Annotated in this window: 50 protein-coding genes and 2 tRNA genes; 33 read left to right on the top strand and 19 right to left on the bottom strand. The window is 70.2% G+C overall.

What is annotated here, in order from left to right:
* Nucleotides 1-95 precede the first annotated feature (95 nt).
* Both CU044_RS14795 and CU044_RS14790 read left to right on the top strand, forming a co-directional pair.
* Nucleotides 96-1,070, top strand: a complete 975-nt coding sequence (locus CU044_RS14795) for an ATP-binding cassette domain-containing protein (protein ID WP_129769044.1) — start codon at nt 96-98, stop codon at nt 1,068-1,070.
* A gap of 31 nt (nt 1,071-1,101) precedes the next feature.
* The gene (locus tag CU044_RS14790) at nt 1,102-1,839 is read left to right on the top strand and encodes a DUF1707 domain-containing protein (RefSeq protein ID WP_129769043.1); all 738 of its coding nucleotides are present in this window, start codon (nt 1,102-1,104) and stop codon (nt 1,837-1,839) included.
* Between the two features lie 192 nt (nt 1,840-2,031).
* Here CU044_RS14790 and CU044_RS14780 read toward each other — a convergent pair whose 3' ends face one another.
* Nucleotides 2,032-3,354 (bottom strand): SGNH/GDSL hydrolase family protein, encoded by a 1,323-nt coding sequence (locus tag CU044_RS14780; RefSeq protein ID WP_129769042.1) that lies wholly within the window; start codon nt 3,352-3,354, stop codon nt 2,032-2,034.
* A 235-nt stretch (nt 3,355-3,589) separates the two neighbouring features.
* Between CU044_RS14780 and CU044_RS14775 the strand changes: the two genes are divergently transcribed.
* The 3 genes from CU044_RS14775 to CU044_RS14765 all read left to right on the top strand — a co-directional run bounded on the left by CU044_RS14775 (nt 3,590) and on the right by CU044_RS14765 (nt 7,204).
* Entirely contained in the window at nt 3,590-5,152 is a 1,563-nt protein-coding gene (locus CU044_RS14775; protein WP_129769041.1) for a DUF445 domain-containing protein, read from the top strand.
* A 158-nt stretch (nt 5,153-5,310) separates the two neighbouring features.
* Nucleotides 5,311-6,141, top strand: a complete 831-nt coding sequence (locus CU044_RS14770; protein WP_129769040.1) for an alpha/beta hydrolase — start codon at nt 5,311-5,313, stop codon at nt 6,139-6,141.
* Between the two features lie 79 nt (nt 6,142-6,220).
* Nucleotides 6,221-7,204: a hypothetical protein gene (locus tag CU044_RS14765; RefSeq protein ID WP_129769039.1), complete on the top strand. Its 984-nt coding sequence runs from the start codon at nt 6,221-6,223 to the stop codon at nt 7,202-7,204.
* Between the two features lie 354 nt (nt 7,205-7,558).
* Here the strand turns inward: CU044_RS14765 and CU044_RS14760 are convergent, their stop codons facing one another.
* Both CU044_RS14760 and CU044_RS14755 read right to left on the bottom strand, forming a co-directional pair.
* Complete coding sequence (locus CU044_RS14760) at nt 7,559-8,509, bottom strand: RelA/SpoT domain-containing protein (protein ID WP_129769038.1); 951 nt, start codon at nt 8,507-8,509, stop codon at nt 7,559-7,561.
* Nucleotides 8,509-9,531, bottom strand: a complete 1,023-nt coding sequence (locus CU044_RS14755) for a DUF262 domain-containing protein (protein WP_129769037.1) — start codon at nt 9,529-9,531, stop codon at nt 8,509-8,511. The genes CU044_RS14760 and CU044_RS14755 overlap by 1 nt, the downstream gene beginning before the upstream one ends.
* 614 nt (nt 9,532-10,145) lie before the next feature.
* Here CU044_RS14755 and CU044_RS14750 point away from each other — a divergent pair.
* Nucleotides 10,146-11,258 carry a DUF3578 domain-containing protein gene (locus CU044_RS14750; protein WP_129769036.1) on the top strand — a complete coding sequence of 371 codons (1,113 nt, stop codon included), beginning with the start codon at nt 10,146-10,148 and terminating at the stop codon, nt 11,256-11,258.
* Nucleotides 11,259-11,398: 140 nt separating this feature from the next.
* Here the strand turns inward: CU044_RS14750 and CU044_RS14745 are convergent, their stop codons facing one another.
* Nucleotides 11,399-12,397: an SEC-C metal-binding domain-containing protein gene (locus CU044_RS14745; RefSeq protein ID WP_129769035.1), complete on the bottom strand. Its 999-nt coding sequence runs from the start codon at nt 12,395-12,397 to the stop codon at nt 11,399-11,401.
* A 73-nt stretch (nt 12,398-12,470) separates the two neighbouring features.
* Between CU044_RS14745 and CU044_RS14740 the strand changes: the two genes are divergently transcribed.
* The 5 genes from CU044_RS14740 to CU044_RS14720 all read left to right on the top strand — a co-directional run bounded on the left by CU044_RS14740 (nt 12,471) and on the right by CU044_RS14720 (nt 16,834).
* A complete protein-coding gene (locus CU044_RS14740; RefSeq protein ID WP_240045606.1) occupies nt 12,471-12,683 on the top strand; it encodes a DUF3311 domain-containing protein in 213 nt (70 codons plus the stop codon).
* Entirely contained in the window at nt 12,680-14,311 is a 1,632-nt protein-coding gene (locus CU044_RS14735) for a sodium:solute symporter family protein (protein ID WP_129769034.1), read from the top strand. Before CU044_RS14740 ends, CU044_RS14735 begins: the two co-directional genes overlap by 4 nt.
* 147 nt (nt 14,312-14,458) lie before the next feature.
* Nucleotides 14,459-14,776, top strand: a complete 318-nt coding sequence (locus CU044_RS14730; protein WP_129769033.1) for a DUF6412 domain-containing protein — start codon at nt 14,459-14,461, stop codon at nt 14,774-14,776.
* 263 nt (nt 14,777-15,039) lie between these two features.
* Nucleotides 15,040-15,795, top strand: coding sequence for a YidC/Oxa1 family membrane protein insertase (locus CU044_RS14725; protein WP_129769032.1), 756 nt, complete (start codon nt 15,040-15,042; stop codon nt 15,793-15,795).
* A 178-nt stretch (nt 15,796-15,973) separates the two neighbouring features.
* Entirely contained in the window at nt 15,974-16,834 is an 861-nt protein-coding gene (locus CU044_RS14720) for a fumarylacetoacetate hydrolase family protein (RefSeq protein ID WP_129769031.1), read from the top strand.
* 148 nt (nt 16,835-16,982) lie between these two features.
* Here the strand turns inward: CU044_RS14720 and CU044_RS14715 are convergent, their stop codons facing one another.
* Entirely contained in the window at nt 16,983-17,480 is a 498-nt protein-coding gene (locus tag CU044_RS14715; RefSeq protein ID WP_129769030.1) for a heme-degrading domain-containing protein, read from the bottom strand.
* Complete coding sequence (locus CU044_RS14710) at nt 17,477-18,568, bottom strand: Gfo/Idh/MocA family oxidoreductase (protein ID WP_129769029.1); 1,092 nt, start codon at nt 18,566-18,568, stop codon at nt 17,477-17,479. The genes CU044_RS14715 and CU044_RS14710 overlap by 4 nt, the downstream gene beginning before the upstream one ends.
* A gap of 90 nt (nt 18,569-18,658) precedes the next feature.
* Between CU044_RS14710 and CU044_RS14705 the strand changes: the two genes are divergently transcribed.
* The 13 genes from CU044_RS14705 to CU044_RS14645 all read left to right on the top strand — a co-directional run bounded on the left by CU044_RS14705 (nt 18,659) and on the right by CU044_RS14645 (nt 31,740).
* Complete coding sequence (locus CU044_RS14705) at nt 18,659-19,942, top strand: ROK family transcriptional regulator (RefSeq protein WP_129769115.1); 1,284 nt, start codon at nt 18,659-18,661, stop codon at nt 19,940-19,942.
* Between the two features lie 172 nt (nt 19,943-20,114).
* On the top strand, nt 20,115-21,197 hold the full coding sequence (locus tag CU044_RS14700; RefSeq protein WP_129769028.1) for a hypothetical protein: 1,083 nt from the start codon (nt 20,115-20,117) through the stop codon (nt 21,195-21,197).
* A 37-nt stretch (nt 21,198-21,234) separates the two neighbouring features.
* Nucleotides 21,235-22,002: a GntR family transcriptional regulator gene (locus CU044_RS14695; RefSeq protein ID WP_129769027.1), complete on the top strand. Its 768-nt coding sequence runs from the start codon at nt 21,235-21,237 to the stop codon at nt 22,000-22,002.
* 249 nt (nt 22,003-22,251) lie between these two features.
* Complete coding sequence (locus CU044_RS14690) at nt 22,252-23,373, top strand: TIGR03364 family FAD-dependent oxidoreductase (RefSeq protein ID WP_129769026.1); 1,122 nt, start codon at nt 22,252-22,254, stop codon at nt 23,371-23,373.
* A 38-nt stretch (nt 23,374-23,411) separates the two neighbouring features.
* Nucleotides 23,412-24,134: a phosphonatase-like hydrolase gene (locus CU044_RS14685; protein ID WP_129769114.1), complete on the top strand. Its 723-nt coding sequence runs from the start codon at nt 23,412-23,414 to the stop codon at nt 24,132-24,134.
* Complete coding sequence (locus CU044_RS14680) at nt 24,134-25,327, top strand: ABC transporter ATP-binding protein (protein WP_129769025.1); 1,194 nt, start codon at nt 24,134-24,136, stop codon at nt 25,325-25,327. The genes CU044_RS14685 and CU044_RS14680 overlap by 1 nt, the downstream gene beginning before the upstream one ends.
* Entirely contained in the window at nt 25,320-26,294 is a 975-nt protein-coding gene (locus tag CU044_RS14675) for a 2-aminoethylphosphonate ABC transporter permease subunit (protein ID WP_129769024.1), read from the top strand. The genes CU044_RS14680 and CU044_RS14675 overlap by 8 nt, the downstream gene beginning before the upstream one ends.
* A complete protein-coding gene (locus CU044_RS14670) occupies nt 26,281-27,078 on the top strand; it encodes an ABC transporter permease subunit (RefSeq protein ID WP_129769023.1) in 798 nt (265 codons plus the stop codon). The genes CU044_RS14675 and CU044_RS14670 overlap by 14 nt, the downstream gene beginning before the upstream one ends.
* 14 nt (nt 27,079-27,092) lie before the next feature.
* Nucleotides 27,093-28,163 carry a 2-aminoethylphosphonate ABC transporter substrate-binding protein gene (locus CU044_RS14665; protein WP_129769022.1) on the top strand — a complete coding sequence of 357 codons (1,071 nt, stop codon included), beginning with the start codon at nt 27,093-27,095 and terminating at the stop codon, nt 28,161-28,163.
* Between the two features lie 125 nt (nt 28,164-28,288).
* Nucleotides 28,289-29,068, top strand: coding sequence for an HAD-IIA family hydrolase (locus CU044_RS14660; protein ID WP_129769021.1), 780 nt, complete (start codon nt 28,289-28,291; stop codon nt 29,066-29,068).
* Between the two features lie 116 nt (nt 29,069-29,184).
* Nucleotides 29,185-29,847, top strand: a complete 663-nt coding sequence (locus tag CU044_RS14655) for a hypothetical protein (RefSeq protein ID WP_129769020.1) — start codon at nt 29,185-29,187, stop codon at nt 29,845-29,847.
* A gap of 1 nt (nt 29,848) precedes the next feature.
* Entirely contained in the window at nt 29,849-30,526 is a 678-nt protein-coding gene (locus tag CU044_RS14650; RefSeq protein ID WP_129769019.1) for a class F sortase, read from the top strand.
* A gap of 155 nt (nt 30,527-30,681) precedes the next feature.
* Nucleotides 30,682-31,740, top strand: a complete 1,059-nt coding sequence (locus CU044_RS14645; RefSeq protein WP_129769018.1) for a glycoside hydrolase family 6 protein — start codon at nt 30,682-30,684, stop codon at nt 31,738-31,740.
* A 93-nt stretch (nt 31,741-31,833) separates the two neighbouring features.
* Here the strand turns inward: CU044_RS14645 and CU044_RS14640 are convergent, their stop codons facing one another.
* From CU044_RS14640 to CU044_RS14630, 3 genes are all read right to left on the bottom strand, one after another.
* On the bottom strand, nt 31,834-33,786 hold the full coding sequence (locus tag CU044_RS14640; protein WP_129769017.1) for a galactose oxidase-like domain-containing protein: 1,953 nt from the start codon (nt 33,784-33,786) through the stop codon (nt 31,834-31,836).
* A complete protein-coding gene (locus CU044_RS14635) occupies nt 33,783-35,714 on the bottom strand; it encodes a cellulose synthase catalytic subunit (RefSeq protein ID WP_129769016.1) in 1,932 nt (643 codons plus the stop codon). The genes CU044_RS14640 and CU044_RS14635 overlap by 4 nt, the downstream gene beginning before the upstream one ends.
* Before the next feature lie 601 nt (nt 35,715-36,315).
* Nucleotides 36,316-36,389: transfer RNA gene (locus CU044_RS14630), tRNA-Lys, on the bottom strand.
* Between the two features lie 183 nt (nt 36,390-36,572).
* Between CU044_RS14630 and CU044_RS14625 the strand changes: the two genes are divergently transcribed.
* The 3 genes from CU044_RS14625 to CU044_RS14615 all read left to right on the top strand — a co-directional run bounded on the left by CU044_RS14625 (nt 36,573) and on the right by CU044_RS14615 (nt 40,422).
* Nucleotides 36,573-37,994, top strand: coding sequence for a peptidoglycan-binding protein (locus CU044_RS14625; RefSeq protein ID WP_129769015.1), 1,422 nt, complete (start codon nt 36,573-36,575; stop codon nt 37,992-37,994).
* Nucleotides 37,995-38,005: 11 nt separating this feature from the next.
* Entirely contained in the window at nt 38,006-39,679 is a 1,674-nt protein-coding gene (locus CU044_RS14620) for an SPFH domain-containing protein (RefSeq protein ID WP_129769014.1), read from the top strand.
* Between the two features lie 155 nt (nt 39,680-39,834).
* Complete coding sequence (locus CU044_RS14615) at nt 39,835-40,422, top strand: lytic polysaccharide monooxygenase (protein ID WP_129769013.1); 588 nt, start codon at nt 39,835-39,837, stop codon at nt 40,420-40,422.
* Nucleotides 40,423-40,586: 164 nt separating this feature from the next.
* Here the strand turns inward: CU044_RS14615 and CU044_RS14610 are convergent, their stop codons facing one another.
* Nucleotides 40,587-43,178, bottom strand: a complete 2,592-nt coding sequence (locus CU044_RS14610; protein ID WP_129769012.1) for an ABC transporter permease — start codon at nt 43,176-43,178, stop codon at nt 40,587-40,589.
* A complete protein-coding gene (locus CU044_RS14605) occupies nt 43,172-44,041 on the bottom strand; it encodes an ABC transporter ATP-binding protein (protein ID WP_129769011.1) in 870 nt (289 codons plus the stop codon). Before CU044_RS14605 ends, CU044_RS14610 begins: the two co-directional genes overlap by 7 nt.
* 132 nt (nt 44,042-44,173) lie before the next feature.
* Between CU044_RS14605 and CU044_RS14600 the strand changes: the two genes are divergently transcribed.
* The gene (locus CU044_RS14600; RefSeq protein ID WP_240045604.1) at nt 44,174-45,469 is read left to right on the top strand and encodes a sensor domain-containing protein; all 1,296 of its coding nucleotides are present in this window, start codon (nt 44,174-44,176) and stop codon (nt 45,467-45,469) included.
* Between the two features lie 361 nt (nt 45,470-45,830).
* Nucleotides 45,831-46,319, top strand: a complete 489-nt coding sequence (locus tag CU044_RS14595) for a phospholipase (RefSeq protein ID WP_129769010.1) — start codon at nt 45,831-45,833, stop codon at nt 46,317-46,319.
* Nucleotides 46,320-46,390: 71 nt separating this feature from the next.
* Here CU044_RS14595 and CU044_RS14590 read toward each other — a convergent pair.
* From CU044_RS14590 to ehuB, 6 genes are all read right to left on the bottom strand, one after another.
* Nucleotides 46,391-46,464 (bottom strand) — tRNA-Lys (locus tag CU044_RS14590).
* 93 nt (nt 46,465-46,557) lie between these two features.
* Nucleotides 46,558-47,316: an IclR family transcriptional regulator C-terminal domain-containing protein gene (locus CU044_RS14585; RefSeq protein WP_129769009.1), complete on the bottom strand. Its 759-nt coding sequence runs from the start codon at nt 47,314-47,316 to the stop codon at nt 46,558-46,560.
* Between the two features lie 166 nt (nt 47,317-47,482).
* Entirely contained in the window at nt 47,483-48,274 is a 792-nt protein-coding gene (gene ehuA / locus CU044_RS14580) for an ectoine/hydroxyectoine ABC transporter ATP-binding protein EhuA (protein WP_129769008.1), read from the bottom strand.
* Nucleotides 48,264-48,917, bottom strand: a complete 654-nt coding sequence (ehuD, locus tag CU044_RS14575; protein WP_129769007.1) for an ectoine/hydroxyectoine ABC transporter permease subunit EhuD — start codon at nt 48,915-48,917, stop codon at nt 48,264-48,266. Before ehuD ends, ehuA begins: the two co-directional genes overlap by 11 nt.
* A complete protein-coding gene (gene ehuC / locus CU044_RS14570; protein WP_129769006.1) occupies nt 48,914-49,588 on the bottom strand; it encodes an ectoine/hydroxyectoine ABC transporter permease subunit EhuC in 675 nt (224 codons plus the stop codon). Before ehuC ends, ehuD begins: the two co-directional genes overlap by 4 nt.
* The gene (gene ehuB, locus CU044_RS14565; RefSeq protein WP_129769005.1) at nt 49,585-50,517 is read right to left on the bottom strand and encodes an ectoine/hydroxyectoine ABC transporter substrate-binding protein EhuB; all 933 of its coding nucleotides are present in this window, start codon (nt 50,515-50,517) and stop codon (nt 49,585-49,587) included. The genes ehuC and ehuB overlap by 4 nt, the downstream gene beginning before the upstream one ends.
* A gap of 119 nt (nt 50,518-50,636) precedes the next feature.
* Here ehuB and CU044_RS14560 point away from each other — a divergent pair, with 119 nt between their 5' ends.
* A complete protein-coding gene (locus CU044_RS14560) occupies nt 50,637-51,134 on the top strand; it encodes a DUF3830 family protein (protein ID WP_129769004.1) in 498 nt (165 codons plus the stop codon).
* On the opposite strand, the gene CU044_RS14555 is transcribed toward CU044_RS14560, so the two are convergent.
* The gene (locus tag CU044_RS14555; protein WP_129769003.1) at nt 51,115-52,596 is read right to left on the bottom strand and encodes an amidase; all 1,482 of its coding nucleotides are present in this window, start codon (nt 52,594-52,596) and stop codon (nt 51,115-51,117) included. The genes CU044_RS14560 and CU044_RS14555 overlap by 20 nt on opposite strands.
* Entirely contained in the window at nt 52,589-53,539 is a 951-nt protein-coding gene (locus tag CU044_RS14550; RefSeq protein WP_129769002.1) for a D-2-hydroxyacid dehydrogenase, read from the bottom strand. The genes CU044_RS14555 and CU044_RS14550 overlap by 8 nt, the downstream gene beginning before the upstream one ends.
* Nucleotides 53,540-53,764: 225 nt before the next feature.
* Between CU044_RS14550 and CU044_RS14545 the strand changes: the two genes are divergently transcribed.
* From CU044_RS14545 to CU044_RS14535, 3 genes are all read left to right on the top strand, one after another.
* Entirely contained in the window at nt 53,765-54,676 is a 912-nt protein-coding gene (locus tag CU044_RS14545; RefSeq protein WP_165371895.1) for a decarboxylase, read from the top strand.
* Nucleotides 54,673-55,407, top strand: coding sequence for an aspartate/glutamate racemase family protein (locus tag CU044_RS14540; RefSeq protein WP_193563972.1), 735 nt, complete (start codon nt 54,673-54,675; stop codon nt 55,405-55,407). The genes CU044_RS14545 and CU044_RS14540 overlap by 4 nt, the downstream gene beginning before the upstream one ends.
* A gap of 178 nt (nt 55,408-55,585) precedes the next feature.
* The gene (locus tag CU044_RS14535) at nt 55,586-56,668 is read left to right on the top strand and encodes an LLM class flavin-dependent oxidoreductase (RefSeq protein ID WP_129769000.1); all 1,083 of its coding nucleotides are present in this window, start codon (nt 55,586-55,588) and stop codon (nt 56,666-56,668) included.
* Nucleotides 56,669-56,805 lie beyond the last annotated feature (137 nt).

The following is a 56,805-nucleotide window of genomic DNA, read 5'->3' as shown; positions in this document are numbered from 1 at the left end:
GTTGTACGGGGCGTACAGAGAGAGTCGGGGCGGAGCGTTCATGAGTACGGACGGCACGGATCGCACGGATCGCACGGGTGGTACAGGTGGCACCGATGGGTACTGATGGCACGGGCTTCATCGAGCTGGACGGCGTCGAGAAGGTCTTCGACGTACGCCGCAAGGCCGGTCTGCTGCGCCGCGAGAAGCATCAGGTGCGGGCGGTCGACGGCATCAGCTTCCGCGTGCCGCGCGGCGAGATGGTCGGCTACATCGGCCCGAACGGCGCCGGCAAGTCCACGACCATCAAGATGCTGACAGGCATTCTGACCCCGAGCGGCGGCCGGCTGAGGGTCGCGGGCATCGATCCGTCCCGGGAGCGTACGAGGCTGGCGCAGCGCATCGGTGTGGTCTTCGGTCAGCGGACCACGCTGTGGTGGGATCTGCCGCTGATCGACTCGTACCGGCTGATGCACCGGATGTACCGGGTGCCGGACGCGCGGTTCCGGGTGAATCTGGAGCGCTGCGTCGAACTCCTCGATCTGGCCGAGCTGCTGGACGTACCCGTACGGCAGCTCTCGCTCGGCCAGCGGATGCGCGGCGACATCGCGGCGGCGCTGCTGCACGACCCGGAGGTCCTGTATCTGGACGAGCCGACGATCGGTCTCGATGTGATCTCCAAGGCCAAGGTCAGGGAGTTCCTGCGGGATCTGAACGCGGAGCGCGGCACCACCGTGCTGCTGACCACCCACGATCTGACCGATATCGAGCAGCTCTGCAAGCGGGTGATGGTCATCGACCACGGCCGGCTGCTCTACGACGGCGGGCTGGCCGGACTGCACGAAGTGGGGGAGAGCGAGCGGACGCTCGTCGTGGACCTGGAGCGCGAGCTTCCGCCGATCGAGGTGGCCGGGGCACGGGCGGTGCGGGTGGAGGGCCCGCGGCAGTGGCTGGCCTTCCCCGCCGCCGAGTCCGCGGCGCCGCTCGTCGCGCGGATCGCGGCGGAGTATCCGCTGGTGGATCTGTCGGTGCGGGAGCCGGACATCGAGGCGGTCATCGCCAAGATGTATGCCGATCGATCAGCTGTGTGACGTGAGCCGCACCGTTGACTAGTCTGCTCGCATGACGAGTGACCGGCCTGACACGCCGCCCTGCACCGGCCCCGATACGCGCGCCTCCGACGCCGAGCGGGAGCGGGTCGCGGCCCGGCTGCGCGAGGCCGTGGCCGAGGGCCGGCTCGATATGGAGGAGTTCGACGAGCGCCTGGAGGCGGCCTTCAAGGCGCGCACCCATGGCGAGTTGGCGCCGCTGGTACGGGACCTCCCCGCGCCGGGGACGACGACGGACGTGGCGCTCGCACCGGACACGTCCGTCGGCACGCGCGGTGCGGGTAGTGCCGGTGAGGTGGGCAGCTGGCAGAGCCGGATCGGCCGGGAGCCGGCCACCTCGAAGGGCGCCTTCGCGTTCTGGGGCGGCTTCCGCCGCAGGGGGACGTGGACGGTGGCCCGCAGGTTCACGACCGCCGTCTTCATGGGGGGCGGCGAGATCGACCTGCGCGAGGCGCGGTTCGAGGACCGCGATGTGGTGATCCGCTGCTTCACGATCATGGGCGGGGTGCATGTCACCGTACCGCCGGACCTGGATGTCGAGGTCAGGGGCTTCGGGCTGATGGGCGGCTTCGGCGAGTCGGGCGAGGGCGCGGCGAGCCCGGGGTCGCCTCGGGTGATCATCTCGGGCTTCGCGCTGATGGGCGGGGTCGGGGTGGAGCGCAAGGTGCGGGAGTCGGAGAAGCGCCGGCTCAAGGAGGAGCGCAGGCGCCAGAAGCTGGAGAAGAAGGCGGACCGCAAGGAACTGGACTGACGGTCGCGGCGGCTGTCGGCGCCGCGGCCCGCGCTGGTGCGGCCCGTACCGCTGAGGCCCGTACCTCCGTGGTGGGCGCCGGTGCGGCCTTTACCTCCGTGGCCCGCGCTGCTGCGGCCCGTACCCCCGTGGTGGGCGCTGGTGCGACGCTCACGGTGCCCCCGGCCTCTGCCGCCCCCCTGTGCCACACGCTCACAGCTGGGCCGGGGTCCGGTCCTCCAGCAGCCGGAGGCCCAGGTAACGGCCCATCACCCGGTACCCCGCCTCGCTCGGGTGCAGCCCGTCGCCCGAGTCGTACACCGGCCTGATCCGGTCGGGCGCGTACGGATCGCGTACCACCTTGTCGAAGTCCACGACCTCGTCGAAGACCCGGCCCGAGCGGATCTCCTCGTTGACCCGGTCGCGTACGGACTCGGTGGTGGCGTTGTACCCCCGGTGCGCGCCGAACGGTGTCAGCGTCGATCCGATCACGCGCAGCCCGCGTGCCTTCGCCCGCTGGGCGAGTTCGCGCAGCCCGGCGGTGATCCTGGCCGGGTCGGTCTCGCCGCCCCGCAGGATGTCGTTGATACCGAGGTCGATGACGACGGTCCTGGCACCGGCCCGGTCGAGTACGTCACGCTGGAAGCGGTCGAGCCCGCTCGCGCCGTTGCGCAGCACCGACGCGTCACTCAGGACGCGGTTTCCGCCGATGCCCTCGTTGACCACACCGATGTGCCGGTCGCGCAGGCGCGCGGCGAGCACATCGGGCCAGCGGCGGTTCGCGTCGTAGCCGGAACCGACCCCGTCGGTGATCGAGTCACCGAAGGCGACGACCGCGCCCCGCGCCTCGCGGTTGAGGACATCGACGGCGGTGAGATAGCGCCAGACCCTGCGCGACGGGGTGTACGCGGTCGCGTCGAGGTCCCGCGTACGGTCGCCGTCGGCGAGATACGAGGTCTGGAGCGCGTGCCGGTGGTACGTGACGGGCCCGCCGCCGCGCGGGGTGTGGAGCGTGACCAGCAGATCGCCGGCGTACGGGACCCGCAGCGCCACGGGATCGCTGACGATCTGCCCGCCGGGCGGTACGGTCACGGCCGCCCGGCGGCCGAAGGTCAGCTGCCGCATGGTCCCGGCGACCGCCTCGGGGCCGCCCCCGCCCTCGCCGACCGCGACCGAGGCGCCGCCTATCAGCAGCGGGGCGGGGCTGTAGAGGTTGGAGAAGGTGATCCGCACGCTGGTGCCGCCGATGCTGGTGTGCACGACGTTACGGATGGAACGCCCGGGATGGCCGACCGGCGCCCCCGGCTCGGCGCCCGACGGAGCGGCGGCCCAGGTGCCGGTCCAGTTGCCGGCGAAGGCGGGCGCGGCCGTGCCCACGGGGGTACGGCCCTGGGGGCGGTCCCCGGAATCGTCCGCGTCCGCGCGCGAGCCGCCGGCGCCGTCCAGGAGCCCGTACCCGGTGATGATGACGCCGCACACCAGCGCCACCACCGCGACCAGCGCCCCGAGCAGGGCGTATCCGTGATGTCTGGTCATAGCCCCCGTGTCCCCCGTGTCTCCCTGAATCCCTACCTGCAGAATCACATCATCCGACATCGCGCGGGAACTCGACGTCCGCCCCGGGAGTACCTCAGGCAGGGACAATGCGGTAGGGGCTGGGGTGTGACGGTGGGCGCGGCCCTTGTGCCGGGCACGAGAACGGGAGCATGGAGCGTTGAGCAGAGTGCGCTGAGCACGGCGCTTGCGCGGACGGGTGGAGCGGGTGGAGCGGATGGAACGTACAGATCCGGAGAGAGCGGTGGAGGGCGGCGGCGGTAGCGGCGGGTCTGGTGGGCCTGGTGGGTCCGACAGGCCTGGTGGGTCCGGTGGGGCCAACGGGTCAGGTGGGCTTGGCGGGGCCGGTGGGTCAGGCGGGTCTGGTGGGCCTGGTGGGTCCGACGGACCTGGCGGAGCCGGTGGGTCAGGCGGGTCCGGTGGGTCCGCTGGATCGGGTACGTCGGGCGTCCCCGGCAGATCAGGTCTGCCGGGCGCACCTCGGCCGTCCGGGACCGGGAAGCGTTCGGCGCTCCCCGCCTTCACGTATACGGCCGCCGACGAGGAGAAGCTGCGCGGCGTCCGCCGGATGAAGACCACCGCCACCGGTCTGCTGCTGCTGGTGGCCCTGGTCTACGTGCTCGCCACATGGGCGAAGAACTCCGGCATGGGCGGCTGGGCCGGCTTCGTCGCCGCGGCGGCCGAGGCGGGCATGGTGGGCGCGCTGGCCGACTGGTTCGCGGTGACGGCGCTGTTCCGGCACCCGCTCGGTCTGCCCATCCCGCACACCGCGATCATCCCGAACAAGAAGGACCAACTGGGCACCTCGCTCGGCGCGTTCGTCGGCGAGAACTTCCTCTCGGCCGAGGTCGTACGGAACCGGCTGAGGGCTCTCGGCATCGGACGCAGGCTCGGCACCTGGCTCGCGGAACCGGACCACGCCGACCGGGTCACCGCCGAACTGTCCACGGCGCTGCGCGGCGCGCTGACCGTCCTGCGGGACTCGGACGTACAGGCGGTCGTCGGCGAGGCGATCACCCGGCGGGCGGACGCGGTCGAGATCGCGCCGGGGCTCGGCAAGACCCTGGACACGGTCGTCGCCGACGGCGCCCACCACCGCGCGGTCGATCTGATCTGCGCCCGCGCGCACGACTGGCTGGTGGAGCACGGGGACTCGGTCATGGACGCGGTCCAGGGCGGGGCGCCGGGCTGGACGCCGCGCTTCGTGGACCGCAGGATCGGCGACCGCGTCTACAAGGAACTGCTGCGCTTCATCACGGAGATGCGCGACATGCCGGCCCACCCGGCGCGCGGCGCCATCGACCGCTTCCTGCGGGACTTCGCGGCGGACCTCCAGTCGGACACGGACACCCGGGCCAGGGTCGAGCGGCTGAAGTCGGAGCTGCTGGCGCGCCCCGAGGTGCAGGACATCATCGCCTCGGCCTGGGCCTCCGTACGGGCCATGATCATGTCGGCGGCGGAGGACGACCGGAGCGAACTGCGCCTGCGCGCCCGCGCCTCGCTGCTCTCCCTGGGGTCACGGCTGGCGACGGACGCGCGGCTCCAGGGGAAGCTGGACGGATGGATCGAGGACGCGGCGGCGTATGTCGTCTCCACGTACCGCGGTGAGATCACCTCCCTGATCTCGGACACGGTCGCGAGCTGGGACGCCGCCGACACCTCCAAGAAGATCGAGGCGCACATCGGCCGCGACCTCCAGTTCATCCGGATCAACGGAACGGTGGTGGGCGCGCTGGCGGGCCTGCTGATCTATACGGTGTCCCACTTGCTGGGCGCGTGACGAGGCGCTGGGCGCGTGACGAAGCGCTGGGCGCGTGATCCGGACCATGTCGTCCGTTCACGCGCCCAGCCACCATGGGGGAGTTGCTGTTGAGTACGGAGGGCGGGACAGGACCGTTCAACGGAACCGGAAAGCGTCTCCATGAGACGTCCGATGCCATGGCACGCACCACGAGAACGGTGCGGAGCGACGACGGCGTACGGCTGACGTATGTCGACCACGGCGGTGACGATGGGGCCGGCCCGGGGCGGCGGCCCGTACTCCTGCTCCACGGCCTGGCGGGCCACGCCGCCGAATGGGACCCGCTCGTACGGCTGCTCCGGCCCGCGCACCGCGTGGTCGCGTACGACGCGCGCGGCCACGGCGCGAGCGAACTCCGCCCGGCGGACGTCTCGCGCGCGGCGCACGTACGGGACGTGGTGGCGGTTGCCGGACACCTCGCGCTGAACCGGCCCGTCCTCGTGGGCCAGTCCCTGGGCGGTCATACGGCCATGCTCGCCGCCGCCGCTCATCCGCGCCTGTTCAGTGCCCTGGTACTGATCGAGGCGGGCCCCAAGGGCCCCAGTCCTGAGCTGCCCGCGCGGATCGGCGGCTGGCTGGACTCCTGGCCGGTTCCGTTCGCGTCCAGCGAGGCGGCGACCGCGTTCTTCGGCGGCGGTCCGGCCGGCCGGGCGTGGGCGGCGGGCCTGGCGGAACACCCGGACGGCCTGCGCCCGCGTATCGACCGGGAGGTGATGGTCGCCTGCGTCGCGGAGAACGCCCGCCGCTCCTTCTGGGAGGAGTGGTCCCGGGTGCGCTGCCCGACGCTCGTCGTACGCGGCGCGTCGGGCTCGATGCCGGAGGCGGAAGCCGCGGAGATGCGGGTCCGCCGTCCGGGGACGGAGGTACGGGTCATCCCGTCCGCGGCCCACGATGTCCATCTGGACCAGCCGGGGGCGCTGCACGAGGCGATCGCAGCGTTTCTGGGCCGGTATGACCATCTGCCTTGAACGCTACGGAGGACGCAAGAGATCGTCACAGTCCGCCGACGCGTGTCCACTCCGGGCCGGGCGTGGGCACGGAACCCCCATGCCCCGAACCACCCCCGCCGACGCGGCCATCGCCCAGCTGTCCCGTACGCAGCGGCGCCTGGCGACCACCCGCCAACTCCGCGCCACCGGCCTCGCCGCCAGCACTGCCCACGCCCGCTGCGCACCGTCCGGCCCCTGGCAGCGCCCGCTGCCCGGCGTCGTCCTGATACAGACTGGCGCTCCGGACGTACGCCAACGGCTCCTCGCCGCCGTCCTCTACGCGGACACGGAGACGGCCGCCCTCTCGGGCACAGAGGCCGTCCTGACCGGCGAGGCGGCGCTCGCGCTGTACGGGGTACGGGACGCGGGCACGGACCGCGCCGACGTCCTGGTCGCCGCACGCCGCGGCCTGCGCGACAGAGCGTACGTACACCTGCGCCGCACCAGCCGCTGGCCACCGACGCTGCTGGTCGACGGCATCCCCTGCGTACGCCCGGTCCGCGCGGCCTCCGACTGCGCGGCCCACGAGCCCTCGCCGGAACGGATCCGCGCGATCCTCGCGACGACGGTCCAGCGGTGCAGCTGCCACCCGGAAGATCTCCGCGCCGAACTCCACGCCTCCCACGCCCTCCGCAACCCGGCGGTACGCACCGCCCTGGACGAACTCCGCGCAGGCATCCGCTCCATCGCCGAGGGCCGGGCCCGCACCACCCTCCACGCCGCCGGCCTCCCGGACGCCCTCTGGAACCCGGCCCTCTTCACCTCGACGGGCACCTTCCTCGCCCGCCCGGACGCCTACTGGCCGTTCGCGGGGGTGGCCCTGGAGGTCGACTCGGAGGAGTACCACCTGGGCGTGGCCGACTACCGCACCACCCTCCGCCGCCGCCTGCTCCTGGAGTCCCACGGCATCGACGTCACGAGCGCGGCCCCAGCCCTGATCCGCGACCACCCCGAGGAACTGGTAGCGGCGATCCGCACCAAACTCCACCTGGCCAAATCCCGCCCAGACCGCCCGAACATCATCATCCGCCCGTACCTCTAGGCCAACTCGGACCGGTCGCGTTGACGAACCACATCCCTCAAAGCGGAAGCGTTCTTGCAGTGGTCGCTGAGCAAGCGACGATCGATATACCACCGCCCTTCCTTACTGACTCCATGCCCACGACCTCGAAATGGACGAGGACCTACAACACGCCCAGCGGCACTGCGAGTCGGAAACGTCATAGGCGGTCGCCTCGGTTTCCCGCAGTCAACGATGGATGGTGCGAAAGATCGACACGTTCCTAAAGTCCGAGCATTTCAGTCTCTGGTTTTTTGTCTTTCGGGCTTTCCCGTAGCAAGTCGAAGTAGAACAGGTTCGTCGCTAGTCTCGCGCTTCTTTCGACGAGGCGCCTCTCTACGAAAGAGCGACCCTCTTTTCAGAGGGCCATTTGGCGGCTTGAGGAACCATGTCCTCAAGCTCACTGGAAATCAGCAATCTTCGACGCTTGATCCCCTTCAATAGTTCATCGAATCGCTCGCGAAGTAGGATTCCAACGATCTTGTCGACGGGGCTTAGTGATAGGGCCTCCACCAAGTCGGGATGCAACTTCGATAGATCCATTAGCTGCTCAACAGTCACTCCTGCGGCAGTCAATATTCCTTCGACAGTGATCGCAAAGCGTCTCATGTCGGCAGGTAGGCGATCGGCGGTCCACAATTGCTCGGCTGCTTCGATTATCTGATTTCTGCTATCGAAGAGCGCGTAGACCGGCTCGGCATCTACCTGCGCGACGTTTGAAATATTTGCAAGAACGTCGTCGACGATTTCCAACAGTCCACGAAGGCGGCTATCCAGTCGCGCCTCTCGCCATGAAAAGCGAGAGCCTTTATAGATCACATCATGGGTTGACTCCTGCAGTGCATGCTGGATGTAGGTGGTGAACTGCAGCTCAATCTTCACCTCTTCGAGTTCGGGGTGTCGATCGATATAGTCCAGTGGAAAACCCACAATCAAGTGAGGTTGCTGATATCTGAAATCGGTAGGTTTACCGGCTTCGGTGTTTTTAGTATCAACTTGTGGAAACTTTCCACCGATCATCTCAATTGCATTACCTACATCGGCTGGATGTAGAAAGACCGCGCGTGCGGCGATCAGGTCTTCGATACCCCAAATTCCCTCGTAATCGCCTTTTTGTAGCTTGGCGAAGACTGAATCAACTGATTTAACTCGAACTTGCAGGGATACCGGGCGAAGGTCATGCAAATCTGCGGCCAAACGGGCATTGAGCCATTCCGCCCCGACCTCCAAGGATTGCGATATCTCGCTGTATTTCCCACGGAAAGAAGCTGAGATGGTGGCACGCATCAGTGACCTATCAGTACGTCACGGAGAAATCCGGCGCGTAGCTCTCTGTTCGATTTCTTGTTTGATCCTTGGACTGCAGCAATTCTGTAATCAACAGATCTACGAGTCTGCTGGGCGTCGATCTCGAGGGCAAAATCCTTCAGCTGCAACCCTGCCTGTTCGGCTGATGGAAGCTCTCGTTTATGGTGTAGTTCGTCCGTGGCAGCCCAAAGCGAGTAGAAGTCGGCGACGTTCGAAAAGCGGCTTCCTTTCAGAGGGTAGGTGCTATTTACTTCTCTCAAATAATCCTGCACGCCAATGAAATGCTCGTCGGCTATACTCTCGCCGTTCACCTCCTTATCGTTGCTCGCGTAGTAGTCGTCAAGATAGTCTTTCCCCTCTTGGACCCCATCCATGGAAAGGATGTAGAGCTCCGAAACATACTCTACATCCTGCATGCGTCGAATTCTGGCCGGAGTTACGAGGCCAATTTCTGCCCAGAAGGGGTGCTCGGCAAGTTGCTCGACCTTACGAATAAATGCTCCGTCGAACTTAGCGTGCCGCAACTCCTGCTTATTTAGACGTGCTACGTTTCGGTTCAGTCGATCGAAGGCGTCATTGAGTTCTACGATGGAAGCCCTTTTAATGTTCTCGACGGTGAAAACATACTCCAAGAGTGCAAGCTTCACTTCTTCTGGAAGCTCCGAGAAGTATTTATTTCCGAGCCCGATGTCGTTGAGATCGTCTGGGGTCGTGAACTCATCTCGCTGAAACTCGAACAAGGCGGTGAGTCGCTGCTTACCATCGATTACGCGATAGATGGTAGGTCGGTCCACCGAGACGTCCACTTGTAGGAATATTGTGGGCGCCGGATAGTTTCTTATTAGTGAGTCGACGAAGAATTGCTTGTACGAAAGGTTCCATACGCTCCGCCTCTGATAGGGCGGATCAAGGTCGAGTCGCCCGGCAGATTGCAAGTCGAGGAACCAGCTGGCGGCTTGGGTGGTCGTTGAGCGAGAGAATTGGGTGCCTGGTGTGCTCATGCAGTCAGCTTCCCCTTTGGGTCATTGGTCGAGCAACTACGCAACTGATTGACGGCAGGATACTTGCAACCGAGGCGCCCCCTGAACTTGCCGTGCGACGCTTTTCCTTTGGTTTAATTGGTACCATTTTGGTTCATGTGAATCGATTGCAACCTTTGTGATATTTTGCATGTATTTACCACTCTTGATGGAGTTATGCTCAAATTTGTTGCCGCTGGGTAGGTGATAGATGTGATTTGTATTCGTGCGCTGCTCTGCGGTTCCGGCGCGCATGTGGGGTTGTCTGTCGATCGCCGGCGGGTGCGCGGAATTGCATGTTATGAATTGGTGACTGAGTGTGCGAAGCGAGTTGTATGAGCCAGCCGTTTCCAGAGACGACGCACGTCGAACTTCACGGAGCGCGTCTCGCCATGCGGTGGCGGGACGCTAACCAAGTAGCACCCATGACGTCCAGAGCCTCGGTTGCGGCGTCCGCAGGTCGTCCGCGAAGGCGCCAAGCCTGGTGTGGCTCGCGTGTTGAAAACGCCTGATCGGGCAGGCTTTTGACGGGCCGTACGGTTGCTGTTTGATCAAAACTGATCGTAAAACTCTTGGCCCTGTTCTAGATTTGAACCATGGGGATACATGGTCTGCTGCGCGAGGTCGCCGAAACGTATGACGCGAACGCTGGGTCGAGACGGGACGTTGTGGGGCAGCAGGTGCTGCGAGGGGTCGCGAAGCGCCTCGACCTGGGGCTCCCGTCAGGGCTCATCGCTAGGGGGTACGGAGGGCAAACGACGCCTGCCGCAACGCCGTGGATTGGCGTGTTCGATCCAGAGATCAATAGCGACGCTGGGAAGGGCCTCTACTTGGCCTACATCTTCGCCGCGGATCTCCTTACAGTTTCTCTAACACTTCAGCAAGGTATTACGCATCTAGAGGATCGACTCGGTAGGGGGCAAGCGCGACAGGAGCATCTTCGGCGTCAGGCCGCCCGGCTTCGCACAGTGGTAGCTTCTCAACGCAGGAACGGATGGTTTGACGAGCCGGAGTTGAGGCATCACGCGGATCGTCCGCGAGCGTACGAGGCCGCGAGCGTGATTGCTCGCCGCTACGAGACGGCGGCGCTACCTGATGAGATGGCGCTCCAAGACGACCTCGAACATGCGGCCGAACTACTTAAGCGGGCGCATGTCGCCGATCGCCTGTGGCAGTTTGAGGATAGCCCCACCCTTCAGGTGAACTATGAGTTCGATGGACACACGGTGAATGAGGGCGATGCGCTCGCCGGCTTCTCCCCCAAGGATAGCTCCGACTACATCGCGAATATCACCGCACGACAACAGATCAAGAAGCGCCATCACGAGGCGCTCGTCCAATCATTTGGTCAGCATGTCGTGTCGTGCGGATACATTCCGACCACGAGGCTCATGCATCCCAAAGATCTCGTCCTGCATCGCGCGGACCAGGGTTCGAACACCAGTGACGAGTGGCTAGTGGAGGCGAAAGTCGTCCGAGGTGGCAATCCGACAGAGGCTGTTCGGCAGGCTGTCGGTCAACTCTATGAGTACAGCCACTTCTTGTATCGTGAACGCAAGCGTCCCGAGCCTCATCTCGTAGGTCTGTTCACCGAGGATGTCGGTGTCTACTCAGGCTATTTGGAGGAACGGGGTATCGCCTCGATTTGGCGGGACGGCGATGGTTGGCGCGGATCGCCTCGTGCCGTCGGGTGGGGAATGACGGGATGATATAGCAGCTGAAAAATATTCCGATTGGCTCTCGCTCTCCGGGTGCGCCGGAGATTCGGCGTTCCAGCGCACCCATCATGCCAGGGGCCGCGTATCTGAATTCACGCTGGCGGCCACGGTCCTGTCGCCGCCTCTCCCTTTCAGCCCGTGCCGTGGCAGGCCCTGTAGGGCTTTGTTGATCCGCACCAGCACGGGGCGTTGCGGGCCGGGGGCCAGGGGGTGGCTCGGCCTCGGGCTGCGAGGGTGGTGGCGTATTGGGGGAGCAGGTCCGTGTTGGAGGGGGACGACTGTTCCGAGGCCGCGAACGCCTCGTACGACGGGACCGTCGCCGTGACGATGCCCAGGTTGGGGGTGCCGGTGGCGGCGAGGTCGCGGAGGGAGGATTCGAGGTGGGACAGGTGGGTCTCGTGTGAGGGGTACTCGGTGGTCAGGGTCGGGTACGCGGTGAGGAGTTCGGCCAGTTCCGGGGCCGGCCAGTGGAGCATCGCCACCGGGAACGGGCGGGACAGGGCCGAGCGGTACGAGCCGAGTTCGGCGCGGAGGCGGGTGATCTCGGCCTGGAGTTCGGCGGGGTTGTCCGAGCCGAGGGACCAGAGGCGTTTGGGGTCGTGGAGTTCGTCGAGGGTGACCGAGGCGGGGTTGACGCGGTCCGCGAGGCCGTCCCAGTCGTCGTGGTCCAGGGCCAGCAGGCGGCGGACGCGGTGGCGGCCGATCAGCAGGTTGTGGACCGGGTAGGGGACCTCTTCGCCCGGGGTGAGCAGTATGTTGAGCGCGGTCGTGAAGGTGTCGTGGGCCGCTTCGAGTTCGTCGTGGGACTCCAGCGTCTCGGCGACGATCTCCCAGGGGCCCGGGTCCAGCGGGGCCGCGGTGCGCAGGCCGTCGATGATCGCGCGGGCCTCCGCCTCGTGGCCGTACTCCCAGAGGTTGGCGGCCTGGAGCGCCTTGACGAACTGGGGGTGGTCGGGGGAGGCCGCGAGGAGGGTGTCGTAGAGACCGGTCGCGCGGTCGCGGTCGCCGGCCAGTTCCAGATGGGCCGCGGCCCGGAGGAGCAGGGGTTCGTGATCCTCGGGGTACTGGGCAGCGGTGCGCAGCAGGCGCTCGGCTTCCGTGGTGTGGTCGGCAGGCATGTCGGGGCGCATGACGGACACCGTACTGCCGTGCGGGGCGGGAGCGGAGGGGGGCGGCCGGTCGTGCCTCGTCTAAGGTCCTGACGTGCTCCGACACCGTCCTCATCTGCTCTGGCTGCTGGTTCCGTTCGTGCTGTTCCTGGCAGCGCTGCCCTGGGTGAACCGGGTGAAGCCCGTGATCCTCGGGCTGCCGTTCCTGTCCCTGTGGCTGCTCGGCGCCACGGTGCTGACGCCCGTCGCCGTCGCGCTGGCCTGGCGCGGGGATCAGCGGCTGCGGCGCCGGGAGGGGGCGGAGTGAACGCCGTCGTCGCCACCACGATCTTCGCCGTCTTCATGGTCGGGACGGTCGGCCTCGGGCTGCTCGCCGTCCGCCGGCGTACGGGCGGCGGGATCGCCGAGTGGTCCGTCGGGGGACGCAGCCTCGGCGCCGTCTTCATCTGGGTGCTGATGGCCGGCGAGAGCTATACGAGTTTCAGCTATCTGGGCGCCGCGGGCTGGGGCTACAACTACGGCGCACCCGTCCTCTATGTGGTCGCCTATATGTCCTGCGGCTACGCGGTCGGCTATGTCGTCGGCCCCATGTTGTGGGGCTATGCACGCCGCCATGATCTTGTGGGGATCACGGACATACTCGCCCACCGCTTCGGGCGGCCCTGGCTCGGCGCCCTGACGGCGGTGCTCGCGACCGTCTTTCTCCTGCCGTACATCCAGCTCCAGATCACCGGCATGGGTGTGGTCGTCTCGACCATCTCGTACGGGGCGATCAGCCTCAACTGGGGCTATTTCATCGCCTTCGCGGTGACCACCGGATTTGTGGTGGTGAGCGGGCTGCGAGGGAGCGCCTGGGTCTCGGTGCTCAAGGACGTACTGGTGATCGGCACCCTGGGGTTCCTCGCCGTCTATGTGCCGCTGCACTACTTCGACGGGTACGGGCCACTCCTCGACCGGCTGGTGGCGCAGAAGGAGGAGTGGCTGACCCTGCCGGGACACGGGGGCGGCGGAGCGGGCGGCAGCGGGCTGGGCACGGCCTGGTTCATCACGACCTCCCTGCTCAACGCGCTGACCGTCGTCATCTTCCCCACCACCGTCGCCGGCTATCTGGGCGCCCGCAGCGCCGACGCGCTGCGACGCAACGCGATCTGGCTGCCCGCCTACAACGTGCTGCTCTTCATCCCGATGCTGCTCGGCATGGCCGCGCTCTTCGTCGTCCCCGGGCTCACCGGCGCCGGCTCCAACCTCGCGCTCTTCCGGCTCGTCGTCGACTCGCTGCCCGCCTGGGCGGTCGGGATCATCGGAGTCGCCGCGGCCCTCTCCTCGATCGTGCCGATGGCCGTGTTCATGCTGGTGATCGGGACGATGTGGGGGCGCAGCGTGCTCTCGCTCGTACCGCGCTGGCGGGCCAGGCAGAAAGGCGCGGCACAGGTGGTCGTCGTGGTGGCGGGCGCGGGCGCGCTGGTGCTGACATACGCCGCGCCCAACACGCTCGTACGGCTCTCCCTCATCTCGTACGAGGGGATGGCGCAGCTGCTCCCCATGGTGCTGCTGGGGCTGGTGTGGCGGCGGCTGACGCTGGCGGGCGGGCTGAGCGGGCTCGCGGTGGGGGTGGGGACGGTGTGTGCGCTGGTCTTCACCGGCCACGATCCGGTGTGGGGGGTGAACGCGGGGATCGTCGCGCTCGCCGTCAATCTCGCCGTCGCGCTGGCGGTGACCTTCGCGACGAAGGCCGACGCCGACCAGCGGGCCGACGCGGACGTGCTCGCGCGCGATTCCCTCGAATCCGGCGAATCCGAATCCGGCGAATCCGGCGAATCCGGCGATTCCCTCGGCTCCCGCGAATCCGGTGATGCGCGCGATTCCCGTCATGGGGGCGATGTCATTCCCGCACCTTCGGACGGTGCTCCCCGCAGCGCCGCGAGCGCCGACTGACCGACCGCCGCCGGTACGCCGGACCCTGCCCCGGCCCCGCCGACCGCTTCAGCCCCTGTCGGCCGATCGTGTATAACGGCTGAAGCGGTGTGTGCCGTACGAACCGCTCCGGCACCCGGAAGCACGACCGAACGAGAGGGGCAGGCCATGGTCCGCAGCGCGCTGCGGCTGCTGCGCCCCGCCGGGCTGCTGCTTTTCCTCGTCGCCGAAGTCCTGCTCCTCGACGCCGGCGGCCTCTCCGCCGCCGTCGCGCTCGCCGCCACCGCCACGGCCGCCGCGGGCTCCGCCCTCGTCGTCTGCGCCCTGATCAGCGCGCGCACCGTGCCCGCCCACCCGCGGCACCGGGTACGTACGGCCATCCGCGATCGCGAGCAACGTACGGCCTTCCTGCCCCAACGGGACCCCGACGCCTCGGGCCGCACGCGGCCCCGAGCACCCGGCCGTCTTCTCCCGACGGCCGCGTAGCAGGGGTACGCAGAGCAGGGATACGGGTACGCGGGGCAAGCGCCCTCCGGGCATGGGCGAGCGCCCTCCGGGGCAGGGGCAAGCGCCCCTCCGGGCGGGGCGAGCGCCCTCCGGCGGGCGAGCAGCCCTCCGGCGGGCGAGCAGCCCCGTACGTACGGCGTACGGCACCCTTCGCACGTACGCACCCTCTCCACACCCCCAACGCGGGTCGTCATGCCGAGTCGCATCTCATCCGGCACGACGAGACCCACGGAGGGCTCACCATGTCCGTTTTCGCCAATCTGGTCGGACATCTCGCCAATCTGCTCCAGCCGCTCTTCAGCGCGGGCGCCGCCGCCGCGGCGATCATCCTCTTCACCGCCTGCGTACGGCTGGCGATCCACCCCCTCTCCCGCGCGGCGGCCCGCGGCCAGAAGGCACGCACCAAACTCGCTCCGCAGATCGCCGAACTGCGCAAGAAGCACGGCAAGAACCCCGAGCGCATGCAGAAGGCGCTCATGGAGCTGCACACCAAGGAGAAGGTCTCGCCGCTCTCGGGCTGCCTGCCGAGCCTGCTCCAGATGCCCGCGTTCTTCCTCATGTACCACCTCTTCTCCAACCGGACGATCGGCGGCGAGCGGAACGAACTGCTCGGCCACTCCCTCTTCGCCGCGCCGCTCGGTGACCGCTGGACGGACGCGCTCGCGCACGGCGGGGTACTGGGCGGCGCGGGGCTCGTGTATCTGGGCCTCTTCGCGATCGTCGCCGGGGTCGCCACCTTCAACTTCCGCCGGATGAAGATCCAGATGGCGCACGCCCCCGCGATGCCCGCCGGGCCCGACGGGCAGCAGGTCCCCGGTATGGGCGCGATGACGAAGATGATGCCCCTGCTGTCCTTCGCGACGCTGTTCACCGTCGCTGTCGTGCCGCTGGCCGCCGCGCTGTACGTGGTGACGAGTACGACGTGGACGGCGGCGGAACGCTACTTCCTCTACCGGGACATGTATCCGGCGGGCGCGCTGGCCGCCGCCACCCCCTGACAGGGCGGGCCTGACGGGTGGTGATCGTGTTCCAGGTTGTGATCATGTTCCAGGTTGTGAACGTGGTCCAGGCTGTGAACAGGGTCTTGCCGTGTGATCGGATGTCTTGGAGGATCGGCCAATCCCCTCCGGTGGCCGCATCCATCGGCCGGGTCATGTTCGACCAGAGGAGACAGACATGAAGCTGCTGCGTGTCGGTACGGCCGGGGCCGAGCGCCCCGCGCTGCTCGACCAGGACGGAACGACCCTCAGGGACCTGTCCGGGCTGGTCACGGACATCGACGGCGCGCTGCTCGCCGATGACGTGGCGCTCGACCGGATCCGGGCCGCCGCCGCGGCGGGCGAACTGCCCGTACTCGACGGAGCCGGGCCGCGCGTCGGACCGCCGCTCGCCCGGATCGGCAAAATCGTGTGCATCGGGCTGAACTACCACGACCACGCGGCGGAGACCGGAGCGGAGATTCCGGCCGAGCCGATCATCTTCTTCAAGGCGCCGGACACCGTGGTCGGTCCCGACGACACCGTTCTCGTGCCCCGGGGGAGCGTCAAGACCGACTGGGAGGTCGAACTCGCGGTCGTCATCGGCCGTACCGCCCGCTATCTGGACTCCGCGGCGGACGGGCTGGCGCATGTCGCCGGGTACGCCGTCTCGCACGATGTCTCCGAGCGCGAGTTCCAGATCGAGCGCGGCGGCACCTGGGACAAGGGCAAGAACTGCGAGACGTTCAACCCGCTGGGCCCCTGGCTGGTGACCGCGGACGAGGTGCCCGACCCGCAGGCGCTGGCGCTCAGGCTCCGGGTCAACGGCGAGCTGAAGCAGGACGGGACGACCGCCGAGCAGATCTTCGGGGTGGGCGAAGTCGTGCGGTACGTCAGCCAGTTCATGACGCTCTACCCGGGCGATGTCATCAACACCGGGACACCGGCCGGGGTGGCGCTGGGCAAGCCGGAGCCCAAGCCGTATCTGCGCGCGGGCGATGTGGTGGAGCTGGAGATCGAGGGACTGGGGCGGCAGCGCCAGGAGTTCAAGGACGCGTGACGCGAGGCGGTCGCCCCGTACGCCCGGCGCAGCCCCGGCCGGGGTACGGAACGGCTCGGGCGCGGGTCGGCCGGGGTACGGGGCGGTCCGCCCGTTCCGTACCCCGGGCCTCCCCGCCTCGCCCCCGCCTCCGCCCCGCCCCCGCTCCTCAGCCGCGCAGTCGCTCCAGCGCCCGCACCACCATGGCGTGGTCCTCCGCCTGCGGCAGACCCGAGACCGTCACGCTGCCGATGACGCCCGCGCCCTCCACCGCGATCGGGAACGAGCCGCCGTGCGCCGCGTACAGGTCCGGGTCGAGGCGGGAGGAGTCCTCGAAGGTCGTGCCCTTGGCCCGGAACCGCGTGCCCACGAGGAACGAGCTGGCGCCGTACCGCTCCACGACCCGGCGCTTGCGGTCGATCCACGCGTCGTTGTCCGCCGTCGAGCCCGGCAGCGCGCAGTGGAACAGCTGCTGCGTGCCCCGGCGGATGTCGATCGCCACCGGCGCGCTCTGCTCGCGCGCCAGCCCGACCAGCAGACCGCCCAGCGTCCACGCGTCGTCATGGGTGAAGTGGGGCAGGACCAACCGGGCTTCCTGCGCTTCGAGTTCGGCCACCGTGGGGGTCGTGGGAACGGGCACGTCGGCAGCGGGAACGGCGTCGCTCATGACCGGACCTCCAGCGTGACCACGATGCCCTCGCGGGCCGAGCGCCGCGCCGCTTCCAGTACGTCGAGCGCCGCCGCGGCCTCGTGCGCCGTCACCGGCGGCGCGGTGCCCTCGCGCAGCGCCGTGGCGATCCCCGCGTAATACGCCGGATAGTCGCCCGGCTCGGTCTCCACGGGGTGGCCACCGCCCGTCAGCGGCGACTCCCCGGCCCCGATCCGGCCCCACAGCGACTCGGACTCCAGGCCCCAGCCGGGACCCGTGCCCGGCCGCCTGCCCTCGCGCAGATCCGCCTCCTGGGGGTCGAGTCCGTGCTTCACATAGCCGGCCACCGAGCCCAGCACGCGGAAGCGCGGGCCCAGCTGGGCCGTGGTGGCACTGGCGTGGAGATGCGAGCGCACGCCGCTCGCGTGCGTGATCGCGATGAAGGTGTCGTCGTCGGTCTCGGCGCCCGGACGGCGTACGTCCGCCTCCGCGTACACCCGTACCGCCGGGCCGAACAGCACCAGCGCCTGATCGACGACATGGCTGCCGAGGTCGTACAGCAGACCTCCGATCTCCTCCGGCGCGCCCGACTCGCGCCAGCCGCCCTTGAGGTGCGGGCGCCACCGCTCGAAGCGGGACTCGAAGCGCTGTACGTCGCCCAGCTCGCCGGCGGCGACGAGACGGGAGAGCGTGAGGAAGTCGTTGTCCCAGCGGCGGTTCTGGAAGACGGAGAGCAGCAGCCCGCGTTCCTCGGCGAGCGCCGCCAGCTCACGCGCCTCCGCCGCGCTGCCCGCGACCGGCTTGTCCACGACGACCGGCAGACCGGCCTTGAGCGCGGCCGTCGCGATCGGGACGTGGGTCTTGTTGGGGGAGGCGATGACGATGAGGTCGAGGCTGTCCGCCCGCTGCCACAGTTCGTCCGGCGAGGCCGCGAACCGTACGTCGGGGAACTCGGCGCGCGCCTGCTCCCTGCGCTCCGGGCTGGAGGTGACGACCGTGTCGAGTACGAGCCCGTCGGTGGCGGCGATCAGCGGGGCGTGGAAAACGGAGCCCGCGAGGCCGTAGCCCACGAGCCCGACGCGCAGAGGGGTGCCGGTACCAGTCATGCGTCCCACTTAAGCAACGGTGTTTCCAAAGTGCAAGCACGAGAGACAATGGCAGACGTGACGGATGTGAACAGGGGCGTGAACAGAGGCATGGGCGGAGGCGTGAACGCAGGCGTGCACACAGGCGTGGGCGGAGGTGTGAACAGAGGGAGCGCGGGAGCCAATCTTCCGGTGCTGCGCGGGCACAACGCGGCGCTGGTGCTCGATCTGCTGCGTACGGCGGGCGAGGGCGGGATCAGCCGGCTGGAACTGGCCGAGCGCACCGGCCTCACCCCGCAGGCGGTCAGCAAGATCACGGCCAGGCTGCGTACGGAGGGCATGGCGGCGGAGGCCGGGCGCCGGGCCTCCACGGGCGGCAAGCCCCGGACCGTACTGCGGCTCGTCCCCTCGGCCGCGCACGCCGTGGGCCTGCATCTGGACCGCGACGAACTGACGGCGGTCCTGGTCGACCTGGCCGGCACGCCGGTGGCGGTACGAAGGGTCCCGCTCGACCTCGGCGCGGGGGCGGAGCAGGTGATCGAGGCGGCGGCGGTGCAGGTGGACGCCGTACGCGCGGAGGCGGTACGGGGCGAGGCGGTACGCGAGGAGAGGGCGGGGGGCGAGACGCGACGGAACGAGGCGGTACGGAACGAGTTGGCACGGGGCGAGGCCGGGCGCACGCGCGTGGATTCCGTACAGGCGGGGCTCGCTATCGGGGAACCGCCCGGTGTCGGGGAACCGCTCGGCGTGGGAGTCGCGATGCCCGGTCCGCTCAATCACGTCACCGGCGTACCCCGGCGCGTCACCGGCTTTCCGCAGTGGGACGGCTTCCCGCTGCGCGAGGCCCTCGCCGCCCGGCTCCAGCTCCCCGTCGTCCTCGACAAGGACACCAACGCCGCCGCCCTCGGACTCGCGCTGCGCGGGCCCGGCGACTCGTTCGTGTATCTCCATCTCGGTACGGGCCTGGGGGCCGGGCTCGTCCTCGGCGGCACGCTCCATCGCGGGGCGCGCACCGGCGCGGGCGAGTTCGGCCACCAGGTCATCCAGCTCGACGGGCCCCTGTGCGAGTGCGGAAACCGCGGCTGTATCGAGGCGCTCTGTCTGGCGGCGGTCGCCCGCGGCGATCTGGCGGAGGCCGCGCGGGTGCTCGGCGCCGGGGCGGCGAACCTGGTGGGGCTGCTCGACATCGACCGCGTACTGCTCGGCGGCCGGACGATCGCCGCGCACGAGGAGCGCTTCGTACGGGGAGTGGCCGCCGTCGTCGCCGAACGCGCCCGGGGCGCGGGCATTCCCGTGGCGGCGGCCGAAGGAGGCGCGGACCCGGTCGCGGAGGGGGCCGCGCAGCTGGTCCTGGCGCCGGTGTTCCGGCATCGCCGAGGTGCGGAACTGGGCTGATCGAGTTCATCTGTTCGATCGGTCATCCGTTTGGGGGTACAGCGTTCGGGTCGGGCCTCCGGTACATGACAGCGTCGTGGATGCGGGCCCCATCCCAGGGCGGCCGACCGGCCGGCGAGGCAACTGCCCGGACCTCTCGACCGCCACGCGATCAGCAAAGGCCGTGCGACCCATGCGATCCATACGACCCTCGTTCTCCTCGCGATCCAGCCGTCCCGCCCGAACCGCGCGGCTCCGGCGCGTCCTCACCCTCGGCGTCACCGCGGCCACCGCGATCACGCCCACCGCCCTGTCCGTGCTGTCCGCCCTGCCCGTGCTCACACCGGAAGCACGGGCAGCGCAGGCTCCGGCTGTCCCGGCTGTCCCGGCTGTCCCGGCTGCCACGGCCGGTGCGCGTGAGCCCCGTTGCGGCGACGTGTTCGACCGTGAGTTCCCGATCGAGGCCCGTATCCATGGCGGTCCCGCCGGTTTCCGGCCGGGCGGCGGTCCCGGGGCCTGGTATCTCGATCTGACCAACACCACTGACGCGGACTGCCGGTACATCCATCCCGTGGTCGTCCTCGCCGACCGGGACCGGACGCTCGCCGTCTCCCAGGTCACGCTCCAGATCAGGCCGGCGACGTCCGGCGACGGGGGGCGGTGGCGCACGCTGTCGCTGGAGAAGACCGACGAGGACGAGATCGTCGGTGTCCTCAACGACGGTTTCCCGGGCTTCGTCGTCCCCGGGGGCCGGACCGTGACCGTCAGCGCGCGGCTCGCGTTCGCGGCGGACACGCGCCCGAACAGGGTCCTGATGAGCGCCGCGACCGTGCAGCGCCGGGGTCGTGACGGTGACTGGGTGGGGGAGTCCAACGCGTACCACTTCGCCATCGGCGCGGGCGGAGTGCACGGCGACAAGGAGAACAGGGAGAACAGGGAGAACAGGGAGAACAGGGAGAACAAGGAGAAGAGCGAGAACAAGGAGAAGAGCGAGAACAAGGAGAAGAGGACGGACGCGGACGCGGGGGTGCGTACGGAGGCGAGTTCGCCCCCGGGCTCGGTCCCGGACTCGGACTCGGCCCCGGACTCGGTCCCGGACTCCGGCATAGGCATGACGCGCCCGTCCGGCCCCTCCGAGCCCCCCGAGCCGCCCGCGCTCGCCCGCACCGGAACCGGCGGCGACCTCATCGGCCGTATCGCCGCCTCCGCGGCCCTGCTCACGGCCGGCATCGTGCTGGTCGTCGGCGTGCGGCGGCTGCGGGCCGGGCGCCCCTGACCTGCCGGGCCCGCCCGCCCCATGCGAACATCCCCCAGTGGACTACCCGAACGATCAGGCACCTGGCGCCCCCGTCCGCTCCGGTATTCCGGAGCACGGCCGCATCCCCAAGTACTACGCGGTCAAGGCGCGGGTCGCCGTCCTGATCGAGGAGTTGGGCGAGGGCGGGCTGCTCCCCACCGAACGCGATCTCGCCGTACGGTACGAGGTCTCCCGCGAGACCGTGCGCCAGGCCCTGCGCGAACTGCTGCTGGAGGGCCGGCTGCGCAGACAGGGCCGGGGGACGGTCGTCGCGGGCCCCAAGCTGGAGCAGCCGCTCTCGCTCGCCAGCTATACCGAGGGCGTACGCAGGCAGGGCCGCAGGCCGGGCCGTAGCCTCATCTCGCTCGACCGCTTCCCCTGTCCGCCCGCGCTGGCCGCCGAGACGGGGGTGGAGCGTGGTGAGCCGGTCTGGCACATGGAACGGGTGCTGCTGGCCGACGACGAGCGGGTCGGTCTGGAGAGCACGTATGTCTCCGTCGCCCGAGCGCCTTCCCTGGGCACGGAGTTCGACCCCGACTCGTCCTTCTACGCCTATCTCCGTGACGGGCTCGGCATCTCCTTCGGCGACGCGGACGAACGGATCGAGACCGTCCTCGCCACGCCGCGCGAGGCGCTGCTGATCGGCACTCCACCGGCGCTGCCCATGCTGCTGATCCACCGGGTGTCCCGCGATACGGAGGGCACCCCGCTGGAGCGCGTACGCACCCTCTTCCGCGGCGACCGCTTCAGCTTCACCACCCACCTGGGCGCGGCCCGCGACTGACGGCCCGCGACTGACGGCAGGCGGTCGGCGGTGGTCGTCGGCAGGCGGTCGTCGGCGGGCGGTCGACGGCGGCCCGGCCGACGGTCGGCAACAGGTGGCTCATGACTGGCGGACAGTCGCCACGGCGGCGATGAATATCTCGCTCGATCACGGATAGATAACGGGTCTAGTCCGAACTTGAGCGCCCGTTCACCGTCCGGTTGCCAACTGGACGGCTCCGGGCCACCAGCCGCGAGGAGCGTTGCCGTCGTGAGAGTCATCGTCGTAGGAGCCGGCGTGGTGGGAACCATGCACGCCTGGCACGCAGTGAACCGCGGCCACGAGGTCGTACAGATCGAGCGCGAGACCGAGGCGCGAGGGGCCTCTCTCCGTAATTTCGGACAGATTTGGGTGAGTGGCCGGGCGGGCGGCGAGGAGCTGGAGACGGCGCTGCGGGCCCGCGAGCTGTGGGAGGACATCGGTCGCCGCGTCCCTGAGCTGGGCTTCCGGGCCAACGGCTCGCTGACGCCGGTACGTACCGAACTGGAGTTCGCCGTCGCCGAGTCGGCGGTCTCCCGCCCCGACGCCGCCGCCCGCGGCTACCGACTGCTCACCGCCGCCGAGGCGCGGGAGGTCAACCCGGCGCTCCGGGGTGACTTCACGGCCGCGCTGTGGTGCGAGCGGGACGCGGCCGTCGAGCCGCGTACGGCCCAGCTCGCCCTCAAGCGGGAGCTGCTGGCCTCCGGGCGGTACACGTACCTGGGCGGGCGCGAGGTCCGCGAGGTCGTCGGTGAGCACGCCGTCCGCGACGACCACGGTGAGACGCACTCCGGCGACGCCGTCATCCTCTGTACGGGCGCCGCGCTGAGCGGGCTCGTCCGCGAGCTGGTGCCCGATCTGCCCGTGCGCCGCGTGCGCCTCCAGATGATGCAGACCGATCCGCTCGGCGAGGACCTCCCCACCTCCGTCGCGGACGCCGACAGCTTCCGTTACTACCCGGCCTACGCGAGCGCGGCGCTCGACGCGCTCAGCTCCGGGCAGGCACAGGCTCCCGTGGCCGCCGAGCACCGGATGCAGCTGCTGATGGTGCAGCGCAAGGACGGCGGGCTGACCATCGGCGACACCCATGAGTACGCGCACCCCTTCGCCTTCGACCTGCTGGACGACCCGTACGCGCATCTCACCGCCGTCGTCGAGTCCTTCCTCGGCCGGCCGCTGCCCAGGATCCGGCGTCGCTGGGCCGGGGTGTACGCGCAGTGCACCGACACCAGCCGCGTCGTGCACCGGCAGCGGGTGCGGGACGGGGTGTGGCTGGTGACGGGACCGGGCGGGCGCGGGATGACCTGCTCGCCCGCCATCGCCGAGACGACCGCGAACGAACTGGACTGGTGAGCAAGGTGAATGAGGCGAGCAAGGTGAACAAGCCGAACATGCCGAACGGGACGGGGAAGCCGGCCGACAGCACCAAGGGCGCGATCGACGCGATCAAGCTCGTCGTGCTGGACATGGCGGGCACCACGGTCGCCGACGGCGGACTCGTCGAGCGCGCGTTCTCGGCGGCGGTGCGCCGGATGGGCGCCGAGCCGGAGTCGATGCTCGGTCATGTGCGCGCCACCATGGGCGAGTCCAAGATCTCCGTCTTCCGGCATCTCTTCGGCGACGAGGCGAAGGCCCAGCAGGCGAACACGGCCTTCGAGGCGGCGTACGGGGAGCTGGTCGCCGCCGGGCACATCGCGCCCGTGGCCGGTGCGCGCGACGCCATCGAGGAACTGCGCGCCGCGGGCCGGACGGTGGTGCTGACCACGGGCTTCGCCCGCGTCACCCAGGACGCGATCCTCGACGCCCTGGGCTGGCGGGACCTGGTGGAGCTGACCCTCTGCCCGGCCGACGCGGGCGGGCGCGGGCGCCCGTACCCGGACATGGTGCTCGCGGCCTTCCTGCGCACCGGCGTGGCCGACGGGGTCCGGGAGATCGCGGTCGCCGGTGACACGTCGTACGACATGCTCAGCGGGGTACGGTCCGGCGCGCGGATCGTCGCGGGCGTGCTCACCGGTGCTCATGACCGGGACGCGCTGGAGGCGAACGGCGCGACGCATGTCCTGACGTCGGTCGCCGGTCTGCCGGCCGCCCTCGCCGCGGCGGAGGCGGAGTGATGACCACCGACCCCGTGGTCGGGGACGCCACCTCCGAAGCCACGCCGGATGCCGGTCCCTCGCCCACCCCCACCCCCACCCCCACCCCCGCGTCCCCGTCCGAGTCCCCGTCCCTGTCCCCGCGCGGCGGCATCCGCTTCGACGGCGTCTCCGTCGCGTACGGCGGGACGACCGTCCTCGACTCCCTCGATCTGACCGTCGAGCCGGGGGAGTTCATGGCGCTCCTCGGCCCCTCCGGCTCCGGCAAGACGACCGCGCTGCGCGCCGTCGCCGGATTCGTACGTCCCGCCGCCGGGCGGGTGTTCATCGGCGGCCGGGACGTCACCGACCTGCCGCCGTACCGGCGCGGCATCGGCATGGTCGTTCAGCAGTACGCGCTCTTCCCGCATCTGCGGGTCGAGGAGAACGTCGCCTTCGGGCTCAAGGCGCAGCGGGACCCGAAGGTCCCCAGGGGCGAGATCCCCGGCCGGGTCGCCGAGGCGCTCGGACTGACCGGCATGGCCGCGTACGCCCGGCGCTACCCGCGCGAACTCTCCGGCGGTCAGCAGCAGCGCGTCGCCATCGCCCGCGCGCTCGCCATCCGCCCCCGGGTGCTGCTCCTCGACGAGCCGCTCTCCGCGCTCGACGCGCGGCTGCGCTCCGGAATGCTCGCCGAACTGGCCCGGCTGCACCGCGAGTTGCCCGATGTCTCCGTCCTGTATGTCACCCACGACCAGGTCGAGGCACTCACCCTGGCGGACCGGATCGCCGTCATGGACCGGGCGCGGCTGACGGACTGCGGTACCCCGCGCGAGCTGTACCGCAACCCCCGTTCCGAGTTCACGGCGTCCTTCGTCGGCAACGCGAACCTGCTGCCCGTCACGGTCGGCGCGGCCGGGGTCGGCTTCGCGGGTACGGAGATCGAGGTCGCGACCGGCGACGCGGCGCGGGGCGCCACGGCGACCCTCTGCGTACGCCCGCACCTCGTCGGCCTGGGCGCCGGGCCCAACGCCCTGCGCGGCACGGTCGCCGAGGTGCAGTGGCGCGGCTCCACCCACCGGCTGTACGTGGAGGTGGCCGGCCACCGGCTCAAGGCGGACGTCCGGGAACTGCGCGAGCCCCCGGCCCTCGGCGACGAGGTGACCGTGCACTTCGCGCCCGAGGACGCGGTGCTGCTGCCCGCGGGCGCGGGGATCGGTGGCCCCGATGTCTAGCGCCGTGCCCGGTGAGGTGGCGGAGCGGGAGTCCGTACGGCGGCCCGGGACGCGGAACGACCGCGACGGGACGCGGGACCGCGACGAAACGCCGAAGGACCGCGCGACGCGTAGGGACCGTGAGACGCCGAAGACCCGTGGAACCCGGCGCGGCCGGAGGCTTCTCTGGGTCCTGCCTCCCGTCGCCGCCCTCGGTCTCTTCTTCCTCTATCCGCTCGCCCTGGTCGTCCGGCAGTCCTTCTCCCCCGACGAGGGCGGCACCTCGATCGAGCCGTACACCGAGGTCTTCGCCTCCGAGGCCTTTCGCGAGGCGCTCACCACCACGGTCTGGCTGGCCCTCGGCTCGACCGCCGGCTGTCTGGTCCTCGGCTTCGCCCTCGCCCTGGTCATCGCCTTCGTACCGTTCCCCGGCAGCCGGGCCGTCGCCCGCTTCATCGATGTCTTCCTCTCCTTCCCGTCCTTCCTGATCACACTCGCGCTGCTGTTCATCTACGGCACGGCCGGCATGGTCAACGGCGCCTGGGCGGACCTCACGGGCGCGGCGTCCGGGCCGGTCCAATTCCTGACCACTCCCTGGGGCGTGCTCCTCGCGGAGATCACGTACTTCACGCCCTTCGTGATACGCCCGCTGCTCGCCGCCTTCTCCCAACTCGACACCGCGCAGCTCGAAGTGGCGTCCTCGCTCGGTGCCCGGCCGGCCAGGATCGTGCGGCGGGTCATCCTGCCCGAGGCGCTGCCCGCGCTCGCCGCCGGCGGCAGTCTCGTCCTCGTCCTCTGCCTCAACGAGTTCGGCATCGTGCTCTTCACGGGCGCCAAGGGCGTCACGACCCTGCCGGCGCTCGTCTACAGCAAGGCGATCCTCGAATCCGACTATCCGGCCGCCTGCGTGGTCGCCGTCGTCAATGTCGCGCTCTCCGTCGGGCTGTACGCCGTCTACCGAATGGTGGCTCGCAGTGCTGGTGCATAGCCGTACGGGACGATGGGCCGCCTGGGGTGGCTTCCTCGTCCTCTTCCTCCCGCTCTTCGCGCTGCCGCTGCTCGTCGTGGTCGCCGCGTCGTTCTCCACCAACTGGTCGGGCGCGCTGCCCTCCGGGCCGACCGCCGGGCACTACAGCGCCGCCGTACGAGGGGAATCGCTCCAGGCCCTGACGACCAGCCTGATCACGGCCGTCACCGCGAGCCTGCTGGCGCTGACCATCGGGACCTGGGCCGCGCTGGCCGGAGCCGCGCTCGAACGGCGCGGACGCCGCCTCCTCGACGCGCTGTTCATGCTGCCCGTCGCCGTGCCGTCGGTCGTCGTGGGGCTCGCCGTACTGGTCGCGTTCAGCCGGCCGCCCCTGCTGCTGAACGGCACGCGCTGGATCGTGATCCTGGCGCACACCGTGCTGGTCACGGCGTTCGCCCAGCAGTCGGTGTCGGCGGCCGTCCGGCGGCTCGACCCGATGTACGAACAGGCGGCCGCGTCGCTCGGCGCCCGTCCCTCGTACGTGCTGTGGCGGGTGCGGATCCCGCTCCTGCTGCCGTCGCTCAACGCCGCCGCCGGCCTCTGCTTCGCCCTCTCCATGGGCGAGCTGAGCGCCACGATGATGCTCTATCCGCCCGACTGGATGCCCCTGCCGGTACGGATCTTCACCGCCACCGACCGCGGCTCCCTCTTCACCGGCTCGGCCCTCGCCGTCGTCCTGATGGGCACGACGCTGCTGGTGCTGCTCGCCCTTTCCCGTATCCGCACCAAAGCCACTTTCCGCTAGGAGAAGACCACGTTATGCGCGCCTTCACCCACCAGCCGTTCCCCGCCGTGCCGTTGCTCGCGGGCGGTCTCGTCCTCGCCCTCTCCCTCACCGGCTGCGGCTCCTCCTCCACCGCCTCGGACGAGAAGTCCGTCACCGTCTACAGCGCCGACGGACTCAAGGGCGAGAACGGCGACGGCTGGTACGACCAGGTCTTCAAGGACTTCGAGAAGGAGACCGGCATCAAGGTCGACTACGTCGAGGGCGGATCCGGCGAGGTCGTACAGCGCGCCGTCCGCGAGAAGTCCAACACCCAGGCCGATGTCCTCGTCACCCTCCCGCCGTTCATCCAGCAGGCCGACGCCAAGGGGCTGCTCCAGCCGTACGATCCGCGCGGCGCCGAGCACCTCGACGCGGCCGGCAGGTCGGCCGACTCCACCTGGACCGCGGTCGTCAACAACTACTTCGGCTTCATCCGGAACACCAAGGAACCGAAGCAGGCGCCCACCACCTGGGAGGACCTGCTCGACCCGGCGTACAAGAACAAGCTCCAGTACTCGACGCCCGGCGTCGCGGGCGACGGTACGGCCGTGGTCATCAAGGCCATGCACGACTTCGGCGGAAAGGAGCCGGCGATGGCCTATCTCAAGAAGCTCCAGGCCAACAACGTCGGCCCGTCGTCCTCCACCTCCAAGCTCGCGCCCAAGGTCGACAAGGGCGAGATCCTGGTGGCCAACGGAGACGTCCAGATGAACTTCGCGCAGGCCAGGTCCATGCCGAACCTCGGCATCTGGTTCCCGGCGAAGGACGGCGGCAGGCCCACCACCTTCGCACTGCCCTACGCGGCCGGTCTGGTCAGCAAGGCCCCGCACAGCGCCAACGGCAAGAAGCTCCTCGACTTCATGCTGGCCGAGCGGGCGCAGCGGCAGGTCAGCGAGATCGGCGGCGGCTTCCCGGCCCGTACGGACATCAAGCCCACCGACGTCAACGCCGTCGCGCTCACGAAGCTGATCGACGGAGTCGAGATCTTCGAGCCGGACTGGAACGACATCGAGAAGAACCTCGACGCGTACATAGACGCCTGGAAGTCGGCCACCGGCAGCTGACCGGCCGGCCCCGGCGGCGGCCCGCGTGCGGTGGACGGGACCCTGTGCCGTCCACCGCACGCCCTGGTTAGGCTGGGCGTGTCGGACCGTGCATTATTGGCCACCGCAGAGCGGAGAACAGTCCAGTGGCAGAGCGCAAGCCGATCGAGTCCTGGCTCACCGACATGGACGGCGTCCTCATCCATGAGGGCGTCCCGATCCCCGGCGCCGCCGAGTTCATCAAGCGACTGCGGGAGTCGGGCAGGCCGTTCCTCGTCCTCACCAACAACTCCATCTACACCCCGCGCGATCTCCAGGCCCGGCTGGCCCGGATGGGGCTGAATGTGCCCGTGGACAACATCTGGACCTCCGCGCTCGCCACCGCCAAGTTCCTGGAGGACCAGCGGCCCGGCGGTACGGCGTATGTCATCGGTGAGGCCGGGATGACCACGGCCCTGCACGACATCGGCTATATCCTCACCGACCACGAGCCGGACTACGTGGTGCTCGGCGAGACCCGTACCTACAGCTTCGAGGCGCTGACCAGGGCGATCCGGCTGATCAACGGCGGAGCGCGGTTCATCTGCACCAACCCCGACGAGACCGGCCCCTCGACCGAGGGACCGCTGCCCGCGACCGGCGCCGTCGCCGCGCTGATCACCAAGGCCACCGGCAAGGAGCCGTACTTCGCGGGCAAGCCCAACCCCCTGATGATGCGGACCGGGCTCAACGCCATCGGCGCGCACTCCGAGACCAGCGCGATGATCGGTGACCGGATGGACACCGATGTGCTGGCCGGGCTGGAGGCCGGGATGGAGACCTTCCTGGTGCTGACCGGCGTGACCACCCCCGGCGATGTGGACCGCTACCCGTTCCGCCCGTCGACGATCGTCGACTCGATCGCCGATCTGATCGACCGCGTCTGAGGACGCGTCCGCGGGGCGTCTGAGTGTGTCCGTGCGGCGTATGAGCGAGTGACCGCGCGCTGAGGATGCGAAAACCCGCGGCGCGCGTGAGTCTGTCGTGTACCAGGAGGTACACGATGCGTTCAGGGTTGCTCGCTCTCCGTGGCGCGGGGGCGGTCGCCGTGCTGGTGGCCACGCCCGTCCTCGGCGCCGTCACCGCGCAGGCCCACGATTCCGTACGGGTCACGGTCACCCCGTCCGCCGTCGCCCCGGGCGGCGAGATCGAGATCAGGGCCGAGGGCTGCCGGAACGGCTCGGGAGCCGCCGTGTCGCGGGCCTTCGTCGCCGGCGCGGAGCTGAGAGACCGCGCCGGCGGCGCGCTGACCGGATCCACCGTCATCGGATCCTCCGTCAAGGAGGGCGGATACGAGATCGACGTGCGCTGCGACGGTCATGGTCACGCGGGCGCGGGCCGCTTCGAGGTCGTCGCCCATGCCGGGCAGGACCGGCCCGAGCAGCACGCCAGTCCCGTCGCACCGGTCCGGGCGGGCGGCGGCGGTACGGCGCCCCTGGCCGCGGACGTGGCCACGGACGTGGGCGACGTACGTGACGTACACGAGGTACGGGCCGCGGGCGACGTACGGACGGACCTACGGACAGACGCGCGGACGGCCGCCGAGGCGACCGGGCCCGGGACCCCGCACGCGGTGATCGGCCTGGTCCTGGCGGGTGTCGCGGCGGTCGCCGTGGCCCTCAGGAGCGCACGGCGCTCGCGCCACTCCGACCGGGACTCGGACTGATATGCCCGGCCGGAGCGCCACCCCGGGCGTCGGCAGACTGCTGGCCGGAGTGACCTGGGCCGTCCTGCTGCTGGTGCTCTGGCTCTGGGGCCGCGACGCCGGCGAGGGACCCGGCGGGTGGTCCGCGCTCACCACCGGCGATGTGGCGGCGGTCGGCCGTCCGCAGGGGGCGGCGCGGCCCCCGGCCCGTGCCCCGCTGGACCCGGCGGAGCCGCGGCGGTTGGAGGTGCCGTCGATAGGGATCGACGCGCCGGTCGTGACCCGGGGGCTCGATGGCACCGGGGCGATCGATCCGCCGCCGTACGCGACACCGCGCGCGGTCGGCTGGTACGGAGCCGGGGTCCAGCCGGGCGCGGAGGGCGCCGCGCTCTTCGTGGGCCACGCCGACACCGAGACGAAACCGGCCGTGTTCCACGGGCTGAGCGCGGCCCGGCCCGGCGCGAAGATCCGGGTGGCCAGGGCCGACGGGAGGACCGCCGAGTTCACCATCGATGAGGTGCGGGTCTTCGGCAGGGACCGCTTCGACGCGCACAAGGTCTACGGGCCGCACAAGAAGTCCCGCGCGGAGCTGCGGCTGATCACCTGCGGTGGAACCTTCGACCGCGCGACGGACTCCTACACGGCGAATGTGGTGGTCTCGGCGTATCTGACGGGAGTGAGCGAGCCGCGTGACAGCTGATGCGGCCCGGCCCGGGACCGGTATGCCAGGATTGGCGACGACCGGGCGGGCCCGGTCGGGGGGCCGGGGGAGGGCTGCCCAGGACCCAGGACCCCGGGCCCCGGATCCCGGACGCAGTGACGGCGACACAGTGACGGTGCACCAAGGGGGAGTGGATGTACGGCAGTTATTCCGGTCGCGGCCGTGGCGCCGGGGCCGGACGCGTACGGGCCGGTGTGGCGGCGGCCGGGGCGGTGCTGCTGCTCGCGGGCTGTTCGTCCGACGGCGACGGTGACGGCGACGGCGGTGAGGGCGGCGGTGCGAAGCCGGCGCCGATCGGCCAGCGGCCCAAGGCGGACGCGCCGTACTGGGTCAACCCCGACGGCAGGGCGGCCCGTCAGGCCGCGGCGTACGACAGCGCGGGCGACTCCGGGAACGCCGCTCTGATCCGGAAGATCGCCGAACAGCCGGTCGCCGAGTGGATCGGCCCCGACACCCCCGAGACGCAGGCCAAGGGCTTCGCGGAAGCGGCGACGAAGGCCGACCGCGACGCGCTGCTCGTCCTCTACAACATCCCGCACCGCGACTGCGGCCAGTTCTCCAAGGGCGGCGCCGCGGACGGCAACGCGTACCGCGCGTGGGTCGACCAGGTCGCGAAGGGCATCGGCGACCGCCGGGCGACCGTGATCCTGGAGCCCGACGCGGTCCTGCACCTGGTCGACGGCTGCACGCCCGGCCAGTTCCACGAGGAGCGGTACGACCTGCTCAAGGGCGCCGTCCAGCGGCTCAAGCAGCAGCCGGCGACCTCGGTCTACCTGGACGCGGGCAACGCCGGCTGGCAGACACCGGACGCGCTCTTCGAACCGCTCCAGCGGGCGGGCATCGCCGACGCGGACGGCTTCTCGGTCAACGTGTCCAACTTCTACCCGACCGCGGCGAGCGCGGACTTCGGCAAGCGGCTCTCCGCGAAGGTCGGCGGCAAACCCTTCGTCATCGACACCAGCCGCAACGGCAACGGCCCGTACACGAAGGGCGATCCGGCCGAGAACTGGTGCAACCCGCCGGGCCGGGCGCTCGGCGAACAGCCGACGACGCAAACCGGCGACCCGCTGGTCAAGGCGTATCTCTGGATCAAGCGCCCGGGAGAGTCGGACGGCGACTGCAAGGGCGGCCCCAAGGCGGGGGACTGGTACCCGGACTACGCCCTGGACCTGGCGCGCAACAGCGGGGGCTAGCCCGAGGATTCCGGAGGCGTAGGGGCGGGCTCAGCCCGTCCCTAAGGAGTCCTTCACGGGGCCCTCAACAGGACTCCCTCAACAGGACTCCCTCTACGGGATCTCCACCCACACGCCCTCCGACGGCGTTCCCTCCTCGTCCGTGACGAACAGCATGTACCAGCCCGGCGGGACCAGCGCGCTGTTCTTCGGGACCGTGACCTCGATGCCGTCCGCCGTCTTCTTCATGTCCAGGGCCACCGACCGCTGTTCGACGTCGGTGACATGGGTGACCGCGCTCGGTCGCATCAGCTTCGCCGTCTTGACCGACGCCGGGTCCTTCGTCCTGAAGGCCGCCGTGCCGCCGCGCTCGACACTCTTCGGGCCGCCCGAGAGCGTGGGCCGTGCGTCGCGGAAGAGGTACGGCGGGGTGTAGATCTCGATCCGCTGCTCGAAGACGCCCGGCTTGGTGTTGGCCTTGTCGGCGTACAGCGAGTCCGAGCCGAAGATCATGACGCGGCCGTCGGGCAGCAGCACCGAGCCCGAGTGGTAGTTGCGGCCCACCGCCGGGTCGGCCACCCGCTTGTACGTGGAGGAGACCGGGTCGTACATCCGGGCCTGGAGCACGTCGGAGCCGCCGCGCCCCCGGTAGTCCTCCGAGCCGCCGGTGACCAGCACGCTGTCGTCGGGCAGCAGCGAGGCGCTCGGGTAGCGGGTGCCCTTCTCCAGCGTCGGGCCGTCCGTGAAGCGGGGGTCGGGGTCCTTCAGATCGACCAGCCGGGACTTGTCGCTGGACTTGTCGGACTCACCGACCCCGCCGCCGCCGATGACCATGAACTTCTGGTCCTGCGCGGGCGGCAGCATGACCGTCGCCGAGGTCTCCATCCGGTCCGGGTCGCCCAGCCCGGGGATCTTCTCGAACTTGTTCGTGTCCAGATCCCAGATCCCGGGGTCGCGGCCGACATCGGCCGGCCCGTAACCGGCGTTGGACCCGCTGTAGAAGAGCTTGCCGTTGTCCATCAGGAAGACCGCGGGGTAGGTGGGGAACTTCCTGATGATCCCGGTGTACTCCCAGCTCCTGGTCTCCGGGTCGTAGATCTCGTCCTTGCCCGGGACGATCTGTCCGATCTCGTCAAGACCGGACATCGCCAGGACCTTGCCGTCCTTGAGCGTGGTCAGCGTCGGGTACCAGCGGGCCTCGTTCATCGGGTCGACCTTGATGTACTTCTCCGCGACCGGGTCGAACTCGAACGCCTCCCTGATGCCCTGGAAGTCCTTCTTGTCGAGGGCGAGCTTCTGCGCGATGCCGTAGACATTGCGGGCGTCGGAGCCCTTCATGCCGTGCACGCGGTAGTTGTCCTCGGTGCCGGTCTCGTACTTCTTGCCGGCCTCACGCGCCTCGACGTAGATACGGCCCAGACCCGGCTCGGTCCGCAGGAACGCGCCGGTCTCCTTGTCGAAGACCTTCGTCGCCTTCTCGACCAGGACGGGGTCCTTGGAGACGAACGTCCTGCCGTTCCCCTTGCCGGTGAAGACCGTGCCGGCGGGCAGCGTGATCGGCTTGTCCGGGTCCTCGTTGTGGACGATCATCAGGCCGCCGGCCTTGGTGACATCGCCCTTGAGCTTCTCGTAGCGCTTCGTGCCGCCCGCCACCAGCAGGTTCCCGTCGGGCAGCTGGGTGTGCCCGGAGCAGAACATGTCCTTGGGTGTCGGGATCATCTTGTACTTGTTGGTCTCCGGGTCCCAGAGCACCGACTCGAACTTGCCCGCGTCGAAGTTCTTCTGGTTGTTCCCGGAGCCCGCTATCAGCAGCACCTTGCCGGTGTGCAGCAGGGAGGCGTGGATCGAGTTGATCTTGAAGTCGGCCGGTACGTCCAGGAAGTCCCAGTGGCCGTTCTCCGCCTTGTACTCGGGGCGGTTGATCGTGTACTCGTGGTACTGCTCGGAGCCGAAACGGTAGAGCGCGGGTCCGTTGAAGCCAGCCACCGCGACGATCACCGCGGCGCCTATCGCTATGCGACGGGCACGGTTCTTGCGGTGGTTGTGCCGGACGGGAATCGCGCTCATTTCTTATGTCCCCCAAGGGAAATCCGTACGGTCTGATCGGTGGGCGCGGTCCGCGGAAGCGCCGGGTCCGGGGCGGTCGGGCAGGGAGCGGCCGGGTGCGTGACGGCCGGCCGCGGCACGGTCGGTGGCACCTGGCCCGCGGACCGCATCCCCCAGCGCCAGGCGATGATCGGCGCCGCCGTGATCAGCATGGCCAGCGTCGCCCACGTGATCATCGCCGGATGGTCGTGCCCGAAGAAGAAGGAGGAGACCAGCGATCCGCCGAAGACGAGGATGAAGAAGAGATGGATCCGGAACGTGCCGAAGAGCGTGTCCGGGCTGGACGAGTCGCCCTTGGGCGTCACCACGAAGCCGCTCTTGCGCCGCAGGACCGCGTCCATCAGGGACCGGGCGTACAGCGGCGCGGACATCGCGGACATCGCCATACCGGCCAGCCCGCCGGAGCCCTCGGGCTCGTGCGGCGAGACATTGTGCCGGCGGTTCCAGATGTAGAGACCGATCTGGAGGGCCGAGGCGTTGCCGTACAGCATCATCCAGATCGCCGGGTCGATCTGCACACCCGAGGCGCCCATCCCCAGGAACAGCGCGCAACTCAGCGCCGCCAGGATCCAGTTGAGCGCGGACATCGGGTAGAAGATGATCATCATCGTGTAGTTGAAGAGCTTGCCGGGCGGCAGCGTGCCGTACCCGCGCCAGTACTGCTTGAGGATCGTCTCGTACGTGCCCCGCGACCAGCGCAGCTGCTGGGTGAAGAAGTCGGTCCAGGCGGTCGGGCCCTCGCCCACGGCCAGCACGTCCGGGGTGTAGACCGAGCGCCACTTCCTGCCGGTCCGCGGGTTCGTGGCGCGGTGCATCTCGAAGCCGGTCGCCATGTCCTCGGTGATCGAGTCGTACAGGCCGCCGATCTGCTTGAGCGCCCTGATCCGGACGGCGTTGCTCGTCCCGACGAACATGGGGGCGCCGTAGCGGTTGCCCGCGCGCTGGATCAGCGCGTGGAAGAGGAACTGCTGCGATTCGGCGGCCTTGGTGACGAACGAGTCGTAGTTGCCGTAGACCTGCGGGCCGATGACGAAGCCGACGTCCGGGTCGCGGAAGTAACCGAGCATCCGCTCCAGATAGTTGGGCATCGGTACGTGGTCGGTGTCGACGGAGGCGAAGAACTCGTAGTCGTCGCCGTGCGCGTCCAGCCAGGCGTTGTAGTTGCCGTGCTTGGTCTTCGCGCGGTGCGCGCCCTTGGCCTGGTTCCACTTCGCCACGCCCTTGCGGGAGAAGTGGTACACGCCGAGGCGGCCGCAGACCTCCTTGACGGCCGGGTCGTCGCCCTCGTCCAGCAGCCATACGTGCATCGGCCCGCGGTGCCGGATCCGCACCGCGGCCTCCAGCGTCTTCGTCACCATCTCCAGGGGCTCCTTGCCCGGTACGAAGGAGGTGAGGAAGGCCACGCGGGTATGGGCCTCGGGCACCACCGGCACCGGGTCGCGTGCCACCAGCGTCGCGTGCGCGTTCGAGAGGACATTCATCGTGCGGAACAGCTCGATCAGTCCGATCGAGACGAGCATCACGATGTCGAGGACGAGCAGGAGATCGTTCTTGAGGTTCGGGTCACGTTCCGTCCAGTGCTGCGGCTGCATCAGCCAGACGAAGAGTCCGAGCGAGAGCAGCGGCGCCGCGCCGAGCAGCAGGGCGGCGCGGATGCGGTGCGGCTCCTGGGAGAGCAGCGAACGGTACTGGACGCGGTACGGCTTGGCCGGGTCGGGCCTGGTGAGGGGGCCTGCGAGCCGGCTGTAGTGCTCGTAGTCGTACTTCGGCAGGACGTCCTGCCTCGGCCGTTGCCGGCCCCCGCCCCTTCTGAGATGCGAGGGAATCCGGAGCTGGGTGGTCCGGGAAACGTCGTTGTCCCGCTGGCCGCCGTCTGGCGTCGACGTCATGAGTCATCCCCCCGCACGCTCGCATGGCGTGATCGGTCGATCGATTCATCCGGAATGGTCCCCCTCGACCATCGCCCCGGACGCGTGAATTGCGGTCCCCGTCCCTATAGAGAGGAAACGGTGGCCGTCCGGTTGCATGACGCCGGCTACGGCCACCCCGCGCAGACGAGGCCCCCGCCCCCGCCGGACCCGCCGCTGGGACATCCCCTCGTACCGCGTCCAACTGTTCGGACCGCACGCCCCATTGGCGTTCACAAGCTCAGTCTGATCGTGTGAAGAACCCTGGGGCATCCGCCCCGGAGGAATCGTATCGTGAGCGGCGCGGTGCGGGGTGTCACCGTGTTGTTTCGGGAAACGTCGCAGCTCAGGCGGTACTTCACCGACTGTTTCACTGGCGCGCGAGGTGCCCGGGGCCAGGGAGGCGCAACGGTGCGTGACGTGAAGACGCTGTGTAGTTGACCGGCCACCTGTCTGAATTCGCCCGTGCGTGAGCGGGTGTGTGAGCGGGCGCGTGCGGGGTGCGTGAGCGTGCGCGTCACCGAGTGGGGAAACACAACGAGCGAGGCCCCCTCACGTGAAGTGAGGGGGCCTCGACTGTGCGTGCGCCGCCAGGGACTCGAACCCCGGACCCGCTGATTAAGAGTCAGCTGCTCTAACCAACTGAGCTAGCGGCGCCTGCTGACCTGGCCAACTCTACCCGATCGGCTGGGGTGGCCCCGACCATTTGATGGGTGTTGCGGCCTGTCGGATTGTCTTTTCTTACCTTTGATCCGTCAAAATGCGATTTGTTCAGACAGTTGACACACTGGCGCTCGTGCAGCCGCGCCCAAAGATCCTGATGAGTGTGGAGGGGATCGCATGACCGTCCCGGTCTTCGAGGAGTACGAGCCCGCTCCCGACTGCCCCTGTGCGGGATGCGCCGAGCGCCGGCGCGATCTGGCCAGAGGGCTGGCGGTACGGGCCGGTGGCCATCCGGCCGCGCACGGTGCCCGGCGCGCGCTGGTGCTGGTGACCGCCGCGGGGGTGGCGCTGGGCGTGCCGGGTGCGGGCGCCGGCACGGCATGGGCCGCGGCGCCGCCCGGTACGGCCGGCAGCACCTCCGTCGATCCGGTTACCGGAACCTCCGTCGATCCGCATCCGGTCACCCCCCAGGGCGGCAGCGGCCCCCTGCACGGGCGACCACAGTCGAGCAAGCCGCCGGGCGAACTGCGCGCGACCACCCGGGCCGACATCATCAACCGCGCCAAGCGGTGGGTGCAGGCGCAGGTGCCGTACAGCATGGAGAAGTACTGGTCGGACGGGTACCGCCAGGACTGCTCCGGCTATGTGTCGATGGCCTGGAACCTCTCCGACAACGAGTGGACGGGCAGCCTGGCGGATTTCGGCGTACGGATCTCGCGGGACGAGCTGGAGCCCGGGGACATGCTGCTCTTCCACAATCCGGCCGACCCCAACAAGGGGTCGCACGTCACACTCTTCGGCGGCTGGACCGACTACACGCACTCCTACTACGTGGCCTACGAGCAGACCAAGCCGCATACGCGTACGGAGTCCACGCCGGTGGGGTACTGGAACAACCCCGACCGCTACGTGCCGTACCGCTACAAGGGACTGACCGAGGTCTCGGAAGGCAAGGGGCCGAACTCGGCCATGGGCGGCGGGGCCGGGGCGTCGTTGGCGTACCCGGGGGCGCGCTCCTTCGGGCCGGGCGCCCGCAACGCGCATGTGACCCGGCTCGGCCGGCTGCTGATCCAGCGGGGCGGCAAGCGGTTCTACAGCCAGGGCCCAGGACCCGAGTGGGGCGAGGCGGACCGGCAGGCCACGCAGGCGTTCCAGCTCGCGCAGGGCTGGCGCGGCGCGGAGGCGGACGGCAGGCCGGGGCCCGGGACCTGGCACCTGCTGGTGAAGGGCCTGGGCAGGAACATCCCGGCGGGGGACGCGGGCGGGCGCCCCGGCGGCTCCGCCGGTGGCGGTGGCGGTGGTGGCTCGATCGGTGCCGGTGGTGGTGGCGGTGGGAACGGGAGCGGGAGCGGTACGGGGAAGGCTGCGTTCCCGGGCGTCGGGTTCTTCCGGCCCGGCCAGTCCAGCGTCCACGTCGAACAGCTCGGCAGACAACTGGTGAAGAAGGGCTTCGGCAAGCACTACACCTCGGGTCCCGGCCAGGCCTGGACCGAGGCCGACCGGCGTAACACCGAGGCGTTCCAGCGCGCTCAGGGCTGGAGCGGCAGCGCGGCCAACGGCTACCCCGGTCCGGAAACCTGGCGGCGACTCTTCGCATGACGGAGGCAAGGATGACGACCACGTGGCGGCCGAATGGCGACGAGGACGAGCTGAGGGGCGTGTTCACGGTACGGCGCACACCGCCCCCGGTGGAGCTGAGCCCCGAGCCCGAGCCTCAGAACGAGAGCCGGAACGAGAGCCGGAACCGGCCCGGTCCCGGACCCGATCCCGAGCCCCAGTCCGAGTTCGAGTTCGAGTCCGAGCGGGTGCCTCACCGGGCCCCCGAGCCGACGGTCGATCCGGCGGTTGAGGACACGGCGGAGCTCGTACCGGAGGGCGTGACGCGAAGGGAAGGGCCGGCTCCCGACGACGGCGGAAGTGGTGGCGGACGCCGTCCGGAGCCGGTGCTCCTCGGGAAGGACGCTCCCGCCCACGACGCCCCCGTCCAGGACGATCCCGCTCGCGTCGATCCCGCTCCCGCCGGTCCCGTCGGGGACGGCACGCACGCGGACCGCCCGGTCCTCGCCGCCTTCGGTGCTCAGGCGCCCGGCGCGGGGGCCGCTCCGTTCGTACGCACCGCGGGTGTTCCCCGGTGGAGCCCGCTCATCGTGGGCGAGAGCACCCAGGAGATCCCCGTCCATCTGCTCTTCCGCGACGAGGCCGACGCGCTCGAAACCTCCGGACACTCCGCCGGACACCCGGTGGGACATCCCGCGGGACAGCCCGTCAGGCCCACCGTCGTCGGACGCCGGTGGGGGACCGGGGAGCAGCCCCGGGTCCGCCGGGTGCCGGGGCCCGCGCCCATGCCGGTCGCGCCGACGCGCGCCGCGCCGCCGGTGGACCCCAAGCTCACCGAGCGGCCGGGGCCGGTGCTGCCCGGCTGGGCCGCCGCCCTCGTCGGCTGCGTGACGCTCATCGGCTGCGCGGTGGTGGTGTGGTCGACCGGAGCCGTACCGGACGGGGCGTCCAGGGTGCTCGGGCTGCCCTGGCGCCCGTACCACGGCATCGGACTCGGTCAGTGGGCCCTGCTCGTGCTGGGGGTGACGGTCACGCTCCTCGCCTTCGGCGGGCTCGGCCGGGGCCGGGTCGGCCAGGCGTGGGTGCTGACGCTCTTCGGTGACTACCGGGGCAGCGTGCGCCGTACGGGACTGCTGTGGGTGAGCCCGCTTCTGCTCCGTCGCGGGGTCGACGTACGGCTGCGGCACTGGCGCAGCGAGCCGATGCCCGCGGTCGACTCGAACGGCACCGCGCTGCGGGTCGTCGTGCTGGTGGTCTGGCGGGTGCGGGACACCGTACGCGCGGCGCTCGGCGTCAAGGACCACGAGGAGTATCTGCGCGAGCAGGTGGAAGCCGCGATGGCGCGGGTCCTCTCGCAGCTGCCGGCCGACGCGTTCCACGACGAGGCGCCGACGCTGCGCGACGCGGAGGCCGTCGGCGACGCTCTGACCAGACTGCTGTCGGCGGAGTGCCGGCCGGTCGGCGTCGAGGTCTTCTCGGCGCAGCCGACCCGGATCGAGTACGCGCCGGAGATCGCGACGGCGATGCAGCGCAGCCGGATCGCGGCGATCGACGCCAGGCACCGGGACACCGTGCTGACGTCGGTGGTCGACGCGGTGGACGACACGGTGAACCGGCTCACCTCGCGGGGGCTGGTGGAGCTGGACGACTACGAGCGCAAGGCGTTGGTCAAGGACCTCACCGTCGCGTTCTACACGGGTCGTCAGGGAGCCGCGGAGAAATGGTGACCGTTCGGCGGTGATTGGTCTGGACCTTGTTCGTACTTGTTATGGACACGGTCAAGTTCTGTCCATACTCTAGGACTTGGTCTAGACCGCATAAACGCTCACCTGCACGCGCGCAGCACGGCTCACCGAACTCCCCACGTTCTCTGGAGCGAAGCATGCGAAAGAAGATAGGCGCGGCCGTGGTCGGCCTCGCGGTCGCGGGCGTATCCCTGCTCGCCACCGGCAGTGCCAGCAGCCACGGCTACACCGACTCACCGATCAGCCGTCAGAAGCTCTGTGCCAACGGCACCGTGAGCAACTGCGGCAACATCCAGTGGGAGCCGCAGAGCGTCGAGGGGCCCAAGGGCTTCCCGGCCGGCGGTCCCGCCGACGGCAAGATCTGCTCCGGCGGTCTCGGCCAGTTCGCGCAGCTCGACGACCCGCGCGGCGGTGCCTGGCCCACCACCAAGGTATCGGGCGGCCAGAGCTACAACTTCCGCTGGCAGTTCACCGCCCGGCACGCCACGACCGACTTCAAGTACTACATCACCAAGAACGGATGGAACTCGAACGCACCGGTCACCCGGGCGGCCCTCGACTCCCAGCCGTTCCTGACGGTGCCGTACAACAACCAGCAGCCGCCCGCGACGCTCTCGCACTCGGGCACGCTGCCGTCGAAGTCGGGCCGGCACCTGATCGTGGCCGTCTGGACCATCGCCGACACGGGGAACGCGTTCTACGCCTGCTCCGACGTCCAGTTCTGAGGTAGGTCTCCACAGTAGGAACCTCGGGGGGCGTGGTTCTTCCCGGTCCGCCGCCGTGCGGTCCGCGCTCCCCGAGGCGAGTGGCCTCCCCAGGCGAGTGGCTCCCCGAGCCGGACAGCTCCTCTGACGTTCACCGCGGCCCCTGGCCTTCACCGCGGCCCGTGTCACTCACGCGTGCCCGCGGACTCCACCGGCCGCGGACGCAGCGAGAGCGCGGCCGGGACCACCGCCGAGACCGTGGCGAGCACCGCGCACGCGCCCGCCGCCGCACCCAGCGCGCCCCACGGCAGTACGAGCGGGGACCCCGCGTGGAGGACGCCCAGCGCGCCCCACAACCCGGCCAGACCGACCACGGCCACCAGCGTGCCGAGCACCGCTCCGACCGCCACGACCAGCAGCGCCTCCGCCGCGACGAGCCGTAGCACCTGGGGCGCGGTGGCGCCCGCCAGCCGGAGCGCGGCCAGCTCCCGCACCCGGTCGGAACCCGCCATGACCAGGGTGTTCGCCAGGGAGATCCCGGTGTAGAGCAGCGCGATGCCCAGGACCAGCAGGAACCCCGTCCGCGTTCTGCCATCGGTCTCCGGGTAACTGGCCGCCACCCACGCGTCCTTGGCGAACACCTGTCCGCCCGAGCGTCCGGCCGCCGTACGCAGACCGGCCGCCACGGCGCTCGCGTCGGCTCCCTCCGCGAGACTCACGTCGATCCGTTCGACGGGCGCGCCCGGCGCGTTGCGCGGCGTCACGTACACCCCGTTGCCGCCGGTCCCGATGCGCATGACGGCGGCGACGCGCAGCGAGGTCCGCGTACCGTCCGCCCGCCAGATGTCCACGGACTCGCCGACCGTATGACGCTCCCACTCCTCGGTGACGATGATCGAGCGGTCGTCCAGATCGGTCACCCGGCCCGCGGCGAGCGGCAGCCGGGCCGTCGCGGCGAGCGCCGCCGGATCGGCCGCGCGGGCGTCGGACCGGATGAGCGCGACGCCGTCCTCCAGTACGTGGACGGCGCTCGCGGCGGTGGGGGAGACCACGGCGCCGGGGACCCGCCGTACGCGCTCCACCGTCGCGGCGTCGAAGCCCTGCCCTCCCGCGCCCGTTCCGCCCGATCCACCCGATCCGCCCGGCGCGGAGATCACGAAATCCGCCGTGGTCCGCTGCCGGATCTCGGCGGCCTGCGCCCCGTCGATCGTCGCCGTGGCCCCGAGCAGCGAGCCCGTCAGCGCGACCGTCACCAGTACCGGCGCGGCGACGGCCGCGGTGCGCCGGACCCCGGCCGCCGCGTTCTCCCGTACCAGCAGGCCGGTCGCGCCCGGCAGCCGGGCGGGCAGCCAGGCGAGCAGCCGGGCGAGCAGCCGGGCGAGCGGAGGCATCAGGACCGGCGCGAGCAGCGCGCACGCGACGATCAGCGGCATCGGCCCGCTCGTGTACGACTTGCGGCCCAGCAGCCCGCCCGGCTCGGTCAGCAGGGCGTGGACCGGCAGCCCGATCCCCACCAGCAGCAGCCCGGCGCCGAAGAACCACCGGCCCCGGGTCATGGTCCCGGTGTCCACCGCCGCGTCACGCAGCGCCTCCACCGGACCTGTCCTCCCGGCCCGCCGGGACGCCGCCACCGCGCCCGAGAGCGCCACGAACAGCCCGGTCCAGAAGGCCAGTTGATACGGCCAGGTGTCCGTCCCGATGGCGAACCAGCGCGGTGCGAGCCCGTCGTCCACCAGCCACGCCGCCAGCCGGGGCGCTCCCCGCGCGCCCAGCGCGCAGCCCGCCGCCGAGGCCACCACGCCCACCACCATCGCCTCCGCGAGGACCATGCGCCGGATCTGGCCGGGGGTGGCGCCCGCCGTGCGCAGCAGCCCGAACTCCCGGCGCCGCTGCGCCACCGCGAAGGCGAACGTCGACGCGACCACGAAGACCGAGACGAACCCGGTGACCCCCGCCGCCGTGCCGAGCATGGCGTTCACCGCGATCAGCGCCTCACTGTCACGGTCCGGATCGGCGTCCGCGTCCTTCCTGTCGGCCCCCGTGAGCACCCGTACGGCCGCCGAGCCCGCCGCGCCCGCCGAGCCCGCCGCCTCGGCCGAGCCCGCCGCCTCGGCCGAACCCGCCGCGTCCGCCGAACCCGCCGCGTCCGCCGAACCCGCCACCTTCTCCCGTACCGCACGTGGATCGGCGTCCACCACCAGCTGATCCACCTCCGGGGAGAGCCGGGCCGCGCGGTCGTCCGGGTAGAACAGCGCCTGCTCGAAGCCCAGATCCCGGACCGTACCGACGATCGTCACCGTCCCCCGGTCGGTACGCACCCGCCGGCCCGGCGCGGTCCAGTCGCCCGTGGCCACGGCCTCGTCCGCCGCCCTCGGCGCCCGGCCCGCGTCGAGGCGGTACGGCGCGAAGGCGGCCGTGGACCAGGGGTGCCCCACCAGCCCGGCCGGGCCGCCCTGGGCCCGTACCGCGAACGTACGGTCCTCGACCGTACGGCCCAGCGCGGCCAACTCCCGTGCCAGGGAAGGCGGTACGGGACGGGGACTGGCCAGCTTCGCGACCCGGTCGCCGATCCGGGTCGGTACGCGCAGGGTGTCGGCGCCCTTCACCACCACCGCCGCCTTCGCGAACCGCTCGGGGCGGCGCTCGGGCGCGTCCAGGCTCGCGGACAGGGCGAGTCCCATGGTGGCGATCAGCCCGACCCCCAGGGAGAGCGCGATGAAACTGCCGGCGAAGGTGGTCCAGCGGCTGCGCAGCGTACGCAGGGCGACGCTCAGCACGGCACGGCCTCCAGAGCGGTCATCCGGGCCGCGATCTCCTCGGCGGTCGGCGCCGGCAGCGCGCCGCCGACCCGCCCGTCGACCAGGAAGACGACGCGGTCGGCGTACGAGGCGGCGACCGGGTCATGGGTGACCATCACGATCGTGGAGCCCTCCTGGTCCACCAGGGAGCGCAGCATGGCCAGCACCTCACGGCCGGTCCGTGAGTCCAGCGCTCCGGTCGGCTCGTCGGCGAACAGCACCTCGGGGCGGGTGATCAGGGCGCGGGCGAGCGCGACCCGCTGCTGCTGGCCGCCCGACAGCTCGGTGGGCCGGTGCTTCGCGCGGTCGGCCAGACCGACCCGGTCCAGTACGTCCCGTACCCGCGCCCGTGAGGTCGCGCGCCCGGCGAGCCGCAGCGGCAGCGCCACGTTCTGCTCGGCCGTCAGCGCGGGCAGCAGATTGAAGGACTGGAAGACGAAGCCGACACGCTCGCGGCGCAGCAGGGTCAGCCCTCTCTCGGTCAGCTCCGTCAGTTCGGTCCCGCCGATGGACACGGACCCCGAGGTGGGCCGGTCGAGACCGGCCGCGCACTGGAGCAGGGTCGACTTCCCGGAACCGGAGGGGCCCATCACGGCGGTGAACGTGGCACGGGGGAAGGAGAGGGAGACGTCGTCGAGGGCGGCGACGGCACCGTCCCCCGATCCATGGATCCTCCGTACGGAGCGCAGTCGAATCGCGTCGCCAAGGGCGTCGCCATGCACGTGGTCCTGCGTGTCGTCCCGCACGTGGTCCTGCGTGAGGCCGTGCACGTGGTCCTGAGTGTCGCCGTGCCGGGCCTGGCGCCGGGCGCGGTGCCGGTCGCGGAATGCGTCGTGGGTCATGCGTCCAGTCCACCGTCGCGCGACGCCCGGCACACCAGTGCAGGGCCTAGTCCCGGGGTAGGGCAGGCACTACCCCGGACACTCTGCCTGCGTGGATGGCCCGTCCTCCGGTTCGCCTTCTACGGTCCTCCCATGCGCTCCCGTTCCCGCACCGTGTGGCAGGCCCTGGCCCGGCCGGACTTTCCGCTCTCGCCCTGGCCCTGGCGCGCGGCGGCGTATCTGCTCAGCGGTGTACCGGCCGGGGCCGCCGTCCTGGTGGTGGCGGTGGCCGTCATCGCCGTCGGCGGGGTGCTCTCCCTCGTACTCGTCGGGCTGCCGCTCCTCGCCGTCTCGGCGCTCGGCGGGCTGCCGGTGGCCCGGTTCGAGCGGTTCAGGACACGGCTGATCGACGAGCGGCCCGCCGCCGATCCGCACCGGCGTCCCGCCGAACCGGGGCTGTGGCCCTGGCTGCGGACCCGCTTCCAGGAGCGTGCCACCTGGCGGGAACTGGGGTACGCGGCGCTCTTCGCGCTGGTGCTCTGGCCGCTCGACGCGATCGCCGTCACGCTCTGTCTGCTGCTGCCGCTCGCCATGGTCGCCACACCGGTCCTGCTGGCCACCGTGGGGGACGGCGAGGAGGTGAAGGTCGTCAAGGTGTGGACGGTCACCTCCTGGCCCATGGCGTGCGTGTTCGCCGTGCTCGGCCTGCTCTTCCTCGCGGTCTGCTGTTACGCGCTGGGCGTGCTGGCCGGCGCCCGCGCCGAACTGACCCGGATCCTGATCGCGTCCCGGGAGACCGCGCTGGTCCGGCGGGTCACCGAACTGAGCCGCTCCCGGGTGCGGTTGGTGGACGCCTTCGAGGCGGAGCGCCGCCGGATCGAACGGGATCTGCACGACGGTGCCCAGCAGCGGCTGGTCGCGCTGACCATGACGCTCGGTCTGGCCCGGCTCGACGCGCCGCCGGGCCCCGTCGCCGACCGTATCGACACGGCGCACCGCGAGGCCGGCGAGGCGCTGGCGGAGCTGCGCGAACTGATCCGGGGCATACACCCCAAGGTCCTCACCGACTACGGACTCGCGGCGGCCGTCGCGGATGTGGCGGACCGCTCGGCGCTGCCGGTGGACGTGGGGATCGAACGGGTCCCGCGGTTCTCCGACGCGGTGGAGGCGACCGCGTACTTCGTGGTGTGCGAGGCGCTGGCGAACGCGGGCAGACACAGCGGGGCGAGCCGTGTCACCGTCTCCGGCCGGTACGGCGACGGGCGGCTGGTACTGGAGATAGAGGACGACGGCGACGGAGGCGCCCGCGCGGGCGGGGGAAGCGGGCTGACCGGACTGGCCGACCGCGTCTCCGTACTGGACGGCAGGCTCGCGCTGTCCAGCCCGGCCGGCGGCCCGACCGTCCTGCGGGTCGAGATCCCGTGCGCGCTCAGGGGAGTTGACGGCTGACCCGGGCGTCCCGTCAGCCCTGTTGGTCCCCTCCGTCCCCTCTGTCCCGTCCATCCCGTCCGTTCTGTCTGCCCTGTCCATCCCGTCTGTCCCGGAGCTTCCGCCGGTCTTGTCGGTCCCCTCGGCCGGGCGCAGATCGGTCAACTCGGGACGGATGCGTCAACTGGACGCCGTCCGGCGGGAGTTCGCTGCCCAAGGGGTTTGCCGACGCCGGGATTTGGGGGACCATTCCCGCGTCGGTCATCGCGCGTAGACCCATGCGACAGCCGCGCCGCTCAGTCTGTGGACGCCCCGTGCCCACCCGGGCGTGGAGCGTCTTCCCCCCCATGTCCCCCCATACCTCGCCCGGAGGATCACCTTCATGCGCAGACGCCTGGCACTTCCCCTCGCCTCAGCCGTACTCGCCCTCGCCGCCTCGCTGGTGACGGCGTCTCAGGCCGCCGCCGCCCCGGCCGACAAGCCGCAGGTCCTCAGCGGCTGGACGCAGGAGTCCGCCGCCAGCTACAACTCCTGGGTCTCGGCCCGAGGGAACCAGGGCGCCTGGTCCGCCTACGGTTTCGACTGGTCCACGGACTACTGCTCGTCCTCGCCCGACAACCCGTTCGGCTTCCCGTTCCAGACCGCCTGTTCCCGCCATGACTTCGGGTACCGCAACTACAAGGCGGCCGGTCAGTTCGAGGCGAACAAGGCCCGGCTGGACTCCGCGTTCTACGCGGACCTGAAGCGGGTGTGCTCGGGATACTCCGGCGCCACGAAGACGTCCTGCGACGGTCTCGCGTGGACGTACTACCAGGCGGTCAGCATCTTCGGCGTGAGCCCGATGGTGGACGGCTCGCGGTCCGTGGTCTGAGGATCTTGACCGAGAGAAGATCTTGACCGAGAGAAGGCCCCCCGCTTCCGCGAGGGGCCTTCCTCTGTCTGTGCGCCGCCAGGGACTCGAACCCCGGACCCGCTGATTAAGAGTCAGCTGCTCTAACCAACTGAGCTAGCGGCGCCTGCTGACTCGAAAATAATACCCGGTGGTCCGGGGTGCTCAGGACCACCGCCGGGAACACTCCCAGGACCACCGCCGGGACCGGGCGGAAAACCTAGATCGTCAGCGAGAGAGCCAGTGGGGCCGCCCTGCGGTTCAGGGCTTCCGCCGCCACCTTCAGCCGGTGGGCGTGCTCGACCGGGAGCGACAGCGCCAGGCAGCCCACGGTGGAGCCCGCCGTCAGCGGGACGGCGGCGCAGACGGTCCCCAGCGCGTACTCCTGGAGATCGAGCACCGGCACCGTCGGCGCCTGGCTGTCCAGCCGGGAGAACAACAGCCGCTCGCTGGTGATCGTCCGGGAGGTGAACCGGGCGATCTTGTGGCGGTCCAGATGGTCACGGCGGCCGTCCCTGTCCAGCTGGGTCAGCAGACACTTGCCGATCGCGCTGGCGTGAGCGGTGGCGCGGAAGTCCACGTACTCATTGACGGCGGGCGTCAGCGGGCCGTCGGCGACCTGTGTGACCTTGATCTCGCCATCGATATAGCGGCTGAGATAGACCGCTGCCCCGACCGAGTCGCGCAGCTCGTCCAGCGCGCTCTGCAGTCTGTCCTCCAGGGCCTGCTGCCGGGCCGTGCCGGAGCCGAGCATCGCCAGCGACTCGCCGATCACATACGCGCCGTCCGTGACCTGCTCCACGTACCCCTCGCGCCGCAGCATGGAGAGCAGGGGAGCCAGATGACCGGCCGGCAGCCCGCTCTCCCGGGCTATCCGGGCCTCGGTCACCCCGCCGCCGTACTTGGACACGGCCTCCAGGACGCGCAGCACGTACCGCACCGAATGGAACGGCGCGGTCGGCTCCGGCTTCAGCACCACGGTTCCCCCCAGCAGGTTGTGACCGCAAGCTCACGCACCACGATAGCCGTCAAGAGCCTTTGCCGGGGCGGCGGTTGCCCACATGGAAGGGATGAGCCGACGCCCTGGACTGGGGCGCATCGCTCTGGCATATGCCAGAGGGATACTTGCCCGAGGGGATACGAGGTCAGAGGACCGCGCCCAGGAACTCGCGCGTACGTTCGTGCTCCGGCTCGGAGAAGATCTTCTCCGGCGGGCCCGATTCGATGACCTTTCCGGCGTCGAACATCAGGACGTCGTCGGAGATGTCCCTGGCGAAGTTCATCTCGTGGGTCACGCAGAGCATCGTGATGTCCGTGGTGCGGGCGATGTCCCGGAGCACGTCGAGTACGCCCGCGACCAGTTCGGGGTCGAGGGCCGAGGTGACCTCGTCGAGCAGCAGGATCTTCGGGCGCATCGCCAGGGCGCGGGCGATCGCCACCCGCTGCTGCTGGCCGCCCGAGAGCTGGGTCGGCTTCGCCGCGCAGCGGTCGCCGAGGCCGACCAGATCGAGCAGCTCGCGACCGCGCTCCTCCGCCTCGTCCTTGCTCAGCCCCAGCACCTTGACCGGGGCCTCGGTGACATTGCGCAGCACGTTCATGTTGGGGAAGAGATTGAACTGCTGGAAGACCATGCCGATGTTCTTGCGCACTTCACGGACATGCTTGCTGTCGGCGGGGAAGAGTCTGTCGCCATTGATGGTGATGACGCCCTCGTCCGGTTTCACCAAGGTCATCAGCAGCCGCAGGATCGTCGTCTTCCCCGAGCCGGACGGCCCGATCAGCGTCACATGCTTTCCGGGCCGCACGGAGAAACAGAGATTGTCCAGCACGGTGTTCTTGCCGAACCGCTTGGTGACGTTGTCGAAACGGATCAGCTCGCCCGCGGGACCGGTGGTTTTCGGATCGGGGATCTCGGGGGTGGATATGTCAGCGGACAAGACGACGCTCCAGGGCTCGCATGAGAAGAGAAGCCGGGTAGGCGATGAGAATGAAGGCGACACCGACCACGGTCAGCGGTTCGGTGTACTGGAAGGTGGTCGCGCTCTCCAGCCGGGACTGCTGGAGCATTTCCAGCACACTGATTCCGGCGAGCAGAGGCGTGTCCTTCAGCATCGAGATGACGTAGTTGCCCAGCGCGGGCACGATCCGCCGGATCGCCTGCGGCAGGATCACCACCAGCCACGTACGGCCGGGCGGCAGACTGAGCGCGGTGGCCGCCTCCCACTGCCCGGCCGGCACCGCGTCGATACCGGCCCGGTACACCTGGGCGGTGTAGGTCGAATAGTGCAGGCCGATCGCGATCGTGCCGGTGGTCAGCCCTGAGAACTGCACGCCCCATTCGGGCAGGACGAAGAAGAAGAAAAACAGCTGCACGAGCAGCGGGGTGTTCCGGATGAACTCGGTGACGACATTGACCGGCCACCGGATGAAACGCGTCGGCGCCCGGAATCCGATCGCCCAGACCAGACCGAGCGTGAAGGAGAGCAGCGAGCCGAGCACCAGCACCTGAAGGGTGAGGAGCAGGCCGTCCCAGAAGCGTGGCATGAAGTCCGCGACGGCGGACCAGTCCCAATTGTTCATCGGGCACCTCCCGGTGTCGCGGTGATGCCGATACCGGCCTTGGTCCTGCGCTCAAGTGCCCGCATTCCACGGGCGAGAACGAACGCGAGCACGAAATAGATCACCAGCGTCACCGAGTAGATCTGCGCGCTCTCCTGGGTGGCCAGCCGCACCAGATAGGCGGCGAACGACACATCGGCGACGCCGAGCAGGGAGACCAGCGCGGTGCCCTTCAGCAGCTCGATGAGGAGATTGCTGAACGGCGGGATCATCTCCGGGACCGCCTGGGGCAGCAGGATCAGCCGCATGCGCTGCCAGGGGGTGAAGTTCAGGGCGATGCCGGCCTCGCGCTGCGCGGGTGCCACGGAGTTCAGGGCGCCGCGTACGACCTCGGCGCCGTACGCCCCGTACGACAGCCCCAGCGCCAGCACGGCGGCCCACATCGGGACCAGGGCCCAGCCGAACAGGCCCGGCATGACGAAGAACAGCCAGAACATCAGCACCAGCGCCGAGGTGCCCCGGAAGATCTCGGTGTAGAGGCCCGCGAGGAAGCGGACGAAGCGCGAGCTGTGCGTACGGGCCGTGCCGACGGCGAAGGCCACGACGGCGGCGAGAGCGGCGCTGTACAGGGTGAGCTGGACCGTGATCCAGATACCGGGCAGCACCCAGTGGGTCCAGAGGCCGGCTGTCATGCGCACAGCTCCTCTGCGGTCAGGGTGGTCATCTCCGCCTCCGTGAAGCCGAACGGCTTGAGGATGCGGAACAGTTCGCCGCTCTTCTTCATCTTGTGGATCTCGACATTGAAGGCGTCCCGGAGACCGGTGTCGGTGGGGCGGAAGGCGAACCCGCCGCCGTCGATCTTCTTCTTGCCGTCCACGACCGGCGCGAACGGCTTCGTGGCCTCCGCCCTGGTGCTCTTCTTCACCACATCGCGGCCGGTGAGCGCGGTACCGGCGAATACGTCGACCCGGCCGGACTCGACCGCGTTCAGCCCCGCGACGGGATCCTGGAGAATGACGAGTTCGTTCTCCGGGACCCCGGCGGATATCGCGTAGTCGATTTCCGCGTAGCCGGTGCCGGTGGCGATCTTCGCCTTCGTCCGCACCACGTCCTGATACGAGTGCAGCCCTTTGGGATTGCCCTTGCGCACGATGAACGAGTCGAGCATCTGGTACTCGGGATCGGCGAAGATGACCTGCGCGCAGCGCTCCTTGTTGATGTACATCCCGGCCGAGACGACATCGAACTGCTGCGAGTTGAGGCCGGGTATCAGCGAGGAGAAGTCGGTGGCCACGGGCTGCACCGCGCCGATGCCGAGCCGCTTGAAGATCACCTTCGCCAGCTCCACCGCCTCACCGGTGAATTCGCCCTGGTCGTCGATGAATCCGTACGGTGCCTCTCCCGCGATACCGAGTCGCACCGTGCGCTGGGACTTCAGCCGGGCGAGCGTGTCACCCGACGGGATCCTGCTACAGCCGGCGGCGCCGAGTGCCCCCGCGGCGCCCAGCGCCGCCGTGCCCAGCAGAAGCGACCGGCGGCCCAGGGACCGGCGCCCCGGTGACCGGCGGCCTATGGACCGTTTTGCGGTTCTTTCCTTGTCGTGCTCTGGTGGTGAAGCCATGGGCGCGCGGCTACCCGACTCCATACGGGTTATGCACATCATTTCGAGCCGATCTTGAGACCGCCCCGCGCCCGGCCGACCGCTCTTGACTCAGTGGATCAGATGAGGACCATGAGGACATGGCCGACCGATTTGTAACTGTGTCGCTCGACAAGCGCGGGGTGCACTGCACCGCGAAACTCCTGGACGACCGGGCTCCGGTCACCTGCGCGGCGGTGTGGGAGGCGCTGCCGCTGGGCTCGGACGTGTATCACGCGAAGTACGCGCGCAACGAGATCTACGCGCTCTTTCCGGCCTTCGCCGCCGAGGAACCACCGCTGGAGAATCCGACCGTGACCCCCATCCCCGGGGACCTGTGCTACTTCACCTTCTCCGACACGGAGCTGGGCACGTCGTCGTACGGCTACGACGAGAAGGCGGTGCGCGGCCGGCGCACCGTCGTGGACCTGGCCCTCTTCTACGAGCGCAACAATCTGCTGATCAACGGGGACATGGGCTGGATCCCCGGCATCGTCTGGGGGACGGTGGTGGACGGCCTCGACCGGATGGCCGAGGCCTGCCAGGACCTGTGGCGCGCGGGCGCCGTCGGCGAGACGCTCAGCTTCCGGCGGGAGTGATCCCCGGCGCGGGAAGGCCGGGCGCCGCGCCCGACTCGTACAGCGCGTGCGCGGCGCGCAGCACCAGCGCGTCCGCGTGGCGCCCGGCGACCAGCTGCACGCCGATCGGCAGCCCGTCCCCGTCCACCCCGCACGGCACGCTCGCGGCGGGCTGCTGCGTCAGATTGAACGGGTACGTGAACGGCGTCCAGGCCGTCCAGCGCCGCTGGCCCGAGCCCCGCGGCGTCTCCTGGCCCGCCTCGAACGCGGTGATCGGCAGCGTCGGCGTGACCAGCAGGTCGTACGACTCGTGGAACCGGCCGAACCGCCGGCCCAGCTCCATCCGCGCGTCGACCGCGGCCAGATAGTCCAGCGCGCTGTAGCGCTCACCGGCCGCGACGATCTCCCGGAGCCCCGGATCGAGCAGTTCGCGCTGCTCCGCGCCGAACGGCTCCACAAGCCGGGCCGCGCCGCTGAACCACAGGGTGTGGAAGGCCTCCACCGGATCCGTGACGTCCGGATCGGCCTCCTCGATGTACGCCCCCAGCTCGGCGAGCCGGCCCACCGCGCGCCGGACGGCCGAGGCCACCTCGGGGCGCACCGCGACCTGATTGCCGAAGGTCGGGGAGTACGCGATCCGCAGCCCCTTGACGCCGCCCCCTGCTGCCCCGCCCGCCCGGCCTGCACCGCCCGCCGCGCCGTCCGTCAGCGCGGCGGAGAGGCCCGGCGCCGGGGCGAGCTGCGACCAGTCCCGCCAGTCGGCGCCGCTGATCACATCCATCAGCAGCGCGGCGTCCGCCGCGTCCCGGGTCATCGGCCCGGCGTGCGCGAGCGTGCCGAACGGGCTGGACGGATAGAGCGGCACCCGGCCGTACGTCGGCTTGAACCCGAAGATCCCGCAGAAGGAGGCCGGGATACGGACCGAGCCGCCGCCGTCCGTACCGATGGAGAGCGGGGCCGCGCCCAGCGCCACCGCCGCCGCGCTGCCGCCGCTGGACCCGCCCGACGTCCGGGACGGATCGTACGGATTACGGGTCACCCCGCTCAGCGGTGAGTCGGTGACGCCCTTCCAGCCGAACTCCGGGGTGGTGGTCTTGCCGACGAGGACCGCGCCGTGTTCCCGCAGCCGCGCCACCGCCGGCGCGTCCTCGTCCCAGGCGCCCTGGGCCCGTACGGTCCGGGAGCCGCGGAGGGTGGGGCTGCCGCGCTGGAGGAAGATGTCCTTCACCGAGACCGGCACCCCGTCGAGCAGCCCCCGCGGTTCCCGCGCGCTCCACCGGGCGGTGGACGCCTCCGCCTGCGCGAGCGCGGCATCGGCGTCCACCCGTACGAAGGCGTTGACCAGCGGCTGCACCACCTCGATCCGGTCCAGTACGGCACGGGTCGCGTCGAGCGGCGAGAAGTCGCCCCTCTCGTAGCCGGCCAGGAGCTGCCGTGCGGTGAGGTCGGTGAGGCGGGTGGGGTCGCTCGTGTGATCAGTCATGCATGGGGACGTACCCACGTTTCTTGTCCACCACGTTCGGCAGAGGCTTTCCGGCGGCCCAAAGTTCATACAGATCCACGAACTGTTCGCCCAGCCGGTCGCGCCAGCCGACCGTGTCCCCGCTCATGTGCGGGGAGATGATCAGGCCGGGGACGTCCCAGAGCCTGCTGCCCGTGTCCAGCGGCTCGTGCGCGAAGACATCGAGCGCCGCGCCCGCGATCCACCGCTTGGACACCGCCGCGACGAGATCGTCCTCCACCACGAGCTGACCGCGGCCCACATTGATGAACCGGGCGGAGGGCTGCATCAGACCGAAGAGCCGTGCGTCGAACATGCCGCGTGTGGCGTCCGTGAGCGGCGCCGCGGAGATCACCCAGTCGGCCCGGATCACCAGCCGGTCCAGCTGGTCGGCGGGGTGCACGCCGGGGCGCGCCGTACGGCCGGTGACGGCCACCGTCACGCCCAGCGCCCGCAGCGTCCCGGCCACGGCCCGGCCGATCGGGCCCGCGCCGATCACGACCGCCCGGCTGCCCGCGACCTGAAGGCCCTCGCGATGGCGCCACCGGCGCTGGCGCTGGAGCTCCAGGGTCCCGGGGAGATCCTTAGCCATGGCGAGCACCAGCCCCGCCACGTACTCGGCGATCGGCGCCTCGAAGATGCCCCGGGCATTGGTCACGACCGTGTCGGAGGCGATCAGCTCGGGGCAGAGCAGCCGGTCCACCCCGGCGCTCGCGGTGTGCACCCAGCCGGGCCGCGGCCCCTCGCCCGGCCAGGCGTTCCGTACCGCGTCGGAGGTGAAGTCCCAGACCAGCAGGGCGTCCGCGTGCGGGAGTTCGGCCGCGAGACCGGCTTCGCCGACGGAGTGGATCCGTGCCTTCCCGGTGAGCCGGCCCAGCCGTGGCGGAGGGTCCGCCTCCAGGACGAGGAGGGTGGGTGCTGTCATGAGGAGCAGCCCTTCTGCCGGGGCCGGATCGTCGGCGGATCCGCCGGGTGCCGGGACGGAAATCCGCCGTCTACCAGGGGGAAGTCTGCCGATGATCGGGCCGGGCGGGGTTCCCTCGGGATTTCCCTCGGGAAAATTCCGTGCAACGTCTGAGATGGGCGGATTGACCACGCTCGCACTTGGCTCCTACCGTCGTCAAACAAGAGCCTGATAAGGGGGCACGTCGTGGAAGTCTCCTTTCTGGGTGGTCCAGAGCCGCAGCGTGGTGTCGGCGTGGTCGCTCCCTTTGATTTCGCACTCGACCGTGAACTGTGGCGGTGGGTGCCCGACGATATTTCCCTGCGCGTGACACGTACGCCGTACGTGCCGGTCGAGGTCTCCCTCGACCTGGCGCGGCTGGTCAGCGAGCACGAGACCCTCGGCGAGGCGGTCAGAGCGCTCGGCGCCTCGGAACCCGAGGTCATCGCCTATGCCTGCACCTCCGGCAGTTTCGTCGGCGGCGCGGCCGGCGAGCGTGCCATGTGCGAGGCGATGAACCGCGCCGGTGAGGTGCCCTCGCTCACTACGTCCGGAGCCTTGGTCGAGGCACTGGAGGAGCTGGGTGTCGGCCGTATCGCGCTGGTCACGCCCTATACGGAGTCGGTCACCCAGTCGCTGGAGGACTATCTGGGCGAGGTCGGGGTAACTGTGACGGGTCGCGCCTTTCTGGGGCTGACCCGGCACATCTGGAAGGTGCCGTACCGCTCGGTCGTGGACATGGCGCGGCAGGCCGTCGTCGGGGCGGCCGACGCGCTCTTCATCAGCTGTACGAATCTGCCGACGTACGACGCGATTCCGCAGCTGGAGGCCGAGCTGAGAATGCCTGTCCTGTCCGCCAACCAGGTGACGATGTGGGCGGCACTGCGCAGGCTCGGGGCACACGCCGTCGGTCCGTACCAGGGGCTGCTGCTCGATCGGCCGTCGGCACATCCGGTGCCGGTGATGCCACCGGTGGAGCCTCTGCCGCCGGTCGCGCCCGTCTCGCCCGCGGCGCCGATCGGGCCGGTCGGCCCGGTCGGCCCGGTCGGGGTGGCCCCGACGGGGCAGGCCGCCCTGCCGGCGGAGCCGCTGCCGGAAGATACGGAAGGATGGACATGACCACCGTCGGACTCCTCTACCCCGGGCATTCGGCCGAGGACGACTACCCCCGCATCGAAATGATGTTCGGTAGCGACATCAGGCTGCCCGTGGTCCACACCGATATCGGCGAGGACGCCCACCGCGTCGACGCGCTGCTCCGGATGGGGGCGGACGAACGGCTCGCCGCGGGGGTGGAGGAGCTGCGCCTCGCCGGTGCCGAATCCGTGGTCTGGGCCTGTACCAGTGGAAGCTTCATCTACGGGTGGGAGGGCGCCCATGAGCAGACGCGCGCCCTGGCCGCCGCCGCCGGGCTGCCGGCGTCGAGCACCTCGTTCGCCTTCGCCCACGCCGTACGCGCGCTGGACGCCCGGCGGGTCGCCGTGGCCGCCACCTACCCGGCGGATGTCACCGCGTACTTCGCCGCCTTCCTCAAGGCGGCCGGGATCGAGGTCGTCTCCGACCGGGCCAGCGGCATCATCACCGCGGCCGAGGTCGGCACCTGGGAACAGGAGCAGGTCCTCGAACTGGCCCGCGCGGGCGACCATCCGGACGCGGAGGTCGTCCTGCTCCCGGACACGGCCCTGCACACGATCGCGTACCTGCCCGAGCTGGAGGAGATCCTCGGCAAGCCGGTCCTCACCGCGAACCAGGTGACGGTCTGGGAGGGGCTGCGGCTCGCGGGGCGCAGGGCCTGGGGGCCCCGGCTGGGGAAGCTGTTCGAAGGCCGGGAGTTCGAGGCCCGGAGCTGACGGCGCGGGCGGCGTGCACGCGCTCGCGGGTGCTGGTGGCGCGTGCCCGCGGGGCGGGGTCACGCGTGCACGGTGACATGGGCGCGGGATTAATCCGGGGCACGGCCCGGGAATAAACGGAGAGACCCTCCTGTTGTACCCCTGCTGTACGCATTCGATACGCAGGAGGGTCTGACCGGTGGACGACGCGAGCCGAGGCACGACGGACGGCATCAGGGGCACGGCGCACGGCACCGCGCCCGTACCCCTCTCGGTACTGGACCTGGTCACGGTGGGCAAGGGCTCCACCGCCTCCGAGTCGCTGCGGACGAGCGTCGCGCTCGCGAAGCTCGCCGAGCGCAGGGGATACCACCGGCACTGGGTCGCCGAGCATCACTCCATGCCGGGCGTCGCCTCGTCCTCCCCGGCCGTGATCCTCGCCCATCTCGCCGCCCACACCGAGCGCATCCGGCTCGGCTCGGGCGGTGTGATGCTGCCCAACCACGCCCCGCTGGTGATCGCCGAGCAGTTCGGCACGGTGGAGGCGCTCGCCCCGGGCCGGGTCGATCTGGGCCTGGGCCGCGCGCCCGGCACCGACGGGGCGACGGCCGCCGCGCTGCGCCGGTCCGACCGGCTGAACGAGGGCGCCGACGACTTCCCGCAGCAACTGGCCGAACTGACCCGGTTCCTGGACGACGACTTCCCCGACGGCCACCCGTACTCCCGTATCCACGCGGTACCGGGCCCGGTCCAGGGCCCCGCGGGCCGACCGCCGATCTGGCTGCTCGGCTCCTCCGGCTTCAGCGCCCGGCTGGCCGGGGTGCTGGGGCTGCCCTTCGCCTTCGCCCACCACTTCTCGGCGCAGAACACCATCCCGGCGCTCGATCTCTACCGGGAGTCGTTCCGCCCCTCCGCGGTCCTCGACGCCCCGTACGCGCTGATCGGCGTCTCGGCCCTGGCCTCCGGCAGCGAGCGCGAGGCCCGCCGTCAGGTGCTGTCCGGCGCGCTCTCCATGGTCCAGCTGCGCACCGGCCGGCCGGGGCTCGTCCCGACGCCGGAGGAGGCCGAGGCGTACCGGTTCAGCTCGATGGAGCAGGAGTTCGTGGACAACTGGCTCGTCAATATCGTGCACGGCACCCCGGACGCGGTCCGCGACGGCCTCAACGACCTCCAGAAGCGCACGGGCGCCGACGAGCTGATGATCACCTCGCACGCGCACAGCGGCGAGGAGCGGCTGCGCAGCTACGGGCTGATCGCGGACGCGTACGGCCTGCCGGCCTGACGCGCCCCAGGCCCCGTCCCGGGGGCGCTCTCGGGCCTGGGGTCTTTCGTTTGGATCAGGCCGGATCAGGGAGCGGGGTCTGGTGGAGGGGGTCCCTCCCGTGCCGTTCAGGCTACGGGGGAGGATCGCAAGGCGGA

The organism is Streptomyces sp. L-9-10, assembly GCF_004151105.1.
Taxonomy (GTDB): domain Bacteria; phylum Actinomycetota; class Actinomycetes; order Streptomycetales; family Streptomycetaceae; genus Streptomyces.
Note: the sequence above shows the minus strand (reverse complement) of the source record. Positions and strands in the feature narration are given on the sequence as shown.

Coding starts and splice junctions, on each gene's coding strand:
- ehuD (WP_129769007.1), bottom strand. CDS start 48,917: ATGAACAATTGGGACTGGTCCGCCGTCGCGGACTTCATGCCACGCTTC.
- CU044_RS14730 (WP_129769033.1), top strand. CDS start 14,459: ATGGTCCGCAGCGCGCTGCGGCTGCTGCGCCCCGCCGGGCTGCTGCTT.
- CU044_RS14560 (WP_129769004.1), top strand. CDS start 50,637: ATGGCCGACCGATTTGTAACTGTGTCGCTCGACAAGCGCGGGGTGCAC.
- CU044_RS14750 (WP_129769036.1), top strand. CDS start 10,146: ATGGGGATACATGGTCTGCTGCGCGAGGTCGCCGAAACGTATGACGCG.
- ehuC (WP_129769006.1), bottom strand. CDS start 49,588: ATGACAGCCGGCCTCTGGACCCACTGGGTGCTGCCCGGTATCTGGATC.
- CU044_RS14775 (WP_129769041.1), top strand. CDS start 3,590: ATGGAACGTACAGATCCGGAGAGAGCGGTGGAGGGCGGCGGCGGTAGC.
- CU044_RS14790 (WP_129769043.1), top strand. CDS start 1,102: ATGACGAGTGACCGGCCTGACACGCCGCCCTGCACCGGCCCCGATACG.
- CU044_RS14725 (WP_129769032.1), top strand. CDS start 15,040: ATGTCCGTTTTCGCCAATCTGGTCGGACATCTCGCCAATCTGCTCCAG.
- CU044_RS14780 (WP_129769042.1), bottom strand. CDS start 3,354: ATGACCAGACATCACGGATACGCCCTGCTCGGGGCGCTGGTCGCGGTG.
- CU044_RS14765 (WP_129769039.1), top strand. CDS start 6,221: ATGCCCCGAACCACCCCCGCCGACGCGGCCATCGCCCAGCTGTCCCGT.
- CU044_RS14655 (WP_129769020.1), top strand. CDS start 29,185: ATGCGTTCAGGGTTGCTCGCTCTCCGTGGCGCGGGGGCGGTCGCCGTG.
- CU044_RS14745 (WP_129769035.1), bottom strand. CDS start 12,397: ATGCGCCCCGACATGCCTGCCGACCACACCACGGAAGCCGAGCGCCTG.
- CU044_RS14675 (WP_129769024.1), top strand. CDS start 25,320: ATGTCTAGCGCCGTGCCCGGTGAGGTGGCGGAGCGGGAGTCCGTACGG.
- CU044_RS14720 (WP_129769031.1), top strand. CDS start 15,974: ATGAAGCTGCTGCGTGTCGGTACGGCCGGGGCCGAGCGCCCCGCGCTG.
- CU044_RS14625 (WP_129769015.1), top strand. CDS start 36,573: ATGACCGTCCCGGTCTTCGAGGAGTACGAGCCCGCTCCCGACTGCCCC.
- ehuB (WP_129769005.1), bottom strand. CDS start 50,517: ATGGCTTCACCACCAGAGCACGACAAGGAAAGAACCGCAAAACGGTCC.
- CU044_RS14550 (WP_129769002.1), bottom strand. CDS start 53,539: ATGACAGCACCCACCCTCCTCGTCCTGGAGGCGGACCCTCCGCCACGG.
- CU044_RS14770 (WP_129769040.1), top strand. CDS start 5,311: ATGGCACGCACCACGAGAACGGTGCGGAGCGACGACGGCGTACGGCTG.
- CU044_RS14645 (WP_129769018.1), top strand. CDS start 30,682: ATGTACGGCAGTTATTCCGGTCGCGGCCGTGGCGCCGGGGCCGGACGC.
- CU044_RS14605 (WP_129769011.1), bottom strand. CDS start 44,041: ATGACCCACGACGCATTCCGCGACCGGCACCGCGCCCGGCGCCAGGCC.
- CU044_RS14620 (WP_129769014.1), top strand. CDS start 38,006: ATGACGACCACGTGGCGGCCGAATGGCGACGAGGACGAGCTGAGGGGC.
- CU044_RS14710 (WP_129769029.1), bottom strand. CDS start 18,568: ATGACTGGTACCGGCACCCCTCTGCGCGTCGGGCTCGTGGGCTACGGC.
- CU044_RS14540 (WP_193563972.1), top strand. CDS start 54,673: ATGACCACCGTCGGACTCCTCTACCCCGGGCATTCGGCCGAGGACGAC.
- CU044_RS14705 (WP_129769115.1), top strand. CDS start 18,659: ATGGGCGGAGGCGTGAACGCAGGCGTGCACACAGGCGTGGGCGGAGGT.
- CU044_RS14595 (WP_129769010.1), top strand. CDS start 45,831: ATGCGCAGACGCCTGGCACTTCCCCTCGCCTCAGCCGTACTCGCCCTC.
- CU044_RS14555 (WP_129769003.1), bottom strand. CDS start 52,596: ATGACTGATCACACGAGCGACCCCACCCGCCTCACCGACCTCACCGCA.
- CU044_RS14680 (WP_129769025.1), top strand. CDS start 24,134: ATGACCACCGACCCCGTGGTCGGGGACGCCACCTCCGAAGCCACGCCG.
- CU044_RS14700 (WP_129769028.1), top strand. CDS start 20,115: ATGCGATCCATACGACCCTCGTTCTCCTCGCGATCCAGCCGTCCCGCC.
- CU044_RS14755 (WP_129769037.1), bottom strand. CDS start 9,531: ATGAGCACACCAGGCACCCAATTCTCTCGCTCAACGACCACCCAAGCC.
- CU044_RS14615 (WP_129769013.1), top strand. CDS start 39,835: ATGCGAAAGAAGATAGGCGCGGCCGTGGTCGGCCTCGCGGTCGCGGGC.
- CU044_RS14795 (WP_129769044.1), top strand. CDS start 96: ATGGGTACTGATGGCACGGGCTTCATCGAGCTGGACGGCGTCGAGAAG.
- CU044_RS14715 (WP_129769030.1), bottom strand. CDS start 17,480: ATGAGCGACGCCGTTCCCGCTGCCGACGTGCCCGTTCCCACGACCCCC.
- CU044_RS14600 (WP_240045604.1), top strand. CDS start 44,174: ATGCGCTCCCGTTCCCGCACCGTGTGGCAGGCCCTGGCCCGGCCGGAC.
- CU044_RS14665 (WP_129769022.1), top strand. CDS start 27,093: ATGCGCGCCTTCACCCACCAGCCGTTCCCCGCCGTGCCGTTGCTCGCG.
- CU044_RS14650 (WP_129769019.1), top strand. CDS start 29,849: ATGCCCGGCCGGAGCGCCACCCCGGGCGTCGGCAGACTGCTGGCCGGA.
- CU044_RS14685 (WP_129769114.1), top strand. CDS start 23,412: ATGCCGAACGGGACGGGGAAGCCGGCCGACAGCACCAAGGGCGCGATC.
- CU044_RS14640 (WP_129769017.1), bottom strand. CDS start 33,786: ATGAGCGCGATTCCCGTCCGGCACAACCACCGCAAGAACCGTGCCCGT.
- CU044_RS14635 (WP_129769016.1), bottom strand. CDS start 35,714: ATGACGTCGACGCCAGACGGCGGCCAGCGGGACAACGACGTTTCCCGG.
- CU044_RS14760 (WP_129769038.1), bottom strand. CDS start 8,509: ATGCGTGCCACCATCTCAGCTTCTTTCCGTGGGAAATACAGCGAGATA.